Here is a 46,315-nt window from a genome sequence, read left to right as displayed (position 1 = left end):
GGCGGGTTTGGTATTGGTCGCGGCGTAGGGATTGGCGTGGGTGGCTCCTTCGGCCCAGGTTTTGGCCAGCAGCCCGTTGAGGTAGAGCGGGTATCGCTGCTTGCCCGCGATGGCCATCTGCGCATTTCAAGGGACATTCGCCGCTTTGACCATCTTGGCGACCTGCGCGAATCCTACAGCGCCAGTAACGATGATTTCTGTGGCCGTTTCCAGGAAGCTTTCTCGTCATCCGTCACACCGCAGGGGGCATCATGACATCGTTCCGCCGCGCCTTATATCCAGCACTTACGCTATGCGCTGCGTTATGGTTGGCAGGCTGTGCCACCACGCAACCTCTTGAACCGCGCGAGCTGCGCTATAGCGCGCCAATGGAGCAAACCTTCCGCGAGGCGGTGGCACTGATGATGGAGCAGGGCTATGTGATACGCCACGCTGACTTGACCTTAGGGCGCGCCGAGGCAAGCCTGGCACGCTGGCCGGAGTATCGCATCCAACTACAAGTAAGCGATGCACAAGGAGGCAGCTTAGTGAGCGTGTCGGCGCTGCGCGGTAGCCAGCCGATACCGCCTTATGTGCTAGATCCCTGGCTCGTGGAGTTACAGCGCAAATTAGGAGAATTACCGTGATAAGAGCATGGCCACGGGTATCGGTTCGGCGCACCTGTCAGGCGTTGGTGGTGGGTAGCCTGTTGGCTAGCCATTTAGCTATGGCGCACCCCCATGGCTGGATCGATATGAGCGTGCGGGTCATCACCGATGATAACGGTGTGGCAACCGGGCTTCACCAAACATGGCGGATGGACCCTTTTTATAGTTTGGTCGTGTTTGAGGAGTTGCAGCAGGTACCGGGCGGCAGCATGGAAGAGGGGCTTGACCAGCTCGGAGGAGAAATTCGCGATAATCTGGCGGCCCAACACTACTTTACCGAAGTGCGCATCGGCAGCGAAAAACAGTCCTTTGGTGATGTGACCGAGTACACCGCACTGGAGCGGGACGGCCGTTTAACCTTTATGTTTATTTTACCGCTGACCTCACCCCAGCCTTTGAGCGGTCAGGTGCTGGAGTATCAAGTCTTCGACCCCACGTACTACATCGAGATGGTACACGAGGAGGAGGGCGACGAGCCCTCTCCTCAGGCGCTGATTCTCAACGGCGAACCTGAGTGCGCGCTCAGCGTACTGTCCGCCGACCCAGACCCAGAGCTGGTTATGCAGGCGGCGCTGCTGGATACGGACGAAGAGGGTGAGCCAGGGCTAGGTCGCCACTTTGCGGAAACGGGGCGGGTCGATTGCCGCTAGCGGCCAGCTAGGGCGTTCATGTATAAAGTGTTACTTTATATCTTTTGTGCGGAGGGGGAATGCTGTTAACGGGACGACAGTTGGCCACCGGTGCCCTGGTGCTATTAGGCGTGGCGCTGCTGGTGTGGGCGGTACAGGCGAACTTACAGGGTGCCAGCCTGCAGCTACTTACGTGGCAGCGCGAGTTACACCGTAGCCTGACCCTGGCGATTACCGAGTTGTCACGCACGCCCTCCACCGGCACGTGGCTAACGCTGCTTGGCGTGAGCTTCGCCTACGGCGTGTTTCATGCCGCTGGGCCGGGGCACGGTAAAGCAGTATTGGCCACCTATTTGGCGTCTCATGGCGGTGCGACTCGCCGGGCGCTGGGGCTCTCGTTTGCCGCATCGCTGCTGCAGGGCGTAACGGCCATTGCGATGGTGGCGGTATTGGTACACGGGCTAGGCTGGGTGACGCGTCAAGCCATGGGCAGCGTGGTATGGGTGGAGCAGGCCAGCTTTCTGCTGGTAGCGCTATTAGGGGCTTGGCTCTGCTGGCGGGCGGTGAAGCAGCTGCGCCACGCCTACGCGGCTCGCAATAAGCCCGTGGTAGAGCACACGCATGCTCATGACCACAGCCACGACCATACCCACTGCTGTGGCGGTGCCCATCACCTTGAACCCGAGCAGGCGTTGGATTGGCGTACGGCCTTGATGACCGTCGGGGCGATTGGTATGCGCCCCTGCAGCGGAGCGATCTTGATGCTAGGTGCCGCGAGCCTTTTGGGCCAATTTTACGTGGGGGTCGCGTCGGTGGTGGCGATGTCGCTGGGCACGGGCATTACCGTGTCGATACTGGCCCTGGCGAGTATTGTAGCCCGAGGGTGGGCCACCAAGCGGCTTCAGAAGCAGAGCCAGCAGCGGGTCGAGAAAGCCGCGGGCTGGGCGGCGCTCACCGGTGGGGCAGTGATTGTTGCGCTGGGTATTTCCTTGGCGCTGGCCGGTGCGGCACAGCCTGCCAGCGGCCCGTTACTCAACGAGCCGCCCGCGCGTGGTTCGCTGCTGGGCGGTTAAGTCTAAAGTGCCAGCCCCTCAATTTGCGCTAGCAGCTGTTCCCGTCGCTCCCCCTGCTGGGCGAGCTCATAAGGCTTGGGAGTGCCGTTGCCCCACACCGGCGCGGGCCAGCTAGCGTCATCGGTATAGCGCACCACTAAATGGATATGTAGCTGGCTGACCACGTTGCCCAGCGTGGCGATATTGAGCTTGTCGCCCTGGAAGGCCTCTTTCATGGCAGCGCCCAGTTGAGTGGCCTCCTGCCAGAGCTGCGCTTGCTCCTCTTGACTGAGTTCAAACACTTCGCTGACCGATGCCACCTTGGGCACGAGCACGACCCAGGGATAACGGGCGTCATTCATCAACAGCGCTCGGCAGAGCGGAAGATCCGCTAAGGGTAGGGTATCTGCTTCTAAGCGTGGGTCGAGTTCAAAGGTTGCCAAGCGGAGTGCTCCTAAGCCAAACGGTTTGGCAAGCATCATAGCAGGCAGCGGATAACTCAGGGAAAACAGGCGAAATTATTAAAATCTGTTACGCTGAAAACACTCCCAGGCGGTAAGGCTGCCGCCGGAGCTTCCCGATGTTGAATGACTTGTTAAGGAGAACACGATGAAAAAACTACTGGCGACTAGCTTTATTCTGCTCATCACTGCGGGTGCTCTAGCGGGCTGCAACACCATTGCAGGGGCAGGACAAGACGTTGAAGAGGGCGGCCAAGCAGTACAGGACGCCGCGAGTTAAGGTTCGGTCTAACGGCTTGTTGTGCAATGTGCGGGCTAGGCAGCAATGCCTGGCCCGCACTGCTATCGAGACAGGGATTTGTGGAGGGAGGTAAACAATGACGCCAGGAAAGCTTTGGATGACCATCACTCAGCGCCATATAAAAGGTCTGGGCAGTGCGCTGGCCGTGATGCTGCTAGCCGGGTGTAGCAGCGCGCCCAATGAGCCTGCCGCGCCTAACCCGCCGACGGTTGATCAAACCGCGCCAACTAGCCAAGCATGCGATGCCAGCGCCGTGCAGTATGCCATTGGTGCGCCCTTTGATGAGGCCAACATGGCGACGCTCGAAGAGCAGAGCGGCGCCCGTCAGGTGCGTGTGCTGCGCCCCGGCAGCGCCGCGACCATGGACTACCGCGATGATCGGCTTAATATTCACTTGGAAAGCAACGACATGATCGAGGCGCTGCGCTGCGGCTAACGCAAAATCAGCCACACGCAGGCGGCGGTGAGTACGCCCATGGTGATGTTAAACCCGCGCCATGCTCGATCGCTTTTGATCCACTGCCCGATGGCGCTGCCAAACGCTGCCCACAGCGCAATGCAGGGCAGCGCCACTAGCTCCGCAAACCCGGCCAGTACTAAGGCATTGATGACCGGCTGGCCGCTTTCCGGTAGAAAACCCGCCATCAGCGCCAGCCCCATCACCCACGCTTTGGGGTTAGCGAACTGGAACATGGCCGCCTGCCAAAAGGTCAGCGGCACCCCGTGCTGGCTACCGTGTAAGTTGGGCGGCGGTGCGGTGGCGATTTTCCAGGCGAGGTAGAGCAAATAAGCACTCCCTACCCAGCGCAGCGTGGTTTGCACCACCGGGAAGCGTTCAAACAGTACGCCTAACCCCAGCGCAATGCCGGCAAACAGTAAAAAGCAGCCTCCTAAAATCCCCCACATATGTGGCATCGTACGTCGAAAGCCAAAGTTAGCCCCCGAGGCGGTAAGCATGATGTTATTGGGCCCAGGGGTGAGCGTCATCGACATCATATAGAGCGCGGCAGGGCCAAGGATTAGCCATTCACTATTCATTTTTGTACCCATACAATTGTGATGATTGAGTTGTTGGTGGGCGTTTTTGTTAGCATAATGTGGCTAATTTTCACGTCAAAGGTTTTATTGTCACCATGACAATTTGGGTGCCTACGCTTGAACACATAACCGGACCGCGCTATCGGGCGATTGCCCAGGCGATTGGTGATGCCATTACCAGCGGTGAATTAGCGCCAGATGACAAGCTGCCGCCTCAGCGACGATTGGCGGATGCGTTAGGCGTCACCGTGGGCACGGTCACCCGTGGCTATGCCGAAGCAGAGCATCGCGGCTGGGTGAGTGCCCGGGTAGGCAGCGGCACCTACGTGAAACAGCGCGGGCCAGCCCGTGTATTTGGCGGTCAGCCTGCCACGCAAGCCGGTGACGACACGATTGATTTAAGCCTCAGTCTACCGCCGCCCCACCCCCTGCGAGAGCAGGCGATGAGCACGGCACTGAGTGCGTTAAGCACCTCGGCGGATGCGCTCAGGCGCAGCGTGGCTTACTCAAGCTCCCAGGGCAGCGACTACCACCGCGCTTATCTCTCCCAGTGGCTCACGCAGTTAGGCATGACCCTGAGTGCTGACGAACTGCTGATTACTCAAGGCGGGCAGCACGGCATTAGCCTGGCGCTCGGCACACTTTTGCGCCCGGGGGAGCTGATCGCCGCGGATGCGCTGACGTACCCAGGGGCGATTAGCGCAGCCCAGCAGGCGCATCTCAAGGTGGTCGGCATTCCCTTTGATCAAGATGGGATGTGTATGGAGGCGTTGGAAGCACAGTGCGCTCGCCAGCCGCCCCGCTTGATTTACCTCACCCCCGATCAAAACAACCCCACCGGCCTCTGCCTGAGCGAAGCGCGCCGGGAGCAGCTCGTGGCGTTAGCAAGGCGCTACGATATATGGCTGCTGGAGGATGGCGTGCAGTACCTACCCGTTGAACAGCGCGGCACGCCGCTGTATCAGCTCGCGCCAGAGCGCACGCTGTTTGTGTTTAGCACGGCGAAAGTACTGGCAGGCGGGCTGCGTATGGGCGTGCTGCGCGCGCCGCCTGCGTTGTTGGAGCGGCTGGCGGCGGCATTGAGGGCTCAAAGTTGGATGGTGCCACCGCTCATGGTGGATTTGGTCTGCCACTGGGTGAGCCAGCCCACCGCACACGAGCTGCTGGCGTGGCAAACCCAGGAGCTGGCAGCGCGCCAGCAGATCGTGACGGACTATCTGGCGGGCTATTCGCTGAGCCGCCAGCCAAACGGCAGCAATGTATGGCTAACGCTACCCGATGGCGTGCGGGCGCTAGAGCTGTGCGAACGGCTCAGTCAGCAGGGCGTCAAAGTGACCAACGCGGAACCCTTCTGCGTGGGCAGCGCCCCCGCACCCCAGGCGGTGCGGATTTGCATCGGGGCCGCCGCCGACCAAACGGCGCTCAAGCGTGCGCTGGTGATCCTTCGAGCGAGCCTTGAGCAGCCGCCCCTGGCAACCGCAACGGTCTAGTTAGTCGTAGCGGTCTTTCCAGCCTTGGTGGCGTACCTGCTCTTTAAGCATTTCGAGTACGTCGTAAAGCACTTGCTCGGTCACTTTTGCGCTGGTGTCGTCGACGGTTAGCCAGCTGTCAAAGCCATTTTCAGCCGTGCGCTCCACGAGCTGGCGGAAGGCGGGGGAGTGCATGCCCTGGGCCATTTCATCTACCAACCGCTGGGCGACGCTGCTGATCGAGGCTTGCATCGCACTGGACGCGGTCTGCCCCATGGGTAAGCGGTGCAGCCGTCGAATTTCCGGGCTCTCCCGCAGCGTGCGGCTCACCAGATCATCGATGGCCGCCATAATGGCGGGGCGATTTTGCTGATAGGCTCGGCCTGCCGTGGCTTCCAAGCGCTCGGCAATTTCATGGATCAGCTGGGTTTTACGCGGCATGATCACCCGCTCAATGACGCGCTCGGTGAGCGAGTCGCTGGCCACGATCTGCTCCTGAACATTGCCCAGCAGGCGTAGCGCAATACGGTCAGAGAGTTCTTCCAGCAGAATATCGTAGTACTTAGCGAAGAACTGATAGATCGTCCAGTGGGTGACGTTAATCAAGCGCAGCCGATGCAAACGGTGCAGGAGCGCTATAACGCGAAACACGCGCAGCCAACGGAACCCGCTGAGCGGAATGCAGCCTAGTACGTCGTACCAGTGCACAAAGGGGTAAAAGAACCAGCGGTGATAGCGCCGCTCGGCAATTGCCACGGCCCAGCCCAGCAGCACATCGGCAATAAAGAAACTGACAAAGACCAAATCAATGGCAATAAATCGGCTGTGAATCGCCGTATCGTAAAAACGGTGAAAACCGGGCGCGATAGCGGCAATCGCTTGGTTGATCGGGCCAATCAGAAACAGCGAGTCAAACAGCAGCAGGCTAAGGTTAATAATAACGGCGGCGAGGATCAGCAGATCCCAGCCGATGTGCGCATACTCAACGGCCTTGGGCAGGTGGGGATAGCGCTGCCTGATGGGCATGATGACTCCTTGTCGTTGAAAGTAGAGCAGCGCTTAGCGCTGCTGGTGATGCTGCTGGGTCAGCTCCTCTTCACGCTCTGCCTGTTTGCGTAGCTTCTTGCGCAGCGCGGCTTTTTCGAAGCGCAGCTTCTGCAGCGGGGTCTCCAGCGCCAGGGGCGGCACCCGGGCAGGTTTGCCGTCGGCGTCCACGGCCACCATGGTGAGGTAACAGCTATTGGTATGGCGAATCAGCTTCTGGCGAATATCCTCGGCCACTACCTTAATGCCAATTTCCATGGAGGAGCGCCCCACGTGATTCACGCTGGCGAGAAACGTCACCAGCTCGCCTACATGGATCGGCTGTTTGAACAGTACCTGATCCACCGAGAGCGTTACCACGTAGTGGCCGGAGTAGCGGCTGGCGCAGGCGTAGGCGACTTCATCGAGCTTTTTAAGAATAGCACCGCCGTGCACTTTACCGCTGAAGTTCGCCATGTCCGGCGTCATCAAGACCGTCATGGAGAGCTCGTGCTGGCCCGGTAAGGCGCTGTGTTCAAGGCCCTGGTCTGGGGCATTGGGTACAGCAGAGGCGTCGGACATAAAGGTCACCTTACGATTAAAAATGCCCGCCCCCAGGCGATACCACAGGGACGGGCGTTGACGTCGTGCTTAGCTGCTTAGAACCACACTAAGCCCACGGAAATGATAATACCGGTAATGAACAGCTGGATCAGGCAGAAGCCCATGATGTCCTTAGCTTTCAAGCCGGCAATCGCCAGCACTGGCAGTGCCCAGAACGGCTGCAGCAGGTTAGTCCAGGCATCGCCCCAAGCCACCGCCATCGCCACGCGGGCAATATCGGCACCCAGCGCTTCTGCGGCAGGCAGCATGACCGGCGCCTGTACCGCCCACTGGCCACCACCGGAAGGCACAAACAGGTTCACGATACCGGCACTAATAAACGACCAGAACGGCAGCGAGTTAGCGGTTGCAAACGAGACCAGCCACTCCGACATGCTCTGGGCCAGGCCCGACTGCACCATGATCGCCATAATGCCCGCATAAAAGGGGAACTGAATCACGATACCCGCGCCGCCTTTAATGGCCTCGTTCAGGCTGATGAGCAGGTTACGGGGCGTGCGGTGCAACACAATGGCCAGGAACAGGAACATGAAGTTCACCACGTTCAAGTTCAAACCACCGTCGCGCAGCAGGAAGTGATCCAGCAGGAACAGTAGGCCCGGCACGCCCACCAGCAGCGCCAGCGGCATGCTGTTTTCAAGCTTTTCAGCAGGGCGAGTAATACGGCCCACGGGTTCTGGCTCGTCGTCGAGCAGTTTGGGATCGACGTACACGCTGTCTTTTTCATCGGGCAGCATCATACGGTTGACCAGCGGCACGGCGATAAAGAGACACACCACAATGGCCAAGTTGAAGAAGGCGAAAATAGTCGAGCCAGTGCCAATCACGCCGATCTGGTCCGCAGAGAAGTGGCCTTCGGTGGCAATCGTCAGCGGCACCGAGCCTGCCAAGCCTCCGTGCCACACCACGAAGCCCGAGTAGGCACTGGCCACCAGCAGGCGGTAATCAACCTTAATCACACGCGCCAGCTCTTTGGCGAACAGGGCACCGACCACCAAGCCAAAGCCCCAGTTGATCCAGCTAGCGGCTAAAGAGACCAGCGTGACGAGAATAATTGCGCCGCCGGGTGACTTCGCCGTACCGGCAATTTTTTGCAGAATGCGTTTTACCGGTGGTGAGCTTGCCAGCATAAAACCGGTGACCAGCACGAGCAGCATCTGCATCGAGAAGGTGAGTAGCCCCCAGAAACCGTCGCCCCACATACGCAGCACGGCCAAGGGCGTTTGACGCTCCACTGCAATGGCGGCCACAGCGGCAATCAGGGTCAACAATAGAACGAAGATATACGGGTCTGGTAAATAACGCTCGACCAGCTTAACTGCTGGTTTTGATATGAGTTTTAGCATGGAGTGCTCACTTTATTCGTTATTAGGAAGTGCGCGGCTAATATACGGCGGTGCGGCACAATTTTCACCCCTCAACGGCCAATGCGCAGAGTGCTTAGCTTCTACACATAACGTTACGTTAGCGCAGTTTGCTAGCCCTGCCCGTTGTGGCGTTCAACGCTGCTGATCAAAGGTGAGAAACGCTGGAAGACGCACGCCAGCGGGTAAGCCGGTAGCGGCGGTAGTAGCCAATCAGCACGGCCGAGCGGGTAAGGGTGAAGAGCGTAAACGCCAGCCAGAGGCCGTGATTGCCCAGCCCCTGGCAGAACCACCAAGTAGGCAGGTAGACCGCGAGGCCCGCAAAAATGCTGTTGCGCATCTCGCGTACCGCCGTGGTGCCGATAAACACGCCGTCAAGCAGGTAGCTCCAGACGGCAATCAGCGGCATGACCACCATCCACGGCAAATAGCTGGCGGCGGTGGCGCGCACGTCGCTCAATCCGGTCAGCATTGCGATCAGTTGATTACCACCCAGGGCAAAAAGCAGCGCCGCCGCAGCGGATGTCCAGAAAGAAAACTGTGCCGTGGCCCGCACCGTGGCGGCAAACTCTCGCCAATCGCGACGCCCGTAAGCGCGCCCTACTAGCGACTCAGCCGCGTGGGCAAAGCCATCCAGCGCGTAGCTGGTCAGCATAATAAATTGCAGCAGCACGGCATTGGCGGCGAGCACGGTATCGCCCTGACGGGCGCCTTGCGCTGTAAAAAACGCCATGGCAAACAGTAGTCCAAGCGTTCGCACAAACAGGTTCGCATTAACACTAAATAGCGCCGAATAGGCCTGCAGTGCCAATAGGCGCTGGCGTTGAAAGTGGCCTTCAAGATGCCCCAGCTGGCGCAGCACCAAGTAGCCACCGAACAGCAGCGCGCTGTAGTCAGCGAGCACGCTAGCCAGCGCTACGCCGTTACTGGTCATCCCCAGGCCCACCACAAACCATAGGTCAAGCACGATATTGACGCTGTTGGTCAGTACTAGAATCATCAGCGTGACGCGGGAGTTCTGCTGCCCTAAAAACCACCCCAAAATGGCGTAGTTGGCCAGTACGGCAGGGGCAGACCAGAGGCGAATCTCGGCATACTCGCGGGCCAGCGGCGTGGCCTGTACGCTGCCATCTAGTAGCCACAGGCCAAGCGAGATGAGCGGTGTGCCAAACACGATTAATAGTGTGCCGATGACACCTGCCATGATCAGCGACTGGCCTAGCAAGTTGCGCACGTCACTAGGCGACTCGCGCCCTATCGCCTGGGCCACCAGCCCTGTGGTGCCCATGCGCAAAAAGCCAAAGCCCCAATAAAGGAAGCTAAATAGGGTGGCACCGAGGGTAACGCCGGCTAAATAGCGGGAGTCGGGTAGATGCCCGACCACAGCGGTATCTACCAGGCCCAGCAAGGGCACGGTGATATTTGACAAAATGATGGGCCAAGCGAGGGTCCAAATACGCATTCAGAGTGACCTTCGCTCGCAGACGTTCAGGCACATCTTAAGTGGGAAAGTTAAGCGGCAGTAATGATGCGGTACTTCTCCATCAACTGCTCTTGGGTCTCGGGGCGCTCTGGGTCGAGGGGAATACAGTCCACCGGGCACACCTGCTGGCACTGAGGTTCGTCGAAGTGGCCGACGCACTCGGTGCACAGGTTGGGGTTGATCACGTAAATCTCCTCACCGGGAGAGATCGCGTCGTTGGGGCATTCCGGTTCGCAGACGTCGCAGTTAATGCATTCGTCGGTGATCATCAGGGCCATGGGTATACCTCACGAATGGCGTGTCACTCGGGTTTTAGATACCCGAGTGTTTTACTCAACAATATCGATAGCTAGGTAGTGTAGTGCTTACGCAGCGCCTCTGCGACCTGCGGGTGCACCAGCGGGGAAATATCGCCACCCAGCTTGGCAATTTCCCGCACGATGGTCGAGGAGATATAAGAGTTTTCCACTGCCGGGGTAAGAAACACGCTTTCAAGCTCAGGATTTTGAGCGCGGTTCATATTGGCCAGCTGCAGCTCGTACTCAAAATCTGAGACCGCGCGCAGGCCGCGCAGAATAATCGTCGCGCCCTGTTCGTGCATCATGGTAGTGAGCAGCGTCGAGAAGCCAATCACGCTGACATTCGGCAGCGATGCGCACACCGATTGGGCCAGCGCAATTCGAGTATCCAAATCCAGGCTCGGGTGTTTGCCGGGGCTGGCCGCCACGGCAATCACCACTTTGTCGAACATCCGCGCGCCGCGCTCAATCAGGTCGAAGTGGCCGTTGGTGATCGGGTCGAACGTGCCAGGATAGACAGCGATATTCTCGCGATGCGCGCTCATGACGGCGTCTCCTCATCCAGTGAACCAAACGGATTATCGGCGACCAGCGAAACCGCGTGGTCATAGCCGGGAATGTGGATACGGTCTGCGTGAACCTCAAGCTCCGGGCCTTCCAGCACCGCTTCGCCAAACTGGTACCGGGGGGCGTAGCGCCCGCGATCGGCCTCGGCGAGATAGGCAGCGGCGTTAACGCGTACCGCTTCGCGGCGACCTTTCCACGCTTCTATCGCGGCGCTGCCGTGGCGCTTGGTGAGTAGACGCTCGGTCACCTCTGGCGAGAGCACCACGCCGGTGGCGTTATTACCGCCAAAGCCTTTGGCGTTGATAAAGGCAGCATCGGCGGTAAATGCTTGAGGCGTCGTGAAAAAGCGCAGCCGCTCGGCGTAGACGTCATCGGCCACCGCATCCAGCGTGGGGATACCCGGCAGCAAACCATGGGCGAAGCTGCCCAGGGCGCTGGCCAGCTGATCACCTGCCGCTGACCCTTGGGAGTGGCCGATGAACGCTTTAATAGCCACCACCGGCCACTGCTTGATGCCGTTAGCGCGGGCGATTTCATCGAATACGTGGGATTCGGTGGTGCGGTTTTTCGGCGTGCTGGTGCCGTGGGCATGAAGGAAGGTGCGCTCTTTCAGCGCGGTCTCTCCCAGCATGTCTTTGACCAGCGCGGCGGCTTTACCCAGGGTGATGTAGTTGCCGATGCCCGGCGCGGAGATAGAGCGCTTGTAGCCATCGGCGTTAACGAACACCTCTGGCACCGACCCTAAGATGTCAGCTCCTAGCTCCAGCGCCAAGCTGTCATCCATCAACAGCACAAATTGACTGGCTTCAGCCATGGTAAAGCCGCAGTTGCGAGCGAAGGGGCGGCAGGCGCGTTGGTAGTCAGCGTCGGTGAGCAGCTCCAGCGCATCAAGGGTTTTCAGGCTGGCATCGTCTGCCAGCGCGCCCATGGCGCGAAAGCCTTCAATAATCTCTGGCGTGATCGGCGCATCGGCGGTGCCCACCATCACCACCCGGCGACGGCCAGCGCGGATATCGTCAATGCCCAGGCGCAGGTTGTAGAGGAAGCTGGCGCAGGCGCCTAGCGCTGCGCCGGTGCCGCCTACGCTGCCGAGTACGTAGGCATTGAGGAAGTCAGCGGGCATCTGTCCATAGCCCAGCGGCATCTGCTTGGAGGTGGCGCGCTGGCCGGTCACCAAGCTTTTCAATAAGCCACCCCAGCCCTGGTCATCGAGCTGGCCAATCGAGTTGCCCGCGTACACAGCGATATGGTCGGGGTTGAGCTGCTGGCGCAGGGTTTCCCAAGAGAGGCCGCTGGCGCCCAAGCAGTCGCTGGCGCCAAACACCGCCATGGAGAGCCCGCGAGGATGGTGCACGCTGCGGTAAAGGCTGGCTGGGTCAAAGCCGCTCGGCAGTTGCGCGGCAGCCCGCACTTTAGGCTCTTGGGCGTCCGGTAGCAGCACGTCGAAGATGCCCGCAGGAATAGTCACCTCGACTTCACGGGCATCGATTTCGCGCACCTGCCACCCATCGGGCAACTGGTCGGGTAGCTGGCGGCGGCGCAGTGTCACGCGCAGCGGCTCTGCCAGCGCCAGATCGGCTCGTCGGTTTGCCGGCAGGCCAGGGGCGAGAAAGCGCGGGTCTTCATTGCGGCGAATCAGCGTGTGGTTAAGCACCTGATCGCGCAGCATTTGGGCAGGGGCGTCAATGGGCTGCCCTGCGCTGTCGTGCCATCCGTTGTCGGAGTGCTCGGCAAGGCGCATAAGCGCTGCCAAGCTTTCCACGGTTTGGCGCTGCTGGTCAGCAGGAAGAGCATCAAGCACGGTGCGGCGGAAGGCCTGATGGCCCGAGGTTCTGCCGGCGGGATTGATGCCGCCCATGCCGACAATCACCGGTAAGTGTGACAAGCCGGGTTCCTCGTGGTGCGGTGGTTTTTAATAACGGTTATTGTCAGACCGTGTCGAAAACCTTAACCGATCTGAGCTTAATAGTGAGCTTACAAAAAGGCTCGGGCGTGATCATAGCACCGGGCGTGCAACGGCGTCATGCCGAGTGCGCGGGAGACTGATAGAATCACGCTTTTTTTAACCCAGGGGATGGGATGGCATGCAGCACACCTCACGGCCAGTGATTTCCAATCAGCCAGGTCCGCATCACGATGTGGCGCGCCGAGTAGCGCGCGCGTTAGCGCATCCGCTGCGCAAACCCATTGCTGACCACACGCGCCGAGCGTTTGAGCAGGCCGATGCGTGGCGCCAGCAGCACTCTGCACCGTTGATTCTCGACGCAGGTTGCGGGGTAGGGCTATCGACCCGGCGGATAGCCATACAGTTCCCCCACCACAGCGTGATTGGCGTTGACCGAAGTGAGGATCGTCTGGGCCGGGAGCACGGTGAGCTGCCGGAAAACGCCCTGCTGGTGCGTGCCGATCTGGTCGATTTCTGGCGACTGGCCCTGGAAGCAGGCTGGAAGCCCGAGCGCCACTACCTGCTGTATCCCAACCCTTATCCTAAATCAGCACACTTGAAAATGCGCTGGCATGGCCATCCGGTTTTCCCCACACTGTTAGCCCTGGGCGGACAGCTGGAGCTGCGTTCGAACTGGCAGCTCTATGTGGAAGAGTTTGCCCAGGCCGTGGCGGTCGTCACCGGCCAAGTGGCAAGCGTTGCCCCGCTGCACCCTAACGGTGACTATCTCACCCCGTTTGAAGCCAAATATGACCAAAGTGGCCAAACACTTTGGCGTTTGTGCATCGACCTGGAGCGCCCATGACGTTTGTTTATTTGATTCTCGCGATTGTGGCAGAGGTGATTGCCACCAGTGCGTTAAAAGCCTCTGTGGGTTTTACTCGGCCACTGCCGAGCCTGCTGGTCGTTGGAGGCTACGGGGTGGCGTTCTATTTATTGAGCCTGGTACTACGTACGCTGCCGGTAGGGATTACCTACGCCATTTGGGCGGGCTTAGGTATTGTCTTGGTCACCCTGGTCGGGATTGTCGTCTTTGGTGAAAAGCCCGACCTGCCTGCGGTGTTTGGCATCAGCCTGATTGTGGCCGGGGTGGTCACTCTGCAGGTCTTCTCTAAAATGAATGTGCATTGAGGTAGTGGAACGTGACGTGTTTTCTTAACTTACCTGGGCGATGGCTGCGCGGCAGCGTGGTAGCGGGCGTGGCGACCGCTGCGCTATGTGTCAGTTCAATGCTCTGGGCAGATTTTACCCGGTTGAGCCAGCTAGAGGCCAAAGGGTTTTCGGTGAGCGCCGAGGCGCGCTTGCTGGATGCGGATAGCGGCAGCAACCCGCTGCTGGGCAGACTTAATCCAGAGCGTCAGCTCTCACCCGCCTCGGTGACAAAAGCCTATATGTCGGCCGCGCTGCTTAATCGTTTCGGCCCCCAGCATCGCTTCACTAGCCAGTTAGTGAGTACCGGCCAAGTGGATAACGGCGTGCTACGCGGTGATTTGGTCTTTGAAGGTGGTGGTGACCCTGGCCTGACGACGGAAGATCTTTGGCGGCTCGTCCAGCGGCTGCAGCTCGCTGGGGTCAAGCGGGTAGAGGGAGCGCTGGTGGTCAGCCAGTGGCGCTTTGGCCCGGTGGAGTGCATTACCACTGACCGCTGCAATGCACGTACGCGCGTTGCCAATGCCTATAGTGCGCCGTTAACCTCCGCTGGGGTTAACTTCGGCACTTGGTGTGTCAACGTCGCACCTGCGGCAACCCCCGGCGAGCCTGCGCGGGTAGGGCTATGTGATAGCCAGGCGCCGCTGGTGGCTATTGATAATCAGGTGGTCACACGCCCGGCGAATAGCGGTACGGAAATCAGTGCCGAGCGAATTACTGACGAGCGGGGCGATGTCATACGCCTGACGGGGCAAATTTCCACCAACGCTATCGCTCGGGATGTTTACCGTGGCGCAGGTGACGCCGCTGAAAAAACCGCTCAGGTAATGCTCAGCATGCTCAATCAGGCGGGCGTTAGCGTGCGTGACCCGTGGCGGGTAAGCTCAACCCAGCCGCCAAGCAGCGCCCAGCGCCTTGCCGCAGTGGATAGCCAGCCGCTCCAGGAGCTGATACTGCGCACCATGAACTACTCCAATAACTATATGGCCGACGTGCTGGCGCTGAACTTGGTGGAAACACCCCAAGCGCAGCTGCGTCAGGCAGGGCAGGCCATTGAAACCTATGTGCAGAGCTTGCCTGGGCACGGCCCGGTCACACTGCACAGCGGCAGCGGTTTAACCACCGATAACCGCACCTCGGCGCACGGTGTCAACGTAATGCTGGAGGACATGTTCCGCCAAAGCGCGCTGTTCCCAAGCTTCGTGGCCTCTTTCCAGTCGCCCGCCAACGGCGTGATGCGCTTTATCCGTCGTGGCTCACCTACCTTTCAAAATAACGTCATGCTGAAAACCGGCACGCTCAACCAGCCGTTTGCCGTACGTGCCGCGGCGGGCTATTTCCGCACGGCCCAAGGGCGCTGGGGGGTGTTTAGCGTGTTAGTGAACGGTAGCGGCAGTACGCCCTATCTCAGCTGGCCCGAGGTGCTTGACCCACTGTCGTTAGATCTAGATGCAATGATTTTAGCTAATTAATTAAACGCTTAGGTGAGGCAACGGGCATGAAGCCACGTCACACGGGGTTAACCCATTTACTGCACTCCACGCGCTACTCTTGGAAAGGCCTGAAGGCGGCGTTTCGTAATGAGTCTGCCTTTCGTCAGGAGTTGGCGATTACCGCCGTGCTGCTGCCGTTTGCCTGGTGGATCGGCGAAGGCCCATTAAGCTGGCTGCTGCTGGTCGGCAGCTTGTTTTTAGTGTTGATCGTCGAGCTATTGAACAGCGCGATTGAGAACGTGGTCGACCGTATTGGCACCGAACACCACGAGCTATCTGGGCGTGCAAAGGACATTGGCTCAGCGGCAGTGATGCTGTCGCTGATGATGGCGGGCCTGACCTGGGGGCTGTTAGGCTGGGAAAAATGGATGGGCTAGTTCGCCCGCTGCTCCTTCAATAACCATAACAGGCGCTTGGCAGAGAGGTGTTTATGCAGACCAATGATGCGTTATTCCCCACGACAACGCTTCCCAAAGCGCTTGCACCTGCTGCCGAACAGGCACAGCAGCGCCTCAGCGAGGCCCTAAGCCAGGCGGATAATATCGCCTCAATGACCAAGCAGCCGCTGCCCTCCAGCAGTTGGGAGGCGCTCGCTCCTGCCCGCCGGGAAGCGCTGGCTCGAGTGGTCACTATCTCCACCTTCGCCCTTGATACGCTGGCGCGCTTTCCCCACTGGCTGGCCGAGCTGGATGCGGCAGGGGAGTTGGATAGCGCGCCCAGCAAAGAAGCGCTGACTCAGTGGTTGGATGATGCCCTGGAGAGCGCCGAGGACGAAGATGCCCTGCACCGGGCGCTGCGCCGTTTTCGTCGAGCGCGCATGCTGGGCATTGTTTGGCGCGATCTAAATCGCCTCGACGGTGCCACCATGTGGGATACCGCCCGATCGGTCTCTTGGCTGGCGGAAGTGTGCACCGAAGCGGCGCTTGGCTGGCTGGAGCGTTTTTATGCATCCCGCTGGGGGACGCCTGCCGCTCGCAGTGATGGTGAGCCTCAGCGGCTGGTGGTACTGGGTATGGGTAAGTTGGGCGCGGGTGAACTCAACCTCTCGTCGGATATCGATCTGATTTTTGCCTTCCCTGAAAAGGGCGAGACTGAAGGCGGTCGCAAACCGCTAGAGCATCAAGAGTACTTCACCAAGCTTGGCCAGCGCCTGATCGCCGCCCTGGATGCCATGACGGCGGATGGTTTTGTGTTCCGCGTAGATATGCGCTTGCGCCCGCTGGGCGATGGCGGCCCGCTGGTAGGCAGCTTTTCGATGCTCTCCAGCTACTATCAAGACCAAGGCCGTGAGTGGGAGCGCTACGCTATGCTGAAGGCGCGCCCGATAGCAGGGGATATCGACGCGGGCCAAGAGCTGCTGGCTAGCCTGCGGCCGTTTGTGTATCGCCGCTATCTGGATTTTGGGGCCATTGAGTCGCTGCGCGAGCTGAAGGCGATGATCAATCGCGAAGTGAAACGCAAAGGCATGCAGAGCAACATCAAGCTGGGGCCGGGGGGCATTCGCGAGGTGGAGTTCGTGGTGCAGGCGTTTCAGCTGATTCGCGGCGGGCGTGATACTGAGCTGCAGGTCACCTCGCTGCAAACAGCGCTCAAGCGCTTGCCCGAGCTTGGGCTGCTGCCTCAAACCGTGGTGGACGAGCTACTGCCGGATTACGCCTTCCTGCGCGATGTGGAGCACGCCATTCAAGCGCTGGAAGATCGCCAAACCCAAATGCTGCCCACCGATGATGAGGACCGCGAGCGCGTCGCTTTCGCCATGGGGCACGAGGATTGGCCCGGGCTTATTGCACAGCTAGATGAGGTCCGCGAACGGGTGCGCCAGCACTTTGATGCAGTGATCGCCGACCCTGAAGAAGAGGCCGATGAAGAGCAAAGCGACGCCAGCCTCTCCCAGTGGCGGCTCTTGTGGCGCGGTGAGCTTGAAGAGGATGAGGCTCAGGCCCTTCTCAGCGAAGCGGGCTTTAACGAATCGGAAAAAGCACTCAAACGATTAAAAAGCCTTTATCACTCGCGCGCCGTGCAGAGCATGCAGCGTATTGGTTTTGAGCGCTTGGATGCACTGATGCCGCTGCTACTGGCTGCCGTGGCGCAGAGCGATACGCCGGACACGGCCCTGGCTCGGGTGCAGCCGTTGATCGAGGCAGTGCTACGACGCACGGCCTATCTGGCGCTGCTGCGCGAAAATCCGCATACCCTTAAGCATTTGATGCGGCTATGTTCGGCGAGCCCTTGGATTGCTGAACAGCTGGCACGCTACCCCATCCTGCTGGATGAGTTGTTAACCCCTGATACGCTCTACACGCCCGCCGATAAATCGCGGCTTGCCGACGAATTGCGTCAAACGCTCAACCGTTTACCCGAGGACGATGAAGAAGCGCAGCTAGAAGCACTGCGGGTGTTCAAGCATGCGCAGATGCTGCACGTGGCCGCCTCGGATGTGGCCGGTACGCGTCATCTTATGAAAGTAAGCGATTACTTAACCTATATCGCGGAAGTTATTTTAGACGCGGTGCTGGCGATGGCATGGAAGCATGTCACTCGCAAGCACGGTGCGCCTGCGGGGTGTAACAACCGCGAACCTGCTTTTTTGATTATTGGTTACGGCAAGCTGGGCGGCATTGAGCTGGGCTACGGCTCTGACCTGGATCTGGTGTTCCTGCACGATAACGACGGTAAAGGCAGTACCGACGGCCCTCGGCCTTTGGATACGCCGGTGTTTTTCACCCGTTTAGGCCAGCGCATCATTCATCTGCTGACTGCGGTAACTCCGGCGGGCAGTCTTTATGAAGTGGACATGCGCCTTCGGCCGTCAGGGAATGCGGGGCTGCTCGTCACGTCGCTGGACGCGTTTGCCGAGTATCAGACTCAACATGCCTGGACCTGGGAGCATCAGGCGCTGGTGCGGGCCAGAGTAGTGGCGGGCAGTGAGGCGCTGGCTGATAAGTTTGACGAGCTGCGTGGCTCGATTTTACGCCGCGAGCGCGACCCGCAGGCGCTGCGTGATGATGTGGTGAGCATGCGCCATAAAATGCGTGATCACTTGGGCACGAAAGGCGAGGGCGCCAAGTCTGAGCGGGGCGATGGCGAAAATGCCAGCAAAGATGCCACGTTTAGCTTGAAGCACGATGCAGGCGGCATGGTAGATATCGAGTTTCTCTGCCAGTACGCCGTGCTCGCGCTCTCCCATCAAACGCCCGCGCTGATCACCTATAGCGATAATATTCGCATTTTGGAAACTCTGGCCGAGAGCGGGCACATCACTCAAGTGGAGGCTGAGCAGCTACGCGAGGCTTACCTGGCCTACCGCAGCCGCACGCACCGCGCGGCGTTGACCGGTGAAAAGGCGTTAGGGCAGGTTAAAGAGTTTGCGGAGCACCGTCAGATAGTGACCGCACTGTGGCAGCGTTTTCTGGAACCTTGATTGGCGGGCAGGGCGTTTTTCAGTAGCATCAGTAAAAAGCTAGCCTGATAACGACTGGCCTAAAAAACGGCTGCTCCCATATCAATCGTTTTAATCACAGCAGTTCCCATAACAGCAGTTCCAATAAAAACAAGGACGACACAATGCGCACTCCTTTTCCTGTGCGGCCTCGCAGCGAGGTGGCTGGTCAATGATCGGTCAAATTTTAGCCACGCTGCTGCCGGTGTTTTTGATTGCCGGTAGCGGTGCCGCCTACGGACGATTCCGCACTCCCGATATTCGCAGTTTAAACACCCTCAATATGGAGCTGTTTGTTCCACTGCTGGTGTTTGCCGTGCTAGCCGACCGCCAAGCGCCCCTGGCGGAGTACGCCTGGCTCGCCAGCGCTGCTGCGCTGGTGGTGTTGGGGGCAGGGTTAGTGCTGTGGCCGGTGGTGAAGTGGCTTGGGTTGGACAGTAAGGTCTTCCTGCCGCCAATGATGTTCAATAACTCCGGCAATATGGGGGTGCCGCTGCTGGTGCTGGCTTTTGGGCCGGAAGCGCTGCCAGCGGCGGTGGTGGTGTTTATCGTGGAGATGCTGCTGCACTTTTCGGTGGGACTTTACATGCTAGACCCGCGTACTTCGCTGTGGCGGATGCTACGTATGCCGATTGTGGCTGCAAGCGTTGCGGGGCTATTGGTTAATGTGGGGGGGGTAGCGTTACCCGGCTGGCTGCTGGAAGCCATGCATATGCTGGGTGGTGTGTGCATTCCGCTAATGCTATTTGCGCTGGGCGTGCGCCTGCTGGAAATTGACTTTAGCGACTGGCGAACAGGGCTGCTGGGGGCGGTGCTTTGCCCGCTCTCTGGGCTGGTGATTGCGCTGCCGCTCATGTGGCTGCTGCCGCTGAATCCGTTGCAAACAGCCACCTTGTTAGTATTTGCCGCGTTGCCGCCAGCGGTATTGAATTACTTGGTCGCAGAGCAGTACAAGCTCGCCCCTCATAAGGTGGCGTCGTTGGTGTTGATCGGTAACTTGGGAAGTTTGATCGTCATGCCGCTAACGCTGGCGGCGGCCTTCGCCTGGATCCAGCCGCCGCCCTAACGGCGAGGCTCGTCTTTTACTTCGTAGCTACCTTCCAGAGCATCGTGCTGCCTAGATGGCTGATCGCCAGCGTAGCCGCCGCCAATGTCTTGAGCGTGATCGGCACGCATCTGCTCCATACGCTTTTTCATCTTATGGCGCACAAACGGCATCATCGCCCAGCCAATCAGCAGGAAAAATAGCCCCAGCACAACGCCAACAATCATCAGTGCGCCAAACGCTAGCCACGTCAACAGCAGTTTCAAGCTGCCCATTAGCCCATTTGGCTGCGTTTGTGCAGCACGGGCGCGCCACTGGTTAGCAGCTTGCCAAGCGGCATTGCGTTGGTCGCGATTCATCTGTGGCATGAAAGCCTCCATCGTTCGTTTGCCACTATTGGAACATAGCGGAGCGAGCAAGTTCACTGCTTCTTTTTGAGAGTTGAAACTAATATATCAGTTGGTGCTAATTTTTCTGTATTAAGCCCTTAACATGCGATTGCTAGCCTCGGATGTTAGGATTTAATTGAGCGCACTAAAATGAAGAGCCGTGTTTTTATAAATCCACGCATTTATTAACCAGTATTTTCATTAACCAGGGTGGTGCTATGACAAATCATGGAGGGAAGTCGGTGTTTATCGCATCGGCAGTGATTATTTTCGGCTTAGTGATTGTGGGGGCCGCGTTTCCTGTCGCGTTTGGTAATGCTGCTGAGGCCGCCCTCACATCGATTACCGAGCTATTTGGCTGGTTCTATCTCTTCTCTGTATTTGGCTTTGTGGTGTTCCTGATTGGCCTGGCGCTCAGTAAATACGGCAAAGTACGTCTGGGACCCCAGGACAGTACGCCCAGCTACAGCTTTTTCTCATGGATCAGCATGCTATTGGCCGCAGGCTTTGGGGTAGGGCTGGTGTTTTACGGCATGGCAGAGCCCATGACGCACTACATTAACCCGCCTTACGGCGATGTCCCGGCAGAGAGCGAAGCGGCTGCACGCTACGCCATCCAGTACAGCTATTTTAATTGGGGAATTCACCAGTGGGCGGCATTCTCCGTGGTGGGTTTGATTATTGCTTACTTTCAGTTCCGTAAGGGGCAGGCGGGTTTGGTGTCTTCAGTGCTCTCGTCGGTCACGGCCAAGCACCCCCATGTGCGCCCCTACGCTTCCTGGTTAGATGTTTTTGCGGTGGTGGCTACCGTGATGGGGGTGGCGACATCACTAGGGCTTGGCGTATTACAAATGAATGGCGGTCTTAACGCGGTATTTGGCTTGCCGGAGAATGGGTTTTGGCAATTTGTCATTCTATTTGTGATGTTCTGCGCCTACATGGCATCTACTTGGTCTGGTTTGGATAAAGGCATTAAGCGCCTGTCTAACTTAAATATGGCGCTGTGTATCGGTTTGATGCTCTACGTGCTGTTCACCGGCCCGACCATTGCTATTTTGGAAACGATTACGCTAGGCATTGGCGACTATCTGCAGAATTTTATTGGCATGAGCCTGCGCATTTCACCCTATAGCGACAACCAGTGGGCTAGTAGCTGGACCATCTTCTACTGGGCTTGGGTGATTGCCTGGTCGCCCTTTGTGGGCACCTTTGTGGCACGTGTGTCTCGCGGGCGCACTATTAAAGAGTACGTATTTGGGGTGCTCTTTGTGCCGCCGCTTTTGGCGTGCTTGTGGATCGGCGTATTTGGTGGTGCAGCGCTTAACCTGGAGCTGAACGGCACCGATGTAGGCCTGGCTGCGGCCACCGAAGCAAACATCACCGTCGCCCTGTTTGAGATGTTTGATTTGATGCCGTTCTCGGGCGTGCTCTCCGTGTTGGCCATGCTGCTAATTTTTATTTTCCTGGTGACCTCAGCAGACTCCGCTTCGTATATTGTGGCGCAGATGACGGATAATGGTTCTATCAATCCACCACTCTATAAACGCGTGGTATGGGGCGTGCTGATCGCGGCGATTTGCCTTACGCTTATCGTGGCGGGTGGCCTTTCTGGCCTGCAGTCAGCGGCCGTGCTGTCAGCGCTGCCGTTTACCTTTATTCTGTATATGATGGTGATTGTGCTGGTACGCGAGCTGCGTGCGGATCGTAAAGCGATGCTGACCCAGCTCTACCGTCGCCACGGTGAGACCCCCGTGGGTGCTGATGCCTTTGAGGCGGAGCAGTTAGGGGAAGAGGAGCGGTTGCGTCGTGCCCCTAGCGTGGTCAACCGGCGTATCAATAGCTAAGCAATGGCTTCAATAGAGGAAGCACCTATGGAAACAGCGTGCTGATGGCTCGACAGGGACGTCACGGGGCAACGCGGAGGCAGCCAAAAGGAGCTGCCTTCGACCGTTGGTTAGATCGGGTGGTCACCGTTGCGGTAGTCACTGCGATGGTGGTCGGCTTGTCAGCGGTTATCGCCCACTGGTTGCTTTGACGCAGCGCCGATTGATGCCTACACGAACGCCCGGCTACGCCGGGCGTTCGTGTATCTCGATGCGGTTCCTGCCGCGTCGTTTGGCATGGTAGAGCTGTTGATCGGCTTTGTTGAGCAGGTCATCAGGGCTAAGCGGCTGCTCAGGTGTCGTGGTGGCAATGCCCATGCTAGCCGTTAGGTGCGAATGAGTGCTGGAGTAGGCATGTGGAATAGCCAGTGACAGAATGGCTTGGCGCAGGCAGTTGGCAATATTCATCGCCTCATTGGCATCTTTGCCAGGCAGTACACAGATAAACTCTTCACCGCCGTAGCGGGCCAGCAGGTCGCAGCTTGAGTCGATACACTGATTGAGTACCGTGGCTACTGCACGCAGGGTGTCATCGCCCATGCTATGACCATAGTGGTCGTTAAACTCTTTAAAATTGTCGATATCGATAAAAATAGCCGATAACGGTTGCTTAGCACGCGTTGCCCACTGCCACTGTTGCGCTAAAAACATATCGAAGTGGCGACGGTTGGCCACGCCGGTTAAACCATCGTATTGGGAAAGCTGGTGCAAATGATCACGCTGCGCTAACCCTGCCTGAAACTCATTCAGCAGGTGATCCAAGCTTTCCACCAAGTGGCCAAGCTCGTCATCGTGATGGCCCTTCAGAGTGGGTTTGGGCCACTGGCCTGGCCGCGTTGGGTCAGTTTGCGTGATCGCCGCGTGCACTTTTAACAAGGGCCGCGTAATAAAAATATGAAATAACGCAATCACTAGACCACTGAGTAAAAAAGCCTCCAAAATGCTTCTTCCTACCACCGCATAACCACGGGCTAAGAACTCTCGGGTCAAGTACACCGTATCCAGGGAGAGCGATATCTCACCGACTGTCGCTTCTGGGGTATCGCTACCCATGTAATACCGCAGCGGCATCTCATGATAAACAATATCCCCAAATAGCTGCTTGCTGAGCCAGTTGGATGCATTGGGCTGTGTAGGGTAGAACTCCGCCAGGGCGCGCCCAAAGTCGTCGCGAATGGCCACCTGGGAAATCTCGCTATTGCTAAATAAACCAAAAGCGATTTGGTGCGCTAAGTCAGGGTTAAGCTGGAAGGCGGCTTCCGCCGCCGCGCCATTAACAATAGCGAGCTGCTGTGAGGTGCGCTGTTGCACATTTTCACGCATGCTGCTGGCGTGGCCGAGTAGCTCAATGCTGCCCGCAATAAGGCTAATGACAATCGCAATCAGCAGGGTAAGTAGTGCCTGCTTGAGCGTTAAACGGCCGCTGGCTAATGGGGGCTTGGCGACACTCACGGCATCGACTCCATTGGGGTAACAAACGAGGTGTCAAGATGCCGCTGAAGGCGGTTAATCGTGTCCATCTCGACGCTTGGGTGGCAGGCGAGGTAAAGGGGCGCATAAAAGAAGGTGAGCAGGTGTTCAAGCTTGAGCCCTTGCTCTTCGGCAAGGTACTCGCCAGTAGCGCGCCCGGTAACGATAACATCCAGTAGCCCGGCGGCCAGTCGTGCCATGTTTTCACGCTCGGTAGGCGCGCGGAGTACGTTAATACCCCGTTCTTCCACATAATCGCCTATGGCATCTTCTCGAAAGCTACCTACTTGCCAATGGTGTAGGTCAGTAAGCTGTGCCAATGACAGTTGCCGTTCTGCTAGGCCAAAGACTGACCACTCGTTAATCACCAGCGGCCCCACCCAGCGAAATTGTGGCTCTCTAGCGGCAGTGCGCGTGGTGGAGTAAACACAGTGATGCTCGCGCAGTCGTGCCTCGGTATAGGCGCGTGCCCAGGGCAGTATCCGAAAGCGAGCCTCAATGCCTGCATGGCGCAGCGCATTACGCAACTGCTGGGTGGCAATACCCACCACAATGCCTTGATCGTTTTGATAGTTAAAAGGCGGGTACTCTTCCGTATTGATGGTGAGCGACGGTGCCTGGGCGAATGCTATGCTACTGGTATGTCCGCTAAACAATACACCTAGGACAACCAGTACCCAGTAAGGCTTTGCGGGGGAGAACAGCTGTTTAACCATCACTACCTACCTGTGTGGCCGCTGAGAAGGAAGTGACACTATCAAAAGCGTGCTGCAATTCGGCGACTAGCTGCGGGTCTGTGCCAAGATTGATGGCAAAGTATAAATAAGATTCGCTGAGTGTGTAGAGAGGCGTCACAATGTCCTTGGAATACCCTTCCTGCTCGGCAATCCACTTCGCGACATCGGCACTGTAGGCCCATAGGTCGACTCGCTCATGTAGCAGCATATGCAGTGCGCTGCGGTTGTCCATAGCAGGCCTAATCAGCGCCTCTGGATAACCGGCTTCTACCAGTGCCTGAGCGCCGATATCTTCACGAATGACGGCAACGCTCAGCCCTTGCTCAATCGCAGCGTCAAGAGAGCGGATGTGAAGAGGCGTATTGCGACGGGCAAGCAGCACTACTTGGTCCTGGGCAATCGGGCCAACCCAGTGAAACTGTGCTTCTCTGGCGGGCGTGCGAGTCGTCGAAAAGAGCACGGTGTTGGGTTGGCTGAGCGCGAGTTCATAGCCACGCACCCAGGGATAATAGCGAATATTGCTGCGATCTAGCTGGGTCTCCGCATGGGCTAGCATGTCTTCTAAGAGGTTCACCGACGTGCCAACCATTTGGCCGCCATCGCGATAATTGTAAGGTGGGTACTCTTCGGTAATAAATGTCAGGGAGGCAAGAGAGGAGGGAAGGGTGTCAGCAGACAACGGCAGAATAGCAAAAGCGCACCCTAGCAAGAGTGAAAGAGTGGCTAGTAAACGCTTTTTTATAACGTTGCCATACGCCATTTAATTGCGCCCTCCTGTGGTTAGGGAATCCAGTAAAGTTAGATTAACTTTGTGGCGATGTCATCTTTATTCTGTTAACGCTACCCATAGCGATGCATCACAGCTAGCTGGTAGTCTTATTCCTCTTTTTAAGAGAGCACACTATGCCGCCCACAACCCCCACAATGGCCGCGTCTCCCTATGCTTCACGCCGTGAGATTTTCGGCTGGGCGATGTTCGATTTTGCCAATCAAGCGTATACGCTGCTGATTATTACCGTGGTATTTGGTGAGCTGTTTACTACCGTAATTGTCGGTGAGCGTAACGATGGCTACCGCTTAGCTAACTTTTTATGGAGCTTAGCCTTAGCCATCAGTTATTTACTGGTGGTGATCAGCGCTCCCCTGTGTGGCGCCATCATGGATTACCGCGCTGAAAAAAAGCGCTTTCTTCTGTTTAGCTACATGGCGACGGTGGCAACCACGGCCATGCTCTACTTCGTTGAGCCCGGCTACGTGGTGTTAGGCCTTCTGTTAATCGTACTCTCAAACTACGCCTACTCCATGGGCGAGTCGTTTATTGCCGCTTTTCTGCCAGAGTTAGGGCCGCCGGATGCGCTGGGTAAAATTTCCGGCTTTGGTTGGGCATTGGGCTATATTGGCGGCCTATTGGCCGCAGGGTTTACGCTGATTGTGCTAGGAGAGGCAACGGCTGACAATTTTGAGCGTATTCGCTGGGTAGGACCTTTTGCAGCAGGGTTCTTTTTAGTGGCGGCGATCCCCACTTTTTTATGGCTGAAAGAGCGCGGCGTACCTAAACCCCATGGCGTTTCTTATCGGCAAATTGCCCAGCAGCGGATTTTGGGTACTTTTCATGAGCTGCGCTACTTCAAAGACTTAAGCGTTTTCTTAGTGTCACTTCTATTTTCGATGGCAGGCGTTTACATCATTATCGCCTTTGCTTTTATCTACGGGGCCCAGGTGATTGGCTGGGATGAGAGCGTGCGCAATATCATGTTTATTATTGTGCAGGTCACCGCTGCTGCGGGAGCCATCGGATTTGGGTTTTTACAAGATAAACTGGGCGCTAAACACACTTATCAAATGACACTTGCTCTCTGGGTTGCGGCTATTGTCGCGATCTGGGCAACGCCGGCGTTAACCGAGTGGCTCAATCAGCAGTTTGGGTGGCAGTGGCAGGCACAGCACTTGTTTTTAGTGGTCGGCTGCTTAGCCGGGTTGAGTTTAGGCTCTAGCCAGTCGGCCAGCCGCGCGCTGGTGGGTGTCTTTTCACCGCTGGAAAAATCAGCGGAGTTTTTTGGCTTCTGGGGCTTGGCAAACAAACTGGCGGGGGTGCTGGGCATCGTCATGTTAGGGGTGTTGCAAACGCTGATTGGCCTTCAAGCGTCTATTCTTTTATGTGTTGGGCTATTTATTGCGGCGATGCTAATTTGCGTAGGCGTCAATGAGCGCCGTGGCCGTGAGGCGGCAGTGGCCTGGAAAAGTTCTTGATGCCGTGAGGTGAATAATGGCAAGACACAGGCCACAGCAGGGCGGCATTGTGATGATGCTGCTATTTTGGGTGCTGTTAATGGCGGTAGGAACGTGGTGGATTCAGGGCGGTCTTGACGACATGCTGAACCCTAACGTGCACATCATGAATACCTCCCCAGACAACGGCCCGGTAACACTAAAGCGTAACCGGGCAGGGCATTTTGAAGCACCGGGTCAGATCAACGGTGAGCCTGTGACGTTTTTGTTGGATACCGGCGCCACTTATGTAGCGGTGCCTAGTGAGCTAGCTAAAAGGCTAAGCTTAGCGCCAGGGCGTCGTGCTTGGTTTAACACCGCCAATGGCCGTGTCGAGGGTAATCTGACTCAGCTAGATGAAGTAGTGCTGGGCGGTATTCAGATGAACAACGTGCAGGGCTCTATCAGCCCCGGCATGGAGCGCGATACGGTGCTGCTTGGGATGAGCTTTTTAAACCAGCTAGCGATTGAGATTCGCGGCGGGGAGATGGTGCTGCGCTTGCCAGAGCCTTAGGGCGACTTGTGCGCACTGCAGTCATGTGCTTAGCTGAAGACTCATGGATGCCAACACGCTAAGGAGTTGCTATGGGTATTGAAGTCGGTGGTTTGCTCGGTCTTATTTGGCTCATCATTGTGGTATGGGCCATCGTTAAAGTGGCAAAAAGCTCGGCTAGCGGGCTTGCCAAATTGCTATGGATTATCGCGCTACTGGTGTTTCCCCTGGTGGGGTTGATTGCTTGGCTCCTGTTCGGCCCCAAGGGATAGCCATCTTAACCATGAAGGCGTATTAAAAAGGCAGGCCTCGACAGGCCTGCCTTTTTCTTTATCTGCGCATCGTTAATCGAGCGAATCGTTGCTTTCGCTGGGCGGCGCTTTATAGTGCCCGGGAATTTTTAACTTCTCTCCGTTGGGCAGGTCGCGCACTTGCGTTGGTACATAGACACGCTTAATGACACTTTTGGCTTTGCCATCTCCCATGGCGATCTCCTCCTGTCAGATTGTCGACAGTTCGCCACCTCACATTAGCGCTTGGTGGTGGAAGAATCAAGTTGCTCAAGACGCCCTCTAACTAGGATGCATACGCAACGTTAATCAAGGGGCAGGCGTTTGCAAGGTTTTAAGGTATCCTGGAAGCTATCCACAACCTGCTTTTGCACAGGGTGAGCGGGTGATAATACAAACTGCCTAAGCGGAGTGAAGAAAAAGGATGGTAGATCATTTGGAACAGCAATTTCAAGCACTTGGGGCGCAGGAATCGGTAACTCCCGACTACCCTGACCAGGATCATGTGCTGATTATTGAAGATGATCAGCGCTTGGCCGAGCTCACCCGCGATTATCTGGAAGCAAACGGCTTTCAAGTGACGCTAGAAGCGGATGGTGCCAAAGGCGTAGATCGTATTTTAACGCTGCAGCCGGACCTGGTGATTTTGGATCTGATGCTACCCGGTGAAGATGGTTTGGCCATTTGCCGCCGCGTGCGGCCCAACTTTGCTGGCCCCATCATGATGCTGACTGCCCGCACCGATGACCTTGATCAAGTGCTCGGGCTAGAAATGGGCGCGGATGACTATGTGCCCAAACCGGTGCAGCCCCGCGTGCTGCTAGCCCGTATGCGTGCGCTTCTGCGTCGCGCGGACGCGCCAGCCCCCGATGGTGAAATGCGCCTTAAGTTTGAGAACCTGGAGATTGATAACGCCACGCGGGAAGCCTGGCTCTCCGGTGAGCGTATCGACCTGACCAGCGCAGAATTCGACCTGCTGTGGCTGCTAGCGCGTAATGCTGGCCGTGTGCTGACCCGCGAAGAGATTTTCAGCGACTTGCGAGGCATTAAATACGACGGCCAAGACCGCTCTATTGATGTGCGCGTATCGCGTATTCGCCCAAAAATTGGCGACGACCCTAACCAGCCGCACCGTATTAAAACCGTGCGCAGTAAAGGCTATCTGTTTGTTAAAGACAGTTAAACAAGAGAGGTCGCCTAATGCGGCGAGTGCTTAGCCACGGCTCGTTTTTACGCTTCTACCTACTGCTGGGCCTAGCGCTGTGCGTGGTGTTTTTTATTGCGCTAGGGGGGCGTTCTTTTATAGAGCAGGTGCGCCGGGAAGATTATCGCGAACAGCTCGCCGCGCTGCCTATGTCATTAATGACACAGCAGCTTGCCAGCGTGCCCATAGATGAGCGTGAAACGCTGTTAGGCGATTTTTCCGAGCAGCTAGGCATGCAGCTGGTGCTGCGCGACATGAACGACGCCCAGTTAGGCTATTTCGAGCGGTCGCGAATTGAGCGGGGCACGGTGTTAGTGGCAGAGGAGCCTTGGCAACTGCGCCAGCGGTTGCCCACGGCTAACACCAGCGGAGAGCTATGGATGCTGGAAGCCACGTTTGACGCTTGGAGCGAGCGCCAGTGGCAGGGCAGCATGGTGTTGTTGGGTGAGTGGCTGGCCGACATGCCAGAGGAAGAGCGGCTGGCGGCGCTGGCCGAGTTACGCCCCGGCAGTTGGCCGTTAAGCCTGCTCAACGCACTTCCCGACGACTTGACCACCGAACAGCAGTTTCAGCTAACGCTCGGGGGTGTGATAACCCGGCTAGTGACAGACAAGCTATCGATTACGCTACTTTATCAATTGCCTAATGCCTCGGGAGAGGCCGACCAGTGGCTTCAGGCTGGGCCTATCTCCCGAGGCGATACGCTGCCGCTCAATTTGCACTTGCCGCTGCTCGTGGCGCTGATGGTCGTGCTAAGCCTGATCATTTATCTGATTATGCGCAGCATCGAGTCGCGCATGGCGCGGCTAGAGCTGGCGGCAACCCGTATTGCCAGTGGCCGGTTGGAAACCCGCGTCAAAGTGGAAAGCGGCGACTTTCTGGGGCGCTTGGGGATGGCCTTTAATGGCATGGCGAACCAAGTGCAGAGCCTGCTGCGTGGTCAGCAAGAGATGATTCGCGCTGTCTCCCACGAGCTACGCACCCCGGTGGCACGCATCCGCTTTGCGGTACAGATGGTCGAGGACATGACCGACCAGCCTGCCATTCAGCGTCAGCTCCAGGGTATTGATGCAGATATTGCTGAACTGGATGAGTTAGTGGACGAAATTTTGACCTATGCGCGCCTAGGTGGCGAAACGGTCAATGGCGCAGAGCTGGAAATGGCGTTGGTGGAGTGCCGGTCTATGGCGGAGCGGGTGATTGATACGCTAGCACCGCTGCACAGCGGGCAGACCTTAACCCTGGTGCCGGGGCCTGATATTGAGCTGTTGGCAGAGCCGCGCTACCTGCAGCGGGCACTACAAAACCTAGTGGGCAATGCTTGCCGCTACGGCAAATCTCAAGTGGTGATTCGCCTTTGGGATGAGCCGCGCCTAGTGCGTATTGATGTAGAAGATGACGGCCCGGGCATTCCCTTCGATGCCCGAGCCGATATCTTCAAACCCTTTGCGCGCCTGGACGATAGCCGCGCCCGCAGTTCTGGTGGCTACGGCCTTGGCCTCTCGATTGTGCAGAAAATCATGGCTGGCCACGGTGGTAGTGTCACCGTGGACAGCAGCCCTGCGCTAGGCGGCGCACGCTTTACGCTGTTGATTCCTCGTCGCGATTCGCCGGTTTAATCCCTGATAGCACCGCAAAGGAGGTCTCCTTGGCGGTGCGCAAAAAGTCTTGCATCCACGGCGCTTCCGCCGACTCCTCACGAATAGCGGCGTAGAGCGTGCTCCAGATGCCGTGCTCGCCTAGCTTCACCGCGCTGACGTAGTCGCGCTCTAAATACTCCGTGAGCGCCCAGTTGGGCAGCGCACACACGCCGCGGCCACTGGCCACCAGCTGCATCATCATAATCGTCAGCTCTGCGGTGCGAATCTCTTTAGGGCGCACGTTGGCTGGGGCCAAAAATTGGGTGAAGACATCCAGGCGCGACTGCTCCACTGGGTAGGTGATCAGTGTCTCCTCGGCCAGCGCGCTAGGCTCAATATAGGGTTGGCCCGCAAAGCTGTGTTGCCGGGCAACCGCTAGCAGCCCCTCATAGCGAAACAGCGGCACATAGTGAACACCATCCAAGGGTTGTGGGTCGGCGGTGATCACCAAGTCCAACTGCTCGCGGGCAAGCGCAGGCAGCGGGTCAAAGTGGTGCCCACTGGGAATATCGATCTCCACTTCCGGCCAGTGGTCGCGGAAGTAATCCACCGTGGGCATGAGCCACTGAAAACAGCTATGGCACTCGATGGCCATGTGTAGCCGCCCCTGCTCGGTGCCCGCCAATCGGGCCAGGTCCCGCTCAGCTTTGCGGACCTCCGGCAGAATCTCATCAGCCAGCGCCAACAGCCGCAGCCCTGCCCGGGTAAACTCTACCGGCCGTGTTTTACGCACAAACAGCGCGCTATCCACGCGGCTTTCCAGATCTTTCAATTGGTGTGAGAGGGCCGACTGCGTTAAGTGCACCCGCTCGGCGGCTTCTACAAGAGAACCGGTTTCGCGTAGGGCCAGCAGCGTGCGCAAATGGCGTAATTCAATCATTGTGAGTATTTTTCATGTTTGATATTAGAATCTTTAGTTTGATTCACGTTTGGGTGGCGCTCAAACTGTGTGAAATCATTCACGTTGGAAGGATTCATCATGACAGTTTCTCATATTCTCGGCTATCCCCGCATCGGCGCACAGCGCGAGCTGAAAAAAGTCACGGAAGCTTACTGGAAGGGCGACGTTAGCCGTGACGAACTGGAAGCCGCAGGCCAAGCGCTGCGTCTTACCCACTGGCAAACTCAGCAAGCCGCGGGGCTGGACATGGTCAGCGTGGGTGATTTCGCATTTTATGACCAAGTGCTGAACGTTTCTGTGATGCTGGGGGCGGTACCTGACCGCTTTCACGCCCAAGACGAGGTCAGCGCAGGCCGCGTCGACCTGGATACCGCCTTTCGTATGGCCCGTGGCCGCGCGCCGAGCGGTACCCCGGCGGCGGCCTGCGAGATGACTAAATATTTCGATACCAACTACCACTACCTAGTGCCGGAGCTTCATAAAGGGCAGACGTTTACCTTAGCCTCCACGCGGCTATTTGACGAGGTAGACGAAGCCCTGCAGGCGGGCTTTACGCCTAAAGTAACGCTGACCGGGCCGCTGACATGGCTATGGCTAGGCAAAACCAAGGGCAGTGAGTTTGACCGTCTTGAGCTTCTTGATAGCGTACTGGATGTTTACAGCGAGACGCTTTCCCGCCTAGCGACTCAGGGTATTGAGTGGGTGCAGCTAGACGAGCCTGCGCTGGTACAGGATTTACCGCTGGCTTGGCAGCAGGCCTACGAGCGCGCTTACCATCGCCTGCAGTCGGCCCCGCTGAAGCTGCTGGTGGCCACTTACTTCGGCGCGCTGGGCGATAATCTTTCGCTCACCACGCGGCTACCGGTAGAGGGCCTGCATATTGATGCCGTGCGTGCTCCTGAGCAGGTGGAGAGCGTGATTGACCGGTTAAGCCCGCATCAGGTGCTCTCGGTAGGTTTAGTGGATGGTCGGAATATCTGGCGGGCCGATTTGGCAGCACTGCGTGAGCGCCTGCTGCCGCTGAAAGTGCGGTTGGGCCAGCGGCTGTGGCTCGCGCCTAGCTGCTCGCTGCTTCACGTGCCGGTCGACCTGCGTCAAGAGACCGAGCTAGACGCTGAGCTCGTGAACTGGCTGGCGTTTGCTCGTCAGAAGCTGGATGAAGTGGTCACGCTGGCGCGACTGATTGATAACCGTGCTACGCCGGAAGATGAGCAGCGCCTGAGCGAGGCAACCCGCGCCTTGGATGCGCGCCGGGAGTCGACGCGTATTCACCAGCCCGCGGTGAGCGAGCGGCTAGCCGCTATCACGTCTCAGGATAGCCAGCGTCAATCGCCCTATGCACAGCGTACGCAAGCCCAGCGTCGACTGCTTGCGCTGCCGCTTTTCCCGACGACGACGATTGGGTCGTTCCCGCAGACGGATGCCATTCGCTCTGCACGCCGGGCATTTAAAGCCGGTGAACTAAGCCAAGCGGACTATGAAGCGCGGATGCGCGAAGAGATTGCTTACGCCGTGGAGCGTCAGGAAGCGCTGGGCTTAGACGTGCCGGTGCACGGCGAAGCCGAACGTAACGATATGGTGGAGTACTTTGGTGAGCAGCTCGACGGTTTTGCGTTTACCCGCTTTGGCTGGGTGCAGAGCTACGGCTCCCGCTGTGTGAAGCCGCCTATTATCTTTGGTGACGTGACACGCCCTGCTCCGATGACCGTACGCTGGAGCGAGTATGCCCAGACGCTAACGCAAAAGCCGATGAAAGGCATGTTGACCGGGCCGGTGACGATTCTGCAGTGGTCGTTTGTGCGTGATGACCAGCCCCGCGCCACTACCTGCCGTCAGATCGCCTTGGCACTGCGCGACGAAGTGTGTGACCTGGAAAAAGCTGGCATTCATGTGATTCAAATTGACGAGCCAGCGCTGCGTGAAGGACTTCCGCTGCGCCAAAGCGAGTGGCAAGCGTACTTGGACTGGGCTGTTGAGAGCTTCCAACTGAGTGCCGCAGGCGTGGCCGACAGCACGCAGATTCATACCCATATGTGCTATTCGGAGTTCAATGACATTATTGGTGCCATTGCAGCGCTGGATGCCGATGTGATCACCATCGAGACGTCGCGTTCAGATATGCAACTGCTGGATGCGTTTCAGGACTTTGCCTACCCCAATGAAATTGGGCCGGGCGTCTATGATATCCACACGCCGAATATTCCCGAGGTGGAGTGGATGGTGGCACTGATGGAGAAAGCGCTGGAGAAAATCCCAGCCGAACGCCTATGGGTGAACCCGGATTGCGGATTGAAAACCCGTGGATGGACTGAAGTAGAGCCAGCCCTCGCTAATATGGTGGAGGCCGCTGAGCAGCTGCGTCAGCGCTACGCTTAAGCCAAGCTGGCTGCTCGGCTGCAATTTACCCCGCTGCTAAGTGCAGCGGGGTTTTTGCATTAGCTCTTAGAGGCGTAGGCGTAAAGCAGCGTTTCCTGGGCGCTAATCGCGTCGCCGCTGCCGGGGTCCTGTAGCTGGTAGCTGCCGTCGCTCTGTAACAGCCAACTTTGGCAGTTATCTACGAGGTAGGTTTCCAGGTCTTTACGTACCCGGGTGGCGAGCTTCTTATCCAGCAGCGGGAAGCAGGTTTCGACCCGATGGAACATATTGCGCGACATGAAATCGGCGCTGGAACACCAAATTTCCGGCTTGCCGTCGTTATGGAAGTGGAACACCCGCGTGTGTTCAAGAAAGCGACCGATAATCGATCGAACGCGAATATTCTCTGATACCCCTGGCACGCCTGGCTTCAAGCAGCACATGCCGCGAATGATGAGGTCGCACTCCACGCCTGCCTGGGAGGCACGATACAGCGCCTTGATCAGTTTGGGCTCGGTCAACGAGTTACATTTAATGATGATATGCCCGCGTTTTTCTTTACGTGCCACCTGGGCCTCGCGATCGATCATTTCAACGAGACGCTCGTGCAGCGTAAAGGGCGCATGCAGCAGCGTATCAATTTTGCGCGCCCGGCCCATGCCCGAAAGCTGCTGGAAAACTTTATGCACGTCGGCACAAAGCGCCTCGTTGGCGGTAAGCAGGCTGTAGTCGGTATAGAGCTTGGCGGTTTTTGAGTGGTAGTTGCCGGTGCCCAGGTGCACATAGTGGCGCAGCTCACCTTTTTCACGGCGCACGATGTGCAGCATCTTGGCGTGGGTCTTGTACGCCATAATGCCGTAAATCACGATAGCCCCTGCCTCCTGCAAGCGCGAGGCCAGTTGCAGGTTATCCGCCTCGTCAAAGCGTGCCCGCAGCTCAATCACCACCGTCACTTCTTTACCCTGGCTAGCAGCGTCTACCAGCGCGCTGACGATGGGGGAGTCTGAGCCGGTGCGGTAAAGCGTTTGCTTGATGGCCAGCACATCCGGGTCCCGGGCGGCTTCCCGCAGCAAATCCTCAATGGGAGAGAAGGACTGGAAGGGGTGGTGCAGCAATATATCGCTTTTGGCGATGGCGCTAAATAAGCTGCCGCCTTTCAGCGCTTTGGGCACGCTGGGGGCAAACGGGCGGTAGAGCAGCTCGGGACGGTCCACATCGCCCAGCACTGCCATCATGCGGGTCAGGTTTACGGGCCCCTGAACGCGATAAAGGTCACCGCTCTCCAAGTCAAACTGGCGCAGTAGGAAGTTGGTCAAATCGTCCGGGCAGTTGTCGGCGACTTCCAAACGCACGCCGCTGCCGTAGCGCCGGGCCAGCAGCTCCCCACGCAGGGCCGAGGCAAGATCGGATACCTCTTCAGGATCAACGGTCATGTCCGCGTTGCGGGTCAGGCGGAACTGGTAGCAGCCCCGCACGCGCATGCCAGGAAAGAGCTCTTCGGCATGGGCGTGAATCATTGACGATAAGAATACGTACTCAGAGAAGCCATCGGCGCAAAGCTCCTTGGGCAGCGCCATTAGGCGCGGCAGCGAGCGTGGGGCGGGCAGAATCGCCATGCCGCCCGCTCGGCCAAAGGCATCTTTGCCTTCAAGTTCGACAATAAAGTTGAGACTCTTATTCACCAGCCGTGGGAACGGGTGTGATGGGTCCAGGCCAATGGGGCTAATCACCGGCATGATTTCGTTATCGAAAAAGTCCCGCACCCAAGCTTTTTGAGCGTCGGTCCACTGGTCGCGGCGGCGGAAACGCAGCCCCTGGGCTTCTAGCGCAGGCAGTAGCGTGTCGTTGAGAATCTCGTACTGGCGGGCAATCTGTTGGTGAGCAATCTCGGAAATCTCAGCCAGCACGGCTTTGGGCAGGCGGCCATCAGCAGCGGTAGTGTCATCGCCCAAGGCCATTTGATGTTTTAATCCCGCCACACGAATCTCGAAAAACTCATCCATGTTGGAGGAAAAAATCAGCAGGAACATCAGCCGGTTGAGAAGTGGGTGCGCATCGTCTAACGCCTGCTCTAACACACGAATATTAAACTGTAGGTGAGAAAGCTCGCGGTTAAAGTAGAGCTGCGGATCGTCAAGGTCAGCTTCAGTATGCGACTCTTTTGCTTGAACCCCGGTGGGTGTGCGGTTAATACGCAGCGGTGCAATATCGGCTTCGCCGCTCAGTTGCTCATTGGGCGGTACTGGTAATGCTGGCGTGGAATCTATAGCGTTGTCGTCCATGGTTGCCCCCCGCGGTAGTGGTTCGTACTCATCATAGCGTTTTAACGTTTATTAGGGTGAGTATGCAGGGGGAAGATGACAAATAGGTGTCACCGATTTGTCATCTTAATGGCATAAATGACGGTTAACGCTGCAGCAGGCGAGCGGCCTCTAGGGCAAAGTAGGTCAAGATGCCGTCGGCCCCAGCGCGCTTAAAGCACATCAGTGACTCCAGAATCACTGGCTCCGCTTCTAGCCAGCCGTTATCGAACGCTGCACGGTGCATGGCGTACTCACCGCTGACCTGGTAGGCAAAGGTAGGCACTTGGTGCTCGCTTTTCACTCGGCGTACCACGTCCAGGTAGGGCATGCCTGGCTTGACCATCACCATATCAGCGCCTTCTGCAATATCCATCGCGACTTCGTGCAGCGCTTCATCGCTGTTGGCGGGGTCCATCTGGTAGGTACGCTTGTCCGCTTTGCCCAGATTGGCGGCTGAGCCGACCGCATCGCGGAAGGGGCCGTAATAGTGGGAAGCATACTTGGCGCTGTAGGCCATAATGCGCACGTTATGCAGATGCTCCTGCTCCAGCACTTGGCGAATGGCACCAATGCGGCCATCCATCATATCGGAAGGGGCCACTACATCGGCGCCTGCTTCCGCGTGGGAGAGCGCTTGTTTGAGTAACGTGTCGACGGTGCGGTCGTTTTGAACGTAGCCGTGCTCATCCAGAATACCGTCCTGGCCGTGACTGGTGTAAGGGTCCAGCGCCACATCGGTAATGATTCCCAGCTCCGGCAGTGCTTCTTTGAGTGCACGAACGGTGCGCTGCACTAGTCCGCTGGCGTTATAGGCCTCTTCGGCCAGTTCGCTTTTCTGCTCAGGGCCAATCACCGGGAACAGCGCCAGTGCGGGAATACCCAGCGCATAGGCTTCGCGGGCCTGCTCAATCAGCAGATCAATCGAGAGACGCTCGACGCCGGGCATGGAGGCCACCGCTTCGCGCTGTTTTTCACCTTCTAAGACAAACACCGGCAGAATCAAGTCGCTGGGCGTCAGCGTAGACTCCTGCATCAAGCGGCGCGAGAAGTCATCCCGACGCATACGGCGCATTCGGGTAGCGGGGAAGTGGCGTGGGCTTGAGGTATTCAACGGCTCTCTCCAGGCAATCGCATCGTGGGCGCCCCGTGTATCAGGGCTTGGTGTGAGTATATCAGGCATGCCATACAGCGAAAGCCGCCTTGTGGCGGCAATAGAGACTGACTAAAGTGAGCCATTCAGCCACAGAGATGGCTTGGACAAGGAGATAGGTATGACGAAGCAGGTAGCAATCGTATTGGCGGGTTGTGGCGTGTTTGATGGCTCGGAAATTTACGAGACCACCCTGACGCTGTTACGCCTTGACCAGTTGGGGATCGGTTATCGCTGCTTTGCCCCGGATGTGGCTCAGCACCATGTGATTAATCACCTAGACCAAGCGCCGGTAGAGGGCGAAACCCGCAATGTGCTGCAGGAGTCTGCCCGTTTGGCCCGTGGTGATATTAGCCCGATTACCGAGCTTGATTCTGATGAGTTCGATGCAGTGATCGTGCCGGGTGGTTTTGGGGTGGCTAAAAACCTCTCTGATTTCGCCATGCAGAGCGACAGCATGCAGGTGCTGGAGAGCGTCAAAGAGGCGTTAGCCGGGTTTAAAGAGGACGCCAAGCCCATCGGCTTGATGTGTATTGCCCCGGTGATGGTGCCGCGCCTACTAGGCGATGGCATTGCGGTCACTATTGGCCATGACCCGAGCGTATCTGGCGCGATTAGCGCCATGGGCGGTTTGCACCGCAGCTGCGGCGTGGAAGATATTGTGGTAGACCATGAACACCGCGTAGTGACAACGCCAGCATATATGCTCGCCACGCGTATCAGCGAAGCCGCTACTGGTATTTTTAAGCTGGTAGATCGCATCGATGAAATGATGGGCTAAGTGCCCGCACGGTAGCGATTAGTAGGAAAAAAGCCTCTGTCATCGTGGGATGACAGAGGCTTTTTAGCATAGAGCGCTTGAGAGCTTACGACTCCTGATCTTCGGCGTCTGCTTCTGCGCGGCGCTTGCGGACCAAGCGGCCAAAGAGCAAACCAACCTCATATAAAAGATACATAGGGATCGCTAGCAGGCTTTGGGAGATGACATCCGGCGGTGTCAGTAGCATACCCACCACAAAGCAGCCTAAAACAATGTAAGGACGCTTTTTGGAGAGACTCTCAACGGTTGTGGCACCAGACAAAATCAGTAGGAACGTGGCAATGGGAATCTCAAAGGCCACCCCAAACGCAAAGAACAGCTTCAGTACGAAGTTGAGGTACTGGTTAATGTCGGTCATTACCGCAACGTTTTCCGGGCCGGTTTGGGTGAAAAACTCAAACAGCAGCGGAAATACCACGTAATAGGCAAAGGCCGCACCGGCATAAAACAGCGCCACGCTGGAAACCAAAATAGGAATAGCCAGCATTTTCTCGTTGTCGTAAAGCCCTGGCGCGACGAAGGCCCAGGCTTGATGCAGCACAAAGGGGATAGCAATAAAGACCGCCACCACCAGGGTGAGTTTGAACGGTGCTAAAAACGGCGAGGCGACCTCGGTGGCAATCATCTGCGAGCCTTCCGGCAGTAGCGCCATCAGCGGCTCTGCCACAAAGCTGTAGATGTCGTTAGCAAACGAGTAGAGCCCCAGAAAAACCACCAATATCACTACAATCGCCTTCATTAAGCGCGAACGCAGTTCGATGAGGTGCTCAATGAGAGGCGCTTGGCTTTGGTCGTTTTGCGGCTCCTGGGAATCGCCAGACATACTCATTGGTGGTTGCTATCCTTTTGATGATCGGCCTTGTCGGAGGGAGCAGGGGCGTCTTCACGAACCGTTTGCAGCGCGTCGTCTAGCCGGGCGCTGGCGTTAGCCACCCGCTGCTCGGTGGCATCCTGGCCGGGAGCCCCTTCGCGGCTGCTAGCGGGCGCATCAGCAATGCTCTCTACATCCTGTTTGGCTTTCTTCAGGCTGTCGTCGAGCTTCTTCTGCTGTTCGTTTAGCTTTTGCCGCAGCTCTTCCGCTTCCAGTTGAGCGCTAATTTCACGCTGCATGCCGGATACCGTACGCTTGATCTTGCCGATCCATAGCCCTGCCGTGCGTGCCGCTTTGGGCAGCCGCTCAGGGCCGAGCACCAGTAGCGCCACGATGCCAATGAGCATGAGTTCAAGAAAGCCGATATCCAGCATGGCTTATTTGCGCTCTTCGTTACGGTCAGCAGCAGCGCGTTTCTCTTCCGCCTGTACGTCGTAGGTATTGCCGGCTTCTTCGTGGCTCACTTTCGCTTGAGGCTGGTCGGCGTCTTTCTTATCGCCCTCTTTTTCCTCTTCGTGCATGGCTTTCTTAAAGCCCTTCACTGCACCGCCTAAGTCGGTGCCCACGTTACGCAGTTTTTTAGTGCCGAAAATCAGGATGATAATGCCCAGAACAATCAGCAACTGCCAAATACTGATACCACCTAACATATGCATTTCCTCATCGAAGCAGGGTTAACGTTATGATCGGGACGCTTTTTCGTCGTGGCCAGAAATACCGAACCGCCGGGCGAGTTCATCAAGTACTCGCTGATGGTCAAGATCCAGATGCGACAGCATGACAAGGCTATGAAACCACAGGTCGGCCGTTTCGGCGATCAACGCTTCACGGTCCTGTTCGCTGCCGTGCTCGGCGTCTTTGGCTGCCAGCAGCGTTTCGGTGGCTTCTTCGCCGACTTTTTCGAGTATCTTGTTCAAACCCTTATGATGCAAGGAGGCAACATAAGAATCTTCTGGATTAGCGTGGCGGCGCTGCTTTAAAACCTCAGCAAGGGCGTCAAGCACAGGAACATGGTTAGCGTCGGTCATGGTGTTCTCTTTATCAATCGGCGGCGTCGTTTCGTCAAGTGATTGCATCGTATCAGTGCCAGATCAGCAGTATTAAGCCGGCACCCGCAGCCGCGAGTATCGGCCAATCCTGAGTGGCAGCCCAACTACTGAGTGGCTGCCAAGCCAGCGCAATAGCGACTAGGGCCAAGCCAATGCGCAGCCGATGCTGGCGCTTACCTTGCTGACTCATTTGGCGGCGCATCTGGCTGATCGCCGTCACTTGCTGATGGCGCTGACGGTGCTCATGCTCCATGCGGCTAAGCGCCTGATGAGCAAGCACCGGTAGTTCGGGCAGTTGATGAGAAAGCTCCGGCGCTTGGCGCTTGAGGGACTCCCACAGCCCGCCAATGCCTGCCCGCTCTTTCATCCACTTCTCTAAATAGGGCTTGGCGGTGCTCCAAAGGTCCAGGTCGGGGTAGAGCTGGCGGCCCAGGCCTTCAATATTGAGTAGCGTCTTTTGCAGCAGCACCAGTTGGGGCTGCACTTCCATATTAAAACGCCGGGCGGTCTGGAAAAGCCCGAGCAGCACCTGTCCAAAAGAGATGTCCTTGAGCGGCTTCTCTAAAATGGGCTCGCAAACTGTGCGGATAGCGGCGGCAAATTCGTTGGCGCGGGTGTTTTCACCTACCCAGCCCGATTCAATGTGCAGCGCGGCGACCTCGTAGTAATCCTGATGGAAAAACGCCAGCAGGTTACGGGCCAAGTAGTCCTGATCTTCCCGCGTTAAGCTGCCCACAATGCCGCAGTCAATCGCAATATATTGCGGGTCTTCCGGGTCATCGCAGTTCACAAAGATGTTGCCGGGGTGCATATCCGCATGGAAGAAGTTATCGCGGAACACCTGGGTGAAGAAAATTTCCACCCCGCGCTCGGCGAGCTTCTTCAGATTTGTGCCCCGTGCGATCAGGGTGTCCAGATCGGCGACCGGCACGCCGCGAATGCGCTCCTGCACCATGACGTGGCGTCGAGTGTAGGGCCAGTAAATAGTCGGCACAAACAGCAGCGGTGAGTCTTTGAAATTACGCTTGAGCTGCGAGGTATTAGCGGCCTCCTTGTAGAGGTCCAACTCGTCGAACAGTGTCGCCTCGTAATCGCGGATTACTTCGACAGGGCGTAAGCGCCTAGCTTCCGGCACTTTGGAAAGCAGTTTGGCGACCTGATACATCAAGCCCATGTCTTGACGCATGATGCGGTCAATGCCGGGGCGGATGATCTTGACCACCACGTCTTCGCCGCTGTGAAGTGTAGCGGCGTGGACTTGGGCAATCGATGCCGATGCCAATGGCACGCGATCAAAGGCGGCAAAGGCTTCTGCCAGTGTCATCTCTAGCTCGCTTTCCACCCGCGCCGCAGCCAGCTCACCAGGGAAGGGCGGCACTTGGTCTTGCAGGCGCTTCAGCTCATCGGCGATATCTTCGGGCAGCAGATCGCGTCGGGTAGAGAGCATTTGACCAAATTTAATAAAAATCGGCCCCAGCGCCTCCAGAGCCAACCGTAGGCGCTCGCCACGGCTGCGCTGCCCCACGGGCACTAGCTGCAGTGGCGACAGCTTCAGCAGCAGGCGCATCCAAAGCGGTAGGCGTTCAGCGGGAATCAAGGTGTCTAAACGGTGCCGCGTGACGACCCAGACAATTTTAAACAGCCGCAGGCTCATCCGCGCTGCTCCTTAGGCGTTGATGGTTCCGCTGGCTGCGTGAGTCGCTTATGGAGACGGTTAAGTCGCGCTTCCAGGCGGTCGGTGGCGATCTCAAGCTCAGTCAGGTGGTCGCGGAGCACGTCGCGCTGTTGGCGGCCGGGCAGCAGGCGCGCTTCCTCAAACACGTACTCCGATACGTCCTGCAGCAGCTCGTCCTTGGCACGCAGCCCCCACCGGGCCGCACGTCGAATACCTTCCGCCAGCGAGTGAGCAGGCATGTCGCCTAGCCAGCGCGCCAGTTCGCTCTCCCAATCAATATCTAGATCGAACAGCAGATCGCGGGTCGCTTCCAATAGGTGGATGCGCCCGCGTACGGCCAGTTTGCCGTCGAACATCAGCCGCTCAATGGAAGCGCCGCTCAGCCATTCGGAAAGTGTTTCAGGCGTCAGTTCCACCACGGCATCGACGTCGGTCTCTTCCACCTCATCGCCATGTTGCAGATCAACGCCTGTCGCGTGGTAGCACAGAAGAAGCGCTAAATGAGGTTTCTCAAGCCGAACCAACAGTCGACTGCCCGCTAGCGCCGCCAGCCGCGTAGGTGCGGCTGGATCGCGGGCAAGTAGAGCATTTAACGTGCGTTCACATCCGGCCAGCAGCAGGGTCGGGGTGACTAGCATGCTGACCTCTGGTGCCAGAGGATGATCGCTTGATGCTGCTGTGTCATAACTTGATGCCGCGGTGGAGGGCGACAATACCGCCGGTCAGGTTGGTGTACTCGACCCGTTCAAGCCCGGCCGCTTCCATCATGCCTTTCAGGGTGTCTTGATCCGGATGCATGCGAATCGATTCGGCCAAGTAGCGATAGCTTTCGCCGTCACCCGCCACCAGCTCGCCCATCTTGGGCAGCAGGCGGAAAGAGTACTCATCGTAGGCCTTGGAGAGCAGCGGGTTGTTGGGCTTGGAGAACTCCAGCACCAGCAGGCGGCCGCCTGGCTTGAGTACCCGTGCCATAGAACGCAGCGCGGCATCTTTATCGGTGACGTTACGCAAGCCGAAGGCAATGGTAATGCAGTCGAAGCTGTTATCCGGGAAGGGTAGGCACTCGGCGTTGGCCTGCACGTACTCTACGTTGCCGCCCACGCCGTTATCCATCAGCTTGTCGCGGCCAACGCGTAACATGGAGGCATTGATATCGGCCAAAACGACTTTGCCACGCGGGCCAACCAAGCGGGAGAACTTTAGGGTGAGATCGCCCGTGCCGCCAGCGATATCCAGCACATGGTGCCCTGGGCGAACGCCTGCGCGCTCAATGGTGAGTCGCTTCCAGACCCGGTGAATACCCATGGACATCAGGTCGTTCATCACGTCATAGCGGGCGGCTACTGAGTGGAATACATCGGCCACGCGAGAGGCTTTCTCGTCGACCGGCACTTCTTGGTAGCCGAAATGGGTAGTGCGCTTTTCGGTGGGGCTCATGGGGCTTTAGCTCCCGAGTTCGAGGCGGTAGTTGTTGACCGTTAGGTCATCGCAATAAGTGGTTGGCAACATTGTAGCCTTCCCGACCCCGGCTTGTCTGCGCTTCACCTGGGGCACCGCGTCACAGCTGCTTGAATTGAATGCCCGCAGGCTCGCGGGAGGCCCCTGCCTCTTCCAAGCGTTTGAGATAATTCTGCCAATAGGCATCTTGATGTGTGGCAAGGTCAAACAGGTAGTTCCAGCTGAACAAGCCGCTGTCGTGACCGTCATCAAAGTGCAGTTTGAGCGCGTAGTTACCGGCCTGAGTAATATTTTGCAGGCCGACTTCCTTTTTACCGACTTGTAGCACGGCCGTGTCGCCGCCGTGGCCGCGCACTTCGGCAGAAGGGGAGTAAACCCTCAGAAACTCAACGGGCAGCCGATAGGTGTCACCGCTGGCATAGCCAAGCTCCAGTTCGCGAGCCTGCTTATGGTAGTGAACCCGTGTGGGTGTCGGGGCGTTCATGAATACGGGAACCTCGTGACGATAAGTAGCAAAAGCAGCCTGCCCGCAAAGCGGACAAGCTGCCGGTGGCTATACCGATAGTAGCGCTTACAGAATATAGCGCGACAGGTCTTCGTCGACCGCCAGTTCGCCTAGCTGAGCGTTGACGTAGTCAGCGTCGATGACCAAGGGGCTATCCATATCACCACCCTTGAACGATGCCTCTTCCAATAGGCGCTCTAGCACAGTGTGCAGGCGGCGAGCACCGATATTCTCGGTGCCTTCGTTCACTTGCCAGGAGATTTCGGCAATGCGCTCAATACCGTCCGGGGTGAACTCAAGGTCTAGCCCTTCGGTCGCCAGCAGCGCTTGGTACTGCTTGGTCAGTGAGGCAGACGGCTCGGTGAGAATCCGCTTGAAGTCGCCCGGCGTTAGCGCATCCAGCTCAACGCGAATCGGCAGGCGGCCCTGCAGTTCCGGAATCAGGTCAGAAGGCCGTGACAGATGGAAAGCACCGGAAGCGATGAACAGAATGTGGTCGGTTTTGACCATGCCGTACTTGGTCGACACCGTCGAGCCCTCGATTAGCGGTAGCAGGTCGCGCTGCACGCCTTCCCGAGACACTTCGCCACCGCTGGACTGGCCGCTGCCCTTGGCGACTTTGTCGATCTCGTCCAGGAACACGATGCCGTGCTGCTCGACGGCTTCCACCGCACGGGCTTTGATCTCTTCTTCGTTGACCAGCTTGCCGGCTTCTTCATCACGTAGCAGCACCAGCGCTTCTTTCACGGTCACGCGGCGCTGCTCACGCTTCTGCTGGCCCATGTTGGAGAACAGGCTCTGCAGTTGGCTGGTCATCTCTTCCATACCCGGAGGGGTCATGATGTCGATGCCTTGGCCGTGGGAGGAGATCTCAATATCGATCTCTTTATCGTCAAGCTGGCCTTCACGCAGCTTTTTGCGGAAGGTCTGACGAGTGCCGCTATCTTCGCGGGGCTTATCTTCCTGGCCTCGGGGCGGCGGCAGCAGGGCGTCGAGTACACGGTCTTCAGCGGCGTCTTCGGCGCGGTGGCCGACTTCTTCTTTGGCGTGCTCGCGGACCATCTTGATCGCCGCTTCCATTAGGTCGCGGATAATCGACTCGACGTCGCGGCCCACGTAGCCCACTTCGGTGAACTTGGTGGCTTCTACCTTGATAAACGGCGCACGGGCCAGCTTCGCCAACCGGCGGGCAATTTCGGTTTTACCCACGCCGGTGGGGCCAATCATCAGGATATTTTTCGGCGTAACTTCCGGGCGCAGCTCGTCGTCGAGCTGCATGCGACGCCAGCGGTTACGCAGGGCAATAGCCACGGCGCGCTTGGCATCTTGCTGGCCGATAATGTACTGATCCAGCGCATGGACGATTTCGCGGGGTGTCATCTGGGTCATTAAAGTGGCCTCAACGTTCGTTGATGTTCAGCTCTTCGAGCGTCACGTGGTGATTGGTGAATACGCAGATGTCACCAGCGATGGCGAGGGATTTTTCAGTAATCTCGCGGGCGGATAGCTCAGTATTTTCGAGCAGCGCGCGGGCGCTGGCCTGGGCAAAGTTGCCGCCTGAGCCAATCGCAATAATGCCGCGCTCCGGCTCAACCACATCGCCGTTACCGGTAATAATCAGCGAGGCGCTGTGGTCGGCCACGGCCAACAGGGCTTCTAAGCGGCGCAGCGCGCGGTCGGTGCGCCAATCTTTGGCCAGCTCAACCGCTGCCTTGGTTAAATGGCCCTGATACTTTTCAAGCTGCGCTTCAAAACGCTCAAATAGGGTAAACGCATCAGCGGTGCCACCGGCGAAACCGGCCAACACTTTGCCACGGTAAAGGCGGCGTACTTTGCTGGCATTGCCTTTCATCACGGTGTTGCCAAGCGAGACTTGGCCGTCGCCTGCGAGGGCTACTTGGTTACCGCGGCGAACGGAAACAATTGTGGTCATGGAGATAACTCCTTGGGGGAGACGCGCTCCCGATGACTGATCGGCCGCCTGGGCGGCCGTATAAAAAGCGATTCCCAACAAAATGCGGGCGGCTGATAAAAAATCAACCGCCCGCAAGCGAAAGCCATCAGATAAAGCGTGTCTGGCGCAGCCCAGCACGCTGTTAGTTAGTTCTGTAGCTGTATCAGCAGCGGCTCAATGCCTTGTGTGCTCATTAAGTCCTGAGCGCGGTTGAGCTCGCGGGTGTCGTCGTAGGGGCCAACCTGAACCCGGTGCCAGGTATCACCGTTGGCCTGCACTTCACTGATCTGCGCTAGCAGGCTTAGGTTACGCAGCCGGCTGCGCAGCTGTTCGGCATCGCCAATCTCACGAAACGAAGCGGCTTGCAGCATATAGCGGCTGGGCGTGCTGTTGGTGGCCGCGGGTGCCTGCTGAGCGGCAGCGGCCTGCTCGTTGGGGCGCGTGTTAGCGGCAATCACCTGAGCAATGGGGTCGTCAGCAGGCGTGCTGGTGGCGGTTTCTGTGCTATCGGTTGACGTATCGGTTGCCGTATCGCTTGCGTCTGCATCACTGGCCGCTACGGTCGGGGGCGTGATGGTCGAGGGAATCGCCCCGCCGGGGGCGATGACTTCGGTTTCAGGCAGCAGCGTGTAGAACTCGAACGTAGGCATAGAGGGCTCGGCGGGCGTTTCGGTTTGCCGCGCCGCGCTGCGCTCATCGCTACCCGCGGGTTTTGGCAATACCGTCGCCTGAGGAACCTCCTGCTGATCTTGCCAGGGAGCGGTGCCATGCTGGTGCTGGGCGAGGAAAAAACCAGCGGCCACCCCGACAATCCCCCACAGCCAGCCGGGTATGCGTAGCCCGCCCCCAGTGCGGCGGGCGGACTTACGCTG

General features: G+C 57.7%; 48 protein-coding genes and 1 pseudogene. 21 read left to right on the top strand and 28 right to left on the bottom strand.

The features are described 5' to 3' along the window. The 4 genes and pseudogenes from BIS10_RS02590 to BIS10_RS02575 all read left to right on the top strand — a co-directional run. Positions 1-255 (top strand): annotated as a pseudogene (locus tag BIS10_RS02590) (hypothetical protein); the annotation flags it as partial. Then, a complete protein-coding gene (locus tag BIS10_RS02585) occupies positions 252-626 on the top strand; it encodes a hypothetical protein (protein ID WP_253502101.1) in 375 nt (124 codons plus the stop codon). The pseudogene BIS10_RS02590 and the gene BIS10_RS02585, both read left to right, overlap by 4 nt. 44 nt (positions 627-670) lie before the next feature. Continuing rightward, positions 671-1,297 carry a DUF1007 family protein gene (locus BIS10_RS02580; protein WP_301281940.1) on the top strand — a complete coding sequence of 209 codons (627 nt, stop codon included), beginning with the start codon at positions 671-673 and terminating at the stop codon, positions 1,295-1,297. Between the two features lie 59 nt (positions 1,298-1,356). After that, positions 1,357-2,349, top strand: coding sequence for a nickel/cobalt transporter (locus tag BIS10_RS02575; RefSeq protein ID WP_253502098.1), 993 nt, complete (start codon positions 1,357-1,359; stop codon positions 2,347-2,349). A 2-nt stretch (positions 2,350-2,351) separates the two neighbouring features. Here the strand turns inward: BIS10_RS02575 and BIS10_RS02570 are convergent, their stop codons facing one another. Then, positions 2,352-2,771, bottom strand: coding sequence for an HIT domain-containing protein (locus BIS10_RS02570; protein ID WP_083024357.1), 420 nt, complete (start codon positions 2,769-2,771; stop codon positions 2,352-2,354). A 166-nt stretch (positions 2,772-2,937) separates the two neighbouring features. Here BIS10_RS02570 and BIS10_RS02565 point away from each other — a divergent pair, with 166 nt between their 5' ends. Then, on the top strand, positions 2,938-3,069 hold the full coding sequence (locus BIS10_RS02565) for an entericidin A/B family lipoprotein (RefSeq protein ID WP_044630151.1): 132 nt from the start codon (positions 2,938-2,940) through the stop codon (positions 3,067-3,069). A 97-nt stretch (positions 3,070-3,166) separates the two neighbouring features. After that, a complete protein-coding gene (locus BIS10_RS02560) occupies positions 3,167-3,526 on the top strand; it encodes an I78 family peptidase inhibitor (protein ID WP_253502095.1) in 360 nt (119 codons plus the stop codon). Here the strand turns inward: BIS10_RS02560 and BIS10_RS02555 are convergent. Then, positions 3,523-4,128 carry a LysE family translocator gene (locus tag BIS10_RS02555; protein ID WP_253502092.1) on the bottom strand — a complete coding sequence of 202 codons (606 nt, stop codon included), beginning with the start codon at positions 4,126-4,128 and terminating at the stop codon, positions 3,523-3,525. The two genes, BIS10_RS02560 and BIS10_RS02555, sit on opposite strands and share 4 nt — an antisense overlap. 95 nt (positions 4,129-4,223) lie before the next feature. On the opposite strand from BIS10_RS02555, the gene BIS10_RS02550 reads away from it, so the two are divergent. Next, positions 4,224-5,618, top strand: coding sequence for a PLP-dependent aminotransferase family protein (locus BIS10_RS02550; RefSeq protein ID WP_083024393.1), 1,395 nt, complete (start codon positions 4,224-4,226; stop codon positions 5,616-5,618). Here the strand turns inward: BIS10_RS02550 and BIS10_RS02545 are convergent, their stop codons facing one another. The 7 genes from BIS10_RS02545 to BIS10_RS02515 all read right to left on the bottom strand — a co-directional run bounded on the left by BIS10_RS02545 (position 5,619) and on the right by BIS10_RS02515 (position 12,815). Further along, positions 5,619-6,623 carry a hypothetical protein gene (locus tag BIS10_RS02545; RefSeq protein ID WP_083024354.1) on the bottom strand — a complete coding sequence of 335 codons (1,005 nt, stop codon included), beginning with the start codon at positions 6,621-6,623 and terminating at the stop codon, positions 5,619-5,621. Positions 6,624-6,656: 33 nt separating this feature from the next. Then, a complete protein-coding gene (locus BIS10_RS02540) occupies positions 6,657-7,202 on the bottom strand; it encodes an acyl-CoA thioesterase (RefSeq protein ID WP_083024352.1) in 546 nt (181 codons plus the stop codon). Between the two features lie 77 nt (positions 7,203-7,279). Beyond that, on the bottom strand, positions 7,280-8,590 hold the full coding sequence (locus BIS10_RS02535; RefSeq protein ID WP_253502089.1) for a short-chain fatty acid transporter: 1,311 nt from the start codon (positions 8,588-8,590) through the stop codon (positions 7,280-7,282). A 166-nt stretch (positions 8,591-8,756) separates the two neighbouring features. Next, entirely contained in the window at positions 8,757-10,070 is a 1,314-nt protein-coding gene (locus tag BIS10_RS02530) for an MATE family efflux transporter (RefSeq protein WP_253502087.1), read from the bottom strand. 50 nt (positions 10,071-10,120) lie between these two features. After that, a complete protein-coding gene (locus tag BIS10_RS02525) occupies positions 10,121-10,369 on the bottom strand; it encodes a YfhL family 4Fe-4S dicluster ferredoxin (protein ID WP_039182874.1) in 249 nt (82 codons plus the stop codon). 71 nt (positions 10,370-10,440) lie between these two features. Continuing rightward, complete coding sequence (gene coaD, locus BIS10_RS02520; protein ID WP_083024348.1) at positions 10,441-10,935, bottom strand: pantetheine-phosphate adenylyltransferase; 495 nt, start codon at positions 10,933-10,935, stop codon at positions 10,441-10,443. After that, positions 10,932-12,815, bottom strand: coding sequence for a beta-ketoacyl synthase (locus BIS10_RS02515; protein ID WP_253502110.1), 1,884 nt, complete (start codon positions 12,813-12,815; stop codon positions 10,932-10,934). Before BIS10_RS02515 ends, coaD begins: the two co-directional genes overlap by 4 nt. 226 nt (positions 12,816-13,041) lie before the next feature. Here BIS10_RS02515 and BIS10_RS02510 point away from each other — a divergent pair, with 226 nt between their 5' ends. From BIS10_RS02510 to BIS10_RS02485, 6 genes are all read left to right on the top strand, one after another. Then, a complete protein-coding gene (locus BIS10_RS02510; RefSeq protein ID WP_083024346.1) occupies positions 13,042-13,707 on the top strand; it encodes a tRNA (guanosine(46)-N(7))-methyltransferase TrmB in 666 nt (221 codons plus the stop codon). Beyond that, a complete protein-coding gene (locus BIS10_RS02505; protein WP_062375183.1) occupies positions 13,704-14,033 on the top strand; it encodes a multidrug efflux SMR transporter in 330 nt (109 codons plus the stop codon). Before BIS10_RS02510 ends, BIS10_RS02505 begins: the two co-directional genes overlap by 4 nt. Positions 14,034-14,131: 98 nt before the next feature. Then, complete coding sequence (gene dacB / locus BIS10_RS02500) at positions 14,132-15,523, top strand: D-alanyl-D-alanine carboxypeptidase/D-alanyl-D-alanine-endopeptidase (protein ID WP_253502107.1); 1,392 nt, start codon at positions 14,132-14,134, stop codon at positions 15,521-15,523. 26 nt (positions 15,524-15,549) lie between these two features. Next, positions 15,550-15,921 (top strand): diacylglycerol kinase, encoded by a 372-nt coding sequence (locus tag BIS10_RS02495; protein ID WP_054641555.1) that lies wholly within the window; start codon positions 15,550-15,552, stop codon positions 15,919-15,921. 53 nt (positions 15,922-15,974) lie between these two features. Continuing rightward, complete coding sequence (gene glnE / locus BIS10_RS02490; RefSeq protein WP_253502083.1) at positions 15,975-18,965, top strand: bifunctional [glutamate--ammonia ligase]-adenylyl-L-tyrosine phosphorylase/[glutamate--ammonia-ligase] adenylyltransferase; 2,991 nt, start codon at positions 15,975-15,977, stop codon at positions 18,963-18,965. A 190-nt stretch (positions 18,966-19,155) separates the two neighbouring features. After that, the gene (locus tag BIS10_RS02485; RefSeq protein WP_253502080.1) at positions 19,156-20,049 is read left to right on the top strand and encodes an AEC family transporter; all 894 of its coding nucleotides are present in this window, start codon (positions 19,156-19,158) and stop codon (positions 20,047-20,049) included. Here the strand turns inward: BIS10_RS02485 and BIS10_RS02480 are convergent. Next, positions 20,046-20,396, bottom strand: a complete 351-nt coding sequence (locus BIS10_RS02480; RefSeq protein ID WP_044630164.1) for a hypothetical protein — start codon at positions 20,394-20,396, stop codon at positions 20,046-20,048. The two genes, BIS10_RS02485 and BIS10_RS02480, sit on opposite strands and share 4 nt — an antisense overlap. Before the next feature lie 239 nt (positions 20,397-20,635). Here BIS10_RS02480 and BIS10_RS02475 point away from each other — a divergent pair, with 239 nt between their 5' ends. Continuing rightward, positions 20,636-22,261 carry a BCCT family transporter gene (locus BIS10_RS02475; protein ID WP_062362354.1) on the top strand — a complete coding sequence of 542 codons (1,626 nt, stop codon included), beginning with the start codon at positions 20,636-20,638 and terminating at the stop codon, positions 22,259-22,261. Positions 22,262-22,486: 225 nt separating this feature from the next. Here BIS10_RS02475 and BIS10_RS02470 read toward each other — a convergent pair whose 3' ends face one another. From BIS10_RS02470 to BIS10_RS02460, 3 genes are read right to left on the bottom strand one after another with little or no spacing between them, the layout of a single operon-like run. After that, on the bottom strand, positions 22,487-23,752 hold the full coding sequence (locus tag BIS10_RS02470; RefSeq protein WP_253502077.1) for a sensor domain-containing diguanylate cyclase: 1,266 nt from the start codon (positions 23,750-23,752) through the stop codon (positions 22,487-22,489). Next, a complete protein-coding gene (locus tag BIS10_RS02465) occupies positions 23,749-24,486 on the bottom strand; it encodes an ABC transporter substrate-binding protein (protein WP_253502074.1) in 738 nt (245 codons plus the stop codon). The genes BIS10_RS02470 and BIS10_RS02465 overlap by 4 nt, the downstream gene beginning before the upstream one ends. Continuing rightward, on the bottom strand, positions 24,479-25,267 hold the full coding sequence (locus BIS10_RS02460) for an ABC transporter substrate-binding protein (protein ID WP_253502072.1): 789 nt from the start codon (positions 25,265-25,267) through the stop codon (positions 24,479-24,481). Before BIS10_RS02460 ends, BIS10_RS02465 begins: the two co-directional genes overlap by 8 nt. Positions 25,268-25,410: 143 nt before the next feature. Here BIS10_RS02460 and BIS10_RS02455 point away from each other — a divergent pair, with 143 nt between their 5' ends. The 3 genes from BIS10_RS02455 (at position 25,411) to BIS10_RS02445 (ending at position 27,540) form a co-directional block, all read left to right on the top strand. Further along, a complete protein-coding gene (locus tag BIS10_RS02455) occupies positions 25,411-26,757 on the top strand; it encodes an MFS transporter (protein ID WP_253502070.1) in 1,347 nt (448 codons plus the stop codon). A gap of 16 nt (positions 26,758-26,773) precedes the next feature. After that, the gene (locus BIS10_RS02450) at positions 26,774-27,289 is read left to right on the top strand and encodes a TIGR02281 family clan AA aspartic protease (RefSeq protein ID WP_253502067.1); all 516 of its coding nucleotides are present in this window, start codon (positions 26,774-26,776) and stop codon (positions 27,287-27,289) included. A gap of 71 nt (positions 27,290-27,360) precedes the next feature. Beyond that, on the top strand, positions 27,361-27,540 hold the full coding sequence (locus BIS10_RS02445; protein WP_083024335.1) for a PLDc N-terminal domain-containing protein: 180 nt from the start codon (positions 27,361-27,363) through the stop codon (positions 27,538-27,540). 72 nt (positions 27,541-27,612) lie between these two features. On the opposite strand, the gene BIS10_RS02440 is transcribed toward BIS10_RS02445, so the two are convergent. Continuing rightward, positions 27,613-27,753, bottom strand: a complete 141-nt coding sequence (locus BIS10_RS02440; protein ID WP_162835828.1) for a hypothetical protein — start codon at positions 27,751-27,753, stop codon at positions 27,613-27,615. Between the two features lie 229 nt (positions 27,754-27,982). Between BIS10_RS02440 and BIS10_RS02435 the strand changes: the two genes are divergently transcribed. Continuing rightward, positions 27,983-28,741, top strand: a complete 759-nt coding sequence (locus BIS10_RS02435) for a winged helix-turn-helix domain-containing protein (protein ID WP_044630480.1) — start codon at positions 27,983-27,985, stop codon at positions 28,739-28,741. Between the two features lie 17 nt (positions 28,742-28,758). After that, on the top strand, positions 28,759-30,381 hold the full coding sequence (locus BIS10_RS02430; protein WP_253502063.1) for an ATP-binding protein: 1,623 nt from the start codon (positions 28,759-28,761) through the stop codon (positions 30,379-30,381). On the opposite strand, the gene BIS10_RS02425 is transcribed toward BIS10_RS02430, so the two are convergent. Then, positions 30,344-31,282, bottom strand: coding sequence for a LysR family transcriptional regulator (locus BIS10_RS02425; RefSeq protein ID WP_253502060.1), 939 nt, complete (start codon positions 31,280-31,282; stop codon positions 30,344-30,346). The two genes, BIS10_RS02430 and BIS10_RS02425, sit on opposite strands and share 38 nt — an antisense overlap. Positions 31,283-31,381: 99 nt before the next feature. On the opposite strand from BIS10_RS02425, the gene metE reads away from it, so the two are divergent. Beyond that, positions 31,382-33,679 (top strand): 5-methyltetrahydropteroyltriglutamate--homocysteine S-methyltransferase, encoded by a 2,298-nt coding sequence (gene metE / locus BIS10_RS02420; RefSeq protein ID WP_253502057.1) that lies wholly within the window; start codon positions 31,382-31,384, stop codon positions 33,677-33,679. Positions 33,680-33,738: 59 nt separating this feature from the next. Here the strand turns inward: metE and ppk1 are convergent, their stop codons facing one another. Then, entirely contained in the window at positions 33,739-35,940 is a 2,202-nt protein-coding gene (gene ppk1, locus BIS10_RS02415; RefSeq protein ID WP_253502054.1) for a polyphosphate kinase 1, read from the bottom strand. A 124-nt stretch (positions 35,941-36,064) separates the two neighbouring features. Next, the gene (gene hemB / locus BIS10_RS02410; protein ID WP_253502104.1) at positions 36,065-37,072 is read right to left on the bottom strand and encodes a porphobilinogen synthase; all 1,008 of its coding nucleotides are present in this window, start codon (positions 37,070-37,072) and stop codon (positions 36,065-36,067) included. A gap of 160 nt (positions 37,073-37,232) precedes the next feature. On the opposite strand from hemB, the gene elbB reads away from it, so the two are divergent. Continuing rightward, positions 37,233-37,892, top strand: a complete 660-nt coding sequence (elbB, locus tag BIS10_RS02405) for an isoprenoid biosynthesis glyoxalase ElbB (protein ID WP_253502051.1) — start codon at positions 37,233-37,235, stop codon at positions 37,890-37,892. Between the two features lie 85 nt (positions 37,893-37,977). On the opposite strand, the gene tatC is transcribed toward elbB, so the two are convergent. From tatC to BIS10_RS02350, 11 genes are all read right to left on the bottom strand, one after another. Continuing rightward, a complete protein-coding gene (gene tatC, locus BIS10_RS02400; RefSeq protein WP_253502048.1) occupies positions 37,978-38,760 on the bottom strand; it encodes a twin-arginine translocase subunit TatC in 783 nt (260 codons plus the stop codon). Continuing rightward, positions 38,757-39,176, bottom strand: a complete 420-nt coding sequence (gene tatB, locus BIS10_RS02395; RefSeq protein ID WP_253502046.1) for a Sec-independent protein translocase protein TatB — start codon at positions 39,174-39,176, stop codon at positions 38,757-38,759. The genes tatC and tatB overlap by 4 nt, the downstream gene beginning before the upstream one ends. Before the next feature lie 3 nt (positions 39,177-39,179). Next, positions 39,180-39,452: a Sec-independent protein translocase subunit TatA gene (tatA, locus tag BIS10_RS02390; protein ID WP_044630489.1), complete on the bottom strand. Its 273-nt coding sequence runs from the start codon at positions 39,450-39,452 to the stop codon at positions 39,180-39,182. A gap of 30 nt (positions 39,453-39,482) precedes the next feature. Next, positions 39,483-39,830: a phosphoribosyl-ATP diphosphatase gene (locus BIS10_RS02385; protein WP_253502043.1), complete on the bottom strand. Its 348-nt coding sequence runs from the start codon at positions 39,828-39,830 to the stop codon at positions 39,483-39,485. A 52-nt stretch (positions 39,831-39,882) separates the two neighbouring features. Continuing rightward, positions 39,883-41,505: a ubiquinone biosynthesis regulatory protein kinase UbiB gene (gene ubiB / locus BIS10_RS02380; protein ID WP_253502040.1), complete on the bottom strand. Its 1,623-nt coding sequence runs from the start codon at positions 41,503-41,505 to the stop codon at positions 39,883-39,885. After that, positions 41,502-42,164 (bottom strand): SCP2 domain-containing protein, encoded by a 663-nt coding sequence (locus BIS10_RS02375; RefSeq protein ID WP_253502037.1) that lies wholly within the window; start codon positions 42,162-42,164, stop codon positions 41,502-41,504. Before BIS10_RS02375 ends, ubiB begins: the two co-directional genes overlap by 4 nt. A gap of 43 nt (positions 42,165-42,207) precedes the next feature. Beyond that, positions 42,208-42,963, bottom strand: coding sequence for a bifunctional demethylmenaquinone methyltransferase/2-methoxy-6-polyprenyl-1,4-benzoquinol methylase UbiE (ubiE, locus tag BIS10_RS02370; RefSeq protein WP_253502034.1), 756 nt, complete (start codon positions 42,961-42,963; stop codon positions 42,208-42,210). A 121-nt stretch (positions 42,964-43,084) separates the two neighbouring features. Then, the gene (locus BIS10_RS02365) at positions 43,085-43,468 is read right to left on the bottom strand and encodes a gamma-butyrobetaine hydroxylase-like domain-containing protein (protein WP_253502031.1); all 384 of its coding nucleotides are present in this window, start codon (positions 43,466-43,468) and stop codon (positions 43,085-43,087) included. A gap of 87 nt (positions 43,469-43,555) precedes the next feature. Then, on the bottom strand, positions 43,556-44,878 hold the full coding sequence (gene hslU / locus BIS10_RS02360; protein WP_188638974.1) for an ATP-dependent protease ATPase subunit HslU: 1,323 nt from the start codon (positions 44,876-44,878) through the stop codon (positions 43,556-43,558). Positions 44,879-44,888: 10 nt separating this feature from the next. Further along, complete coding sequence (gene hslV, locus BIS10_RS02355) at positions 44,889-45,422, bottom strand: ATP-dependent protease subunit HslV (RefSeq protein ID WP_044630495.1); 534 nt, start codon at positions 45,420-45,422, stop codon at positions 44,889-44,891. Positions 45,423-45,589: 167 nt separating this feature from the next. Further along, on the bottom strand, positions 45,590-46,315 hold a 726-nt coding region (locus BIS10_RS02350), incomplete at its 5' end, for an SPOR domain-containing protein (protein ID WP_253502028.1).

Source organism: Halomonas sp. 707B3, from assembly GCF_024158645.1.
In the GTDB taxonomy this organism is placed as follows: Bacteria; Pseudomonadota; Gammaproteobacteria; order Pseudomonadales; family Halomonadaceae; genus Vreelandella; species Vreelandella lionensis.
Note: the sequence above shows the minus strand (reverse complement) of the source record. Positions and strands in the feature narration are given on the sequence as shown.

What these genes read in the sequence shown, in the direction of transcription:
- BIS10_RS02585 (WP_253502101.1), top strand. Translation starts at nt 252, where the DNA reads ATGACATCGTTCCGCCGCGCCTTATATCCAGCACTTACGCTATGCGCT.
- BIS10_RS02575 (WP_253502098.1), top strand. Translation starts at nt 1,357, where the DNA reads ATGCTGTTAACGGGACGACAGTTGGCCACCGGTGCCCTGGTGCTATTA.
- BIS10_RS02565 (WP_044630151.1), top strand. Translation starts at nt 2,938, where the DNA reads ATGAAAAAACTACTGGCGACTAGCTTTATTCTGCTCATCACTGCGGGT.
- BIS10_RS02560 (WP_253502095.1), top strand. Translation starts at nt 3,167, where the DNA reads ATGACGCCAGGAAAGCTTTGGATGACCATCACTCAGCGCCATATAAAA.
- BIS10_RS02555 (WP_253502092.1), bottom strand. Translation starts at nt 4,128, where the DNA reads ATGAATAGTGAATGGCTAATCCTTGGCCCTGCCGCGCTCTATATGATG.
- BIS10_RS02550 (WP_083024393.1), top strand. Translation starts at nt 4,224, where the DNA reads ATGACAATTTGGGTGCCTACGCTTGAACACATAACCGGACCGCGCTAT.
- BIS10_RS02545 (WP_083024354.1), bottom strand. Translation starts at nt 6,623, where the DNA reads ATGCCCATCAGGCAGCGCTATCCCCACCTGCCCAAGGCCGTTGAGTAT.
- BIS10_RS02540 (WP_083024352.1), bottom strand. Translation starts at nt 7,202, where the DNA reads ATGTCCGACGCCTCTGCTGTACCCAATGCCCCAGACCAGGGCCTTGAA.
- BIS10_RS02535 (WP_253502089.1), bottom strand. Translation starts at nt 8,590, where the DNA reads ATGCTAAAACTCATATCAAAACCAGCAGTTAAGCTGGTCGAGCGTTAT.
- BIS10_RS02530 (WP_253502087.1), bottom strand. Translation starts at nt 10,070, where the DNA reads ATGCGTATTTGGACCCTCGCTTGGCCCATCATTTTGTCAAATATCACC.
- BIS10_RS02525 (WP_039182874.1), bottom strand. Translation starts at nt 10,369, where the DNA reads ATGGCCCTGATGATCACCGACGAATGCATTAACTGCGACGTCTGCGAA.
- coaD (WP_083024348.1), bottom strand. Translation starts at nt 10,935, where the DNA reads ATGAGCGCGCATCGCGAGAATATCGCTGTCTATCCTGGCACGTTCGAC.
- BIS10_RS02515 (WP_253502110.1), bottom strand. Translation starts at nt 12,815, where the DNA reads ATGGGCGGCATCAATCCCGCCGGCAGAACCTCGGGCCATCAGGCCTTC.
- BIS10_RS02510 (WP_083024346.1), top strand. Translation starts at nt 13,042, where the DNA reads ATGCAGCACACCTCACGGCCAGTGATTTCCAATCAGCCAGGTCCGCAT.
- BIS10_RS02505 (WP_062375183.1), top strand. Translation starts at nt 13,704, where the DNA reads ATGACGTTTGTTTATTTGATTCTCGCGATTGTGGCAGAGGTGATTGCC.
- dacB (WP_253502107.1), top strand. Translation starts at nt 14,132, where the DNA reads ATGCTCTGGGCAGATTTTACCCGGTTGAGCCAGCTAGAGGCCAAAGGG.
- BIS10_RS02495 (WP_054641555.1), top strand. Translation starts at nt 15,550, where the DNA reads ATGAAGCCACGTCACACGGGGTTAACCCATTTACTGCACTCCACGCGC.
- glnE (WP_253502083.1), top strand. Translation starts at nt 15,975, where the DNA reads ATGCAGACCAATGATGCGTTATTCCCCACGACAACGCTTCCCAAAGCG.
- BIS10_RS02485 (WP_253502080.1), top strand. Translation starts at nt 19,156, where the DNA reads ATGATCGGTCAAATTTTAGCCACGCTGCTGCCGGTGTTTTTGATTGCC.
- BIS10_RS02480 (WP_044630164.1), bottom strand. Translation starts at nt 20,396, where the DNA reads ATGCCACAGATGAATCGCGACCAACGCAATGCCGCTTGGCAAGCTGCT.
- BIS10_RS02475 (WP_062362354.1), top strand. Translation starts at nt 20,636, where the DNA reads ATGACAAATCATGGAGGGAAGTCGGTGTTTATCGCATCGGCAGTGATT.
- BIS10_RS02465 (WP_253502074.1), bottom strand. Translation starts at nt 24,486, where the DNA reads ATGGTTAAACAGCTGTTCTCCCCCGCAAAGCCTTACTGGGTACTGGTT.
- BIS10_RS02460 (WP_253502072.1), bottom strand. Translation starts at nt 25,267, where the DNA reads ATGGCGTATGGCAACGTTATAAAAAAGCGTTTACTAGCCACTCTTTCA.
- BIS10_RS02455 (WP_253502070.1), top strand. Translation starts at nt 25,411, where the DNA reads ATGCCGCCCACAACCCCCACAATGGCCGCGTCTCCCTATGCTTCACGC.
- BIS10_RS02450 (WP_253502067.1), top strand. Translation starts at nt 26,774, where the DNA reads ATGGCAAGACACAGGCCACAGCAGGGCGGCATTGTGATGATGCTGCTA.
- BIS10_RS02445 (WP_083024335.1), top strand. Translation starts at nt 27,361, where the DNA reads ATGGGTATTGAAGTCGGTGGTTTGCTCGGTCTTATTTGGCTCATCATT.
- BIS10_RS02440 (WP_162835828.1), bottom strand. Translation starts at nt 27,753, where the DNA reads ATGGGAGATGGCAAAGCCAAAAGTGTCATTAAGCGTGTCTATGTACCA.
- BIS10_RS02435 (WP_044630480.1), top strand. Translation starts at nt 27,983, where the DNA reads ATGGTAGATCATTTGGAACAGCAATTTCAAGCACTTGGGGCGCAGGAA.
- BIS10_RS02430 (WP_253502063.1), top strand. Translation starts at nt 28,759, where the DNA reads ATGCGGCGAGTGCTTAGCCACGGCTCGTTTTTACGCTTCTACCTACTG.
- BIS10_RS02425 (WP_253502060.1), bottom strand. Translation starts at nt 31,282, where the DNA reads ATGATTGAATTACGCCATTTGCGCACGCTGCTGGCCCTACGCGAAACC.
- metE (WP_253502057.1), top strand. Translation starts at nt 31,382, where the DNA reads ATGACAGTTTCTCATATTCTCGGCTATCCCCGCATCGGCGCACAGCGC.
- ppk1 (WP_253502054.1), bottom strand. Translation starts at nt 35,940, where the DNA reads ATGGACGACAACGCTATAGATTCCACGCCAGCATTACCAGTACCGCCC.
- elbB (WP_253502051.1), top strand. Translation starts at nt 37,233, where the DNA reads ATGACGAAGCAGGTAGCAATCGTATTGGCGGGTTGTGGCGTGTTTGAT.
- tatC (WP_253502048.1), bottom strand. Translation starts at nt 38,760, where the DNA reads ATGAGTATGTCTGGCGATTCCCAGGAGCCGCAAAACGACCAAAGCCAA.
- tatB (WP_253502046.1), bottom strand. Translation starts at nt 39,176, where the DNA reads ATGCTGGATATCGGCTTTCTTGAACTCATGCTCATTGGCATCGTGGCG.
- tatA (WP_044630489.1), bottom strand. Translation starts at nt 39,452, where the DNA reads ATGTTAGGTGGTATCAGTATTTGGCAGTTGCTGATTGTTCTGGGCATT.
- BIS10_RS02385 (WP_253502043.1), bottom strand. Translation starts at nt 39,830, where the DNA reads ATGACCGACGCTAACCATGTTCCTGTGCTTGACGCCCTTGCTGAGGTT.
- ubiB (WP_253502040.1), bottom strand. Translation starts at nt 41,505, where the DNA reads ATGAGCCTGCGGCTGTTTAAAATTGTCTGGGTCGTCACGCGGCACCGT.
- BIS10_RS02375 (WP_253502037.1), bottom strand. Translation starts at nt 42,164, where the DNA reads ATGCTAGTCACCCCGACCCTGCTGCTGGCCGGATGTGAACGCACGTTA.
- ubiE (WP_253502034.1), bottom strand. Translation starts at nt 42,963, where the DNA reads ATGAGCCCCACCGAAAAGCGCACTACCCATTTCGGCTACCAAGAAGTG.
- BIS10_RS02365 (WP_253502031.1), bottom strand. Translation starts at nt 43,468, where the DNA reads ATGAACGCCCCGACACCCACACGGGTTCACTACCATAAGCAGGCTCGC.
- hslU (WP_188638974.1), bottom strand. Translation starts at nt 44,878, where the DNA reads ATGACCCAGATGACACCCCGCGAAATCGTCCATGCGCTGGATCAGTAC.
- hslV (WP_044630495.1), bottom strand. Translation starts at nt 45,422, where the DNA reads ATGACCACAATTGTTTCCGTTCGCCGCGGTAACCAAGTAGCCCTCGCA.